Genomic DNA, 57,671 nt, shown 5'->3' on the forward strand with positions numbered 1-57,671 from the left:
CATGAAGCATAATCCCTTTAGAAAAGAGGGCAAGCGAAGAAAGTTTATTTGAAATTACTTCTGTTGGATGAAAATGACCAGCATCAAGACAAATAAGCTTATTGCGCGTGAGGCCGTAGCCCATATAAAACTCATGCGAGCCTACAGTGTAAGCCTCTGCACCGAGTCCAAATAATTTACTTTCGACGGCTTCCATTGTGTATTCTTCGTCTAATTTTTCTTCAAAAATTTCATCTAAAGCTTCCATCATGCGTTTACGTGGTGTGTAACGGTCTATAGGATTATCTTTCATTCCATCGGGCATCCAGAAATTATTAATACATGTTTGACCTGTTTCTTTCCCCATGTATTCCGCAATTTTACGACTGCGTTTGCCATGTTCAATCCAGTAATCACGTACTTCTTTATCGGGATGAGAAAGGGTCATACCATCTTTCATCATTGGATGAGAGAAATGAGTAGGATTGAAATCTAGGCCAATACCTTGTTTTTTTGCCCATTCCACCCATTTTTTAAAATGCTTTGGTTCAATTTGATTCAAATCAACTTCTTCATCTGTATCGAGATAAATAGCATGAAGATTAAGCTTGTGTTTACCAGGGATGAGAGAGTAAGCTTTCTCCAAATCCTGACGAAGTTCATCTGGTGTATGTGCTGCCCCAGGATAGTCCCCCGTAGACATGATTCCTCCTGTGAGTTCTCCTTGAGGCGTTAGAAACCCTTTCACATCATCTCCCTGCCAACAATGTATCGAAATTTTCACATCTGCCATCTTCTTTATGGCCTCGTCTGTATTTACACCTATAGCGGCATATCTTTTTTTTGCTTCTTCGTAACGTTTTTTTACTTCTGACATTTTGTTTTCCATTTATCCTCTCGTCATTTTTTTATATTTCTCAACTGCTTCATACTCTTTTCGAGTATGTTGCGGTTGAAATAGCTTAAGTACAGAACTATTCCGAATATCTTCACGCGCAGCTGCAAGATTATTATAGCCTTCTGTCGCTATCATCTGTACCATTAAATTCCCTACAGCAGTTGCTTCGCCTGGGCCTGCCTCAACAGTAAGGTTGCAAGTATTAGCTGTGATTTGGTTAAGGAGGGAATTATTTGACCCCCCTCCAACTATATGCTAAGTGGAAGCTGTCATCAAAAGCTCAATGGTAAAGAAATAATTTTAAATAAGGGCGACCTCATTCTTCTAGATCCCAACTGCCGTCATTCCATAAAAGCACTTGGGCAAAATGATATTTTAATTAATATTATCTTTCCTCATAAATCCTTTGATATTAACTGGATAAATAATTTAGGCCTAGAAAATAACACCTTATTCAATTTTCTTATGAATGAGTTGTCCACACATTCTAAGGGAAACTACATCAAGTTTGAGACCAGCTGTAATGAGAACGTCGAAGTTATTATTCATCAATTGATCAATAAGTTTTATACGGGCAGCTATTTCTCAAATGAGATCATGAAATTCATGATACCCATCTTGTTTATGGAACTTATTGGTAATACACCTTATGAGTTGAACCACCCGCAAAAAGACCGAGCTGAAAATCATATTATTGCAAAAACACTTCAACTCATTTCAGAGGAATACTTTGAAATTACACTGGAGCAGTTAGCCAACCGACTGCATTATAATAAAAACTACCTGTCCAACTTAATCAAGAAAAAGACTGGCCATACTTTCACAGAACATTTGGTCGATGAACGTATGAAACGAGCACTTCTTTTCATTCAAACAAGCAGCGATTCCATTAGTGACATTTGTGAGCAAGTCGGTATAAATAACAAGTCATACTTCTACCGTTTGTTTAAAGAGCATTATGGTCATCTTCCCACCTATTACAGAAAATAAGAATTCAAAAAGCTTATATCACCAGATATAAGCTTTTTTGGGAAAATTTTTCATTATTTACTTTAGGAGATTATTTTTCGTGAACTGATCTATAAGCGCTCATAAACTTCTCAGCATTTGATTTAACAGCAGCAAAATCACCCGTTAAGGCCGGTGCTGTCACACCACCTCCTGCACTTACAGCAGTCGCTCCGACTTTAAACCACTCTGCCACATTTGATTCATTAACACCACCAGATGGCATCACATTGATGTAAGGGAATGGGCCTTTGAGGTCCTTAATCATCGCAGCTCCTGCAATATCTCCTGGGAAAAGCTTGATGAGTTCTGATCCATATTCCATCGCTGTCTGTGCTTCTAATGGGGTCATCACTCCTGGAATATAAGGGATTTGATATAGGTTACAGATTTTAGCAACTTCTTTATTAAAAGTTGGACTCACAATAAATTGAGCACCGGCAATAATTGCCAAACGTGCTGAAGTTGGTTCTAAAACTGTACCCGCACCAATCACGACGTCTGTATCAGCATATCTTGCCACAAGATCGGCAATGACATCATTTGCACGCGGCACTGAGTAAGTCAGCTCAATACTTTTAATCCCACCGTCTACAACTGCTTCTACTATTTTGACGGCATCTTCGGCACTATCTGCGCGTACCACTGAAACAACGCCCGACTTAATCACCTTTTCCAATAATTCTGCTCTTTGCATTATAAATCTCCTTGATAATTCCGACTCTTATAAAAGTCCATAAGTTCCTGACGTGTCGGATAACCTTCACTATCCCCTGCACTTTGAACTGCCAAAGCCCCAATAGCACACGCTCTATGCACTGCTACTTTCAAGCTCTTTCCTTCGAGCAAAGCTGACTCTAAACCAACAGCAAAGCCATCTCCTGCGCCCACTGTATCTATTACATTGGTAACTTTAAACCCAGGAACTGTATAGGCTTGTCCAGATTTTATCTTAACATAAGCACCTTCTGATCCTAGCTTCACCACAACGCTTGTCGTTAAATCACTTTGCTTTAAATAAAAATCAGCAATTTCTTCTGGGTCACTTGAACCCATAAGAATCTTTCCTTCATTGATACCTGGAAGGATAATCTGACTCTTTTTAGCTAATTCATTAAGTGTGGAGATCATTTCCTCTTGATTTTTCCAGAGCGCTGGACGAAGATTAGGATCAAAGACAGTCAAGACTTTATTTTCATTGAGTTTATCATTAAAAGCTTTAAAGGTTTGAAGAGCTGTGTCAGATAGGGCTGCAAATATTCCTGAAAGATGTGCCACTTGAACATCTTTCAAAGCAGACATATCGATATCTTCTAACTTCAAATTAGAAGCGGCTGAATTTTTTCTGAAATAAGATGTAGCAGGATCGCCCTTGCTGACACACTGCTTTAGATAAACGCCTGTCAGGAGGTTTTCATCATAAATTAAATTACGCGTATCAAGACCAGCCTCTTGCGCAGCTTCAGCAATAAAACGTCCAAATGTATCTGAGCCGACTTTTGAAATATAGCCGACACTGTGTTCAAGACGATTTATACCAAGTGCAACATTAAATTCTGCGCCTGCCAGATATTTCTTAAAATGTACTGCTTCATCTAAGCTAACATCCACATCTTGTGAGGCCATCACGACCAGAGGCTCACCTATTGTTATAAATTTTGGCATAATTCTTTCTCCAAGGTTCAGCTCTTTATTTTATGGTTGCTTACCAATGTAGGCTAAGATTCCGCCATCTACATAGAGAATATGACCGTTGACAAAGTCAGAAGCCTTCGACGCCAAGAAGACTGCTGGACCTTCAAGATCATCTGCTTCCCCCCAACGCTCTGCTGGCGTTTTAGCAATGATAAAAGAATCAAAAGGATGACGTGAACCATCTTCTTGTAACTCACGTAAAGGCGCTGTTTGTGGTGTCGCAATGTAGCCTGGGCCAATACCGTTACATTGGATATTATATTTGCCATACTCAGAAGCAATATTCTTCGTCAGCATTTTCAATCCACCTTTAGCAGCTGCATAGGCTGAAACTGTTTCACGCCCAAGCTCTGACATCATTGAACAGATGTTGATAATTTTACCGCCACCTTTTTTCATCATACCCGGAATAACAGCTTTAGAAACGATAAATGGTCCGTTCAAATCAATATCAATCACTTGACGGAAATCTGCGGCTGACATTTCAATCATCGGTGTACGTTTGATAATACCGGCATTGTTAACCAAGATATCAATGATGCCCACTTCCTTTTCAATTTGCTCAACCATTGCATTAATTCCTGCTTCATCTGTCACATCACAAACATATCCATGCGCTGTAATGCCTGCTTCTTGATAAGCTGCCATGCCACGATCAACTGCTTCTTGGTTGATGTCATTAAATACAATTGTTGCTCCAGCTTTAGCGTAGCTTGATGCTAGGGCAAAGCCGATACCGTAAGTCGCTCCTGTGACAAGGGCGATTTTCCCTTCGAGTGAAAAGGTCTTTAAAATATTCTCAGTCATAATTTTCTCTTTCTTTTTCGTTTATTTTTTATTATTTAAGTTCATTCATTGGAACGATATCCATATCGTCATAAGTGATATTCTCACCACACATTGCCCAGATATCAAAGGAGTAATTACTTGTGGCCACACCTGTATGAATCGACCAACTTGGGCTGATTGCCGCTTGTTCATTTTGGAGTACCAAGTGTTTTGTTTCAGCTGGTTTGCCCATGAAGTGGAAAATCGCATTGTCTTCTGGTAGCTCAAAGTAAAGGTAAGCTTCCATACGACGTTCATGTGTATGACATGGCATTGTGTTCCAAGCAGAGCCTGGTGCGAGAGAGGTTAAGCCCATTTGAAGTTGGCATGATTCGACTTGGTTTGGATGAACGTATTGGTTGATTTTACGTTTGTTCATGTGCTCATCATCCCCAGGTGTCAAGGGGTTAATGTTTGCTAAAGCAATTTTTTTATTCGGATATTTTTGGTGCGCTGGAGCAGAAGCTACATAAAATTTAGCAGGATTTTTAGGATCTTTTGATTTAAAGATAACTTCCTTTGTACCCTTGCCGATATAGTAGCCATCACGATGAAGCACTTCATCTTCTTGACCTTCGATAATGATACTTCCATCCCCACCGATATTGATAATGCCAAGTTCACGGCGTTCTAAGAAGTACTCCACACCAAGTACCTTGTCTAAGACGATTTCCAAAGGTTCTTCTGTCGGCTCAACTCCGCCAAAAATCAAGCGGTCATTGTGCGAATAAACCAAATGTATAAAGTTAGGTTCGAAGATGGTTTCTACTGCAAATTCTTCGCGTAGCTCTTGCGTTGTAAATTGCGCAATATCCTTGGGTGAGTGTGTGTAACGGGTATCCATTGTTTGATTGTTCATCTGATGCTCCTTTTTTATTTGTCTGTTATAAAATTGATGAACCGATTTACTAAACCGATTTACTAACATCTATTGTATTCGCTTTCAGTTGTTTTGTCAAGTATAAAAAATAAAAAAATACCAAAGGATGTTTTTCCCTTGGTATTTTTATAGTGAATGTCTGATTTTTAGATCGGAGTCCACAACTGTAAGTTCTGCTTTTTGTGCCTTGGCTTCGATATTTTTGACCAAAAGATCCGCAGCTGTGTAACCTATCTTTACGGGATCCTGAACGATAGCAGTCAGTCCTGGGCTAATAAGTTCGCCCAGAGCTCCGTCATCATAACCAACCACTCCCACTTGTTCTGGCACAGCAATTTGCTTATCTTTTAGGATTTTAATAGCTCCATAAAGAAGACCGCCATTGAAAGCATAGAGGACTGTCTTTTTATCGTCTCTACAGAAAGGCTCGATCTTTTCCCAAAGCATTGGATCACTTGTAAAGAGATCTTTAACCTCTTCAGTAAATACTTCTTCCAGTTCAATTTCTGTCTCTTTTATTGCTTCGGTAATTCCTTCATAGCGTTTTAGACGGGTTGAAGAATTCTGCATTGGCGGAGTTAAGATGACAATTCTTTGATATCCTTCTTTGACAATCTTTTCAGCCAATACTTTGGATTGCTCAGCGTTATCAGAGATAACAGCTGGCCAAATAAGGGGGTGAAGGTAACGGTCGACTTGGACTAAAGGCAAGTCTGAATCAATCGTCTTGTAATCGGCCGCTGCAGCTTTCAGAGGTTGAAGAATAATGCCGTCAACTTTCTCGTCTAATAATTTTTCAATATTGTATTGTTCATACTCTTCATCCAGGTCCGAGTTCATGATAAGCGTATGGTACTTAGTATTTTGCAATCTTTCCATCATCCCTTTTAATAAACGTGAGGTATAAAGGTTGGAAATGTCGGTCACTAAAATCCCGATGAGTGAAGAATAACTGGACTTTAAAGCACGCGCTTGACGATTCGGACGATAGTCGAGTTCTTCAATTTTATCTTGAATCCGTTGCCGTGTCTCTTCTGACATCCCTGCAAATTTACCATTTAAAAAATTGGATATGGTTGATTTTGATACCCCAGTTAATTTTGCGATATCGTTGATCGTTACTTTTTTAGTCATATGCCCTTATTATACGATACTTTGAAAAAAATAATAAGAAAAAAGTTATTTTTCACTTGTCGTGCGCCATTTTGAATCTTGCTCTGCTGTCATTGCTCCAGTGATCAGACTTATCAAGCGGTGCTGGCCGGGCTCAATCTTTCCCTGAAGACAAGGAAAAATACTCCGTGGATACAGCACATTGGTATTCACTTCTGGCCGAACAATGTCTGCATCGTCATAGCCTTTAAGCGCTCTGATACTACTTCTCCCCAATGGCGTGTCTATTTGAGCAAATTTATGATCAGAAAAAGTTGAGCTAGCCTCAATCGTTGTGGAAAAACCCCCTTCTGCCACAAAAAGTACTTTTTCCGTTTGGATATCGTGGATACGCAGATGCGCTTGACCTAAAGGGATAATGGTACTTTTGATGTGGACACCTGGCATTGGCGACCAGTAATGCACCACACGATCTTCAACGATTTCAAAGGCATCGTCCTGAGCATGTGCTCGAAAATATAGCCCATCTTCACTCAACGCTAAAGTGTTATCAAAGGCACCTTCGGCGTAAAAATAAGCGCCCTTGGGTACACTAAAACCAAACTGCGTCGAATAAACAAACTTGCCATATTTGGCTGGTGCATGACTCTGATTTTCGATAAACTGCCCAGCTGGATAAAACATAACCTGCTCCGAATGGGCGCTGTGCTCAATCAAGGCGCGCATTTCTTTAGAAGCCATCCGCTGACGCGACAGGTGCGGCAATTGTTTTTCGGCTTTCCAGAAGGGGTGTTGACGGTCAACTGCTAAGAGTAAAAATACCTTAAACGCCCAGTAAGGCGAGCCTGCTGCGTTATAGTTTTCGGCCATATTGAGATTGGGATAGGCATAACCAACATTTAAGATACCACTAGCTGTAAAAATTGCTTCACGAAACCAGGCTTGCATATGAGTTGAAAAGAGCGCTTTAACCTTTGCCCAAGGCAAGGCTTCCAAATCCGCAAAAACTAAGGCTGACCAAAAAGCGCCCTGTGCAAAACGATATGTCAAACTTCGTCCAAAAGGCACCGCTCGTCCTTTGCGGTCAAACCAATACTGGTAATCCTGTGCAAATAAAGTTGCTCTTTCCCTAATCTTTTTAAGCCGTTCAGCATCTTCATGAGTATCTAAAAATTTTGAAATGAGCAAGCTATAGTAATGAAAGGCCCAAGGAATATAATAATCCACCTGACTTTCCTTACCGTCATAATACCAGCCCTTCCCTTGATAGCAACTATCAATGAAGGCGAACTCTTGATCGATTATTTCTTGAGAATAAGGCATCTCCAAGTTTTTCATGGTGACATTGACCAGAATACGGAAAAAACGCCAGTTATTTTTCGGGATTTTGCGTTCATTGATTTGGAGGAGCCAGCGGGCTATATTTTCTTTTTCTTGCGCACTAAAGTCTTGCCAGATGGTCTCCTTATTGAGCAGCAAACAGGTCGCTAAAGCTGCCATTTCGACAAATTTTTGGTCGTAGTTGGCAAGCTTGCCAAAATAATGCTTGCTTGTAGGATCTGTTCCCGCAACAAAGGAAGCATGAATTTCTTCTTTGAGGAAAACATCTTCATTTTGATAAAGATAAGGTCCAATCGCCCAGACCAAACGGCTAAAGGTTTCCATCTGACTTGTCTCCTCATCATAGATAGCACCGTGACTGTTTCCTAAGTCGATATGACCAGAACCATTCATTTTTTCTTTGAGCGGTTCAAGCATAAGTTTGAAACCATGTATGACCTCTTCATACGAGTCCCATTTTAAAGCTTTTAATTTCTTTTCTAGCATTTTATCTCTTTTCTGATGAAAATATCCCAAGACTTCGCAAGGGATAGATGTGGTCTTATTGAACAGGCTTATTTTTTCCAAAAACTTCAATTTGGGTCAGCGCAGGGAAAGGCGAATCATCCTGTACCTTGTTTAAATGCCCCAGCTTGATAAAAGTGGTCTGCTGTGTCGGGAATTTAAAGTTTTGAAACTCTGTCTGCTTTTCTGTGTCAAAAGTCATACAATGGCCATTGGAAAATGTAACTTCTACACTTTGCCAATAACTATCGTGTGGGAAGTCACAGCGGAAAAGTAAGTTCAGTTGATCCACTTCAACATTACGCCCAAAATCAATAGTTAATTCCGCATTTGCCTGCTGATTAATCCCCCATGAAGCAAAAGGATAAGAACCATGTGACAGGTTAGCACATTTACCATCGATGGCATTTTTTGCGAAAAAGACCGACTCGTCCCGTGTCTCGACATTGGCTGAAGCATGCGGATACACGCCGGAGCTCTCTTTTTGATCGTGCGCATTAAAAGAAAGATTTTGATAGTTTGTCCTTTCAAAAGAGCGAGCTTTGCGCACAGTCAAACTATGACGTGCAGATTTAAACGCCGTGTCGACAGAGGACTTTCGCAGATTTTCTGCTAAAGGGATTTCGTATAACCACTCTTCCTGAGTAAAATAAAGAAGTGATGGCGCAAGAGTTTCATCAAGCTGAACCATATAATATCCTGGAACTTCATCTACTGTAACACGAATCTTGTCTCCCACTTGGTACACATATTCCTTAATACCTAGTGTACAAAGCTGGTTGCCTTGATCCATGAATGGTGCATATTCTTTCTCATGGTCAATTTTGCCAGAGATATTTTCCTTGTCCTTGTTAAGCAGTTCAATTTTTATCATTCTTTGTTCCTCGTTTTTCTTTATTCAGGTTGTTTGCCGATAGAGGCAAGAATTCCGCCATCAACATATAGGATATGCCCATTGACAAAGTTGGAAGCCTCTGAAGCAAGGAAGACAGCTGCCCCTTGTAAATCCTCCGGTTTCCCCCAACGTTCAGCTGGTGTTTTCGCGATAATAAAGGCATCAAAAGGATGACGCGCACCATCAGCTTGACGTTCACGCAAGGGTTGTGTTTGTTCAGTAGCAATATATCCAGGACCGATACCATTACACTGAATATTATATTTGCCATACTCAGAGGCGATATTTTTGGTTAACATTTTCAGACCTCCCTTGGCTGCAGCATAAGCCGAAACAGTTTCACGGCCCAACTCCGACATCATGGAGCAAATATTGATAATCTTGCCGCCTCCTTTTTGAATCATCGCAGGAAGAACAGCTTTTGACATGATGAAAGGCCCTGTGAGATCAACATCCACAACCTGTCGGAAATCACGCGCCGTCATGTCAAGCATCGGTTGCCTTGCGATAATGCCTGCATTATTCACCAGAACATCCACACTTCCGACTTCTTCTTCAATCTGCTGCATCATCCTTGCAACTGCCGCTTCATCAGTAACATCACAGACATAACCATATGCCTTAATGCCTTCTTTTTCGTAAGCTGCTAATCCTGCTCCTACTCCCGCTGAATGTCTGGCATTGAAAACGATCTTTGCGCCTGCTTGAGCGTAAGCAAGGCCAAGAGAATATCCGATTCCATGTGCGCCTCCTGTGATGAGAACTATTTTTCCCTTCATGCTGAATCGTTTTAAAATATTATCTGTCATTTTTTATTCCTTTTCTTATTAAAAAGCAGGCTCATATGCAATATGAACCTTTTGTTCTTATACGGTCTATGAAAAATTTTCCAACGACTCGGAATTGTGTAAGTGAGGTAAGTCATCCGAAAATTCTTCACACACCGTGCAAGACTGATGGCTTATACAATGTGTGTTGTGTTGTGTTGTGTTTTATTTTGCTGGTGGCACAGGTAAGCCTAAAATACCAAATGCACTGAGGACAATCGTGAAAATTAAGACCAACCAGATAACACGTGTAGAATTCAGTTTCTTTTGGCCCAACATCCAGTAAGTCAATAAGTCTAGTGGTATTAAGTCAAATGATAAGTTGCTAGATTCTGAGTAAAAATCTTGAAAAAAGACAGCACGAAAGAATCTAGTAAAATTTGGCAAATTTTACTAGGCTAGACAAGGAATTGTGCAGATAAAACTAATTATCTTCCATAAACCTCCTTGGTGGCGTATAGAGTTGGTGGTTGCGTAGTAGCACATCCACCAGACGCACAAGTTTTCTTGCGGTTAAAACGACGGCTCTTTTGTGTTTATGTTTGGGGACTTCATCTTTCTTTTTCTTGTAAAACTCTGCGTATTCCACGTTATGTCTTCGTACAGAGTTGGCGGCTTCAACTAAGTAATAGCGAAGATAACGATTGCCTCGTTTTGCAAGAGAAGTATTTTGAGATGAGGTATTGCCAGATTGTGTTTCTTTCCAATTCAAGCCAGCATATTTAGCGACTTGAGGATGGTCTTTAAAGCGTTCAATCTGTCCTATTTCAGCGATAATTCCTGCAGCGAATACCTTTCCAATACCAGGTACACTGGTCAAACATTGGTATTCAGGGATAATTTCTACCATGTCTTCAATGGCTCGATCAATTTCTTTAATCATCTTCTCTAAACTCCGTATTTCGCGAGCAAGGAGACTGAGTACAATATTGACAGAATCTTGTTGGACGAGTGATAAGCGGTAACTTCCTTTTATGGCAGCTTTTATTGCTTTTGCAAGTTTCTCAGGAGCTTTGAAGCGACCTCGCCCGAGTTTCTGGATGAGTTCCGTGAAATCTTCAAGAGGAGTATTTGCGAGTTCATCTAGCGTGTAATCTTCGGTCATGAGTGTCATAATTGTGGCAGACCAAACAGAGGTACTCAATTCTTCATTCTTTAATTCCGCAGAGAGCGTATTGCACTTGTAGTAGATGTTTTCAATGAAGTGTTGTTTTGTACGTACTAATTGTTCCACGAGCTGAAGTCGAGTTCTTGTGAGATGTTGTAGTGCCAGATACTTTTCTTCTTTAAGATAAGATCTTGTAAAGCGTTCAATGCGGAAGTAATCCGCGATGTAGAAAGCATCAAGGGTATCATTCTTGTTTTCTTCGAATGCCTCACGATATTTCTTTATTTTGGCTGGTTGTTCCACCATGACCTCGACTCCGAGCTGCTTTAACTCCGAGTCTTCGTGGAAGAACATTGCAGGATGAAAACTGTAGAGGGATGTGGCTTCCATGCCAATGACGACTCTATTAAATTCATACTTTTCGTTAAGTGAGAGTACTTGTTCTTTGATTTCAGAAGCACCAATCATATCATTGGTAAGTGAAGCAGCGTACAAGACTCCAAGTTCCGTGTCATTTGACATGATGCACACATCGAGTTTGGTAGAGCTGACGTCTAAACCGACAAAACATTTCATTTGGAAGGACCTCCTTTCATTTGATTAGGAAACTATACTTGACTACTGAGAGATTCCCCAGAACTCTGTATCCCTTCATCCTCGCTTATTAGAATACCCATCACAGCGATTACTTACCGCCTGCTCGCTACTAAGAGCAGAGTAATCACGGTGGAAACAGCTAGTGAGTTGGAAGATTTGATACAGCTCGGGTCGCAGACTTATGAAGAAGACGAAGCAACAAGGAGAGTTAGCATATTCCTTTTGAGTCCATTCCTAAGAATAATTATTCTGGGAAACGTCACAATAGTCAAGTAAAACGATAACAATTGTTAGAAAATTGGGGTGAAAAATACCCATAAAATATATTATACGAGGTGAGCAAAACTGGAATTAAGGCTGGCAAGATCCCATCTAATGTCGCTTGCATTTCTAATTTGACACCATTATTTGTGTAAACCAGTGGCGTAGCTACTTTGATAACGGTTGGAATCAAAGCACCAATAACAGTTACACCCAGAACAGTTGCCGCATTAGTAAAAGCAGAAAGTTTATCTTTTAAGGTGGTTACTAATTTTACCCCTTGTTTATATCCTAGTGGCAGCAAGGCAGCGCGCCCAAAGAGCAAGGAAATATTCGCAGCAATCCAAAGGAGACAGCCGACAGTCGAGCCTTGTTGAGCTAAAGTTCCTGCAACTGAACCAAAGATGGTTCCCCAAATGACATGGAAGAGCGAATCTCCGACACCTGCAAGTGATCCCATGAGGGCTGTTTTCAAAGCCGCCACAGTTTCCTTCGCTTTATAACCTTCTTTTTCTTCAATGGCTACATCAATCCCCATGATTAAATTTCCAAAAATAGCATTGGTATTGAAGAATTGGTTATGAGTTTTAGCCATATCTTTGAGTTTTTTATCGTCTTTGTAAAGCTTTTTCAGAACAGGCATGATGCCATAAAGATAACCTGAACTCATCATACGTTCATAGTTCCAGTTGAGCTGACTTCCCAAGATATAACGCCAGCTAATTTTATTTAAATCTTTTTTTGTAATTACTTCTTTATTGTTATTCATCACCGTCAAAGCCTCCTTCAAAGTTTTGGCTACTTGTTGCACCTGCTTCAGCTTGTGCGGGTTTTGCGCTGTCACGTTTAAACACTAAGAGTGCTGCGACTATTCCGACAATCGCAATTCCCATCATTGGAACTTGTAAATATGCTGCCAGGAAGAAGCCGACCATGAGATAGGGAATGTATTGTTTCGTTGGCAAATAACGCAAGAGTATCGCCACACCGACAACAGGCAATGTGCCCCCAGCAACTTGGAGACCTGTCATCAACCATTCAGGCATTGCATTGGTCAAGGTTGTTACCGCAGCGTCACCAACGATGAGCATGAGTAAGATAGGAATAGCACGGGAAAGCCCCCAAAGAAATGAACCAGAGAGAACCAAACGTGGTATACGACCGTATTGTTCTTTATCAATTGCTTTGTCAACTCTGTGAAGTAGGAAGACATTACAGAAACGTGCCACAACGTCAAGTTGGAGCATCAAAAGTGAGACAGGAACAGCTAAACCAATACCGTATGCTGCACCTTTCCCTGAAATAATAGCGAATGCTGTACCCAAGACGGCACCTGTGAAATAGTCAGGTACAGAAGCTCCACCAAAGGCTGCAATACCTAAGCGCATAAGCTGGAGGGTACCACCGACCATTAAACCAGTTTTCAGATCCCCCATGATTAAACCAGAAATCATACCGGCAATGGCCGGCTGAGTCAACGAATTCGAAATCAATGAATCATTGATGGCAATAAAGGCAAAAATTGTAATTAAAATGATTTGTAGGACTGTTAAATGCATTTTATCGTTCTCCTATTTTGTTAAGTTTTTCCATAAAGTCAATGGCAGGCTCACTTGGAACCAATTGGGCCGTGATTTTAACGCCACCGGCAGCAATTTCATGGAAGATATTTTCTTCTTCCGGCATGACTTTGATGCTCTTTGTGACTTCTTTTGAGCCTTCTTTATAGCTCATGTTCCCTACATTAAGACTTTCAAGTTTTCCACCTGCTTGAATAAATTTTAAAACATCAGCAGGTTTTTTAAAGAGAAGGAAAATCCGTTGCAAGCCGTATTTCCCTGCATTGATATTTTCTGCTGCTTGAGCTACCGGAATAACTGAGAGTCGCATTGCTGATGGGCAAGCCATGCGTAAAGATGATTTTTGCAAGTCATCGGCAGCTGCCTCATCATTTGCAACAATGATGCGTTGTGTCCCCAAACTTGAAGACCAAATCCCGGCCACTTGTCCATGAATCAAGCGCTCATCAATGCGCGTGTTAACAATTTTTGCTTTGCCTTGGTACTCCGAATAGTCTGCCATATTAAGCGTTACTGCTTCTTGTGCCTTTGCTTCATTCAGCAAGTTTTTCGCATTAACCAGCGTTGTTCTGCTCGAAGTAACCAAATCATCGGCGGAAGCAGTATCGCTCACTGCTGCTTCTAAAACAAGAGAAAGGTTCATCCCAGCGATGATGGAAACATCATCATTATCTGTAAAATGCTTTAAGGCGACATTACAAGGTGTTCCTCCTAGTAAATCAGCAATGATTACAGTTTCACCCTCTAAGGTCTGCATCTTTTCTAATAACTCTTGTTCAAACTGGATATTATCACTATCCTCGGGCATACATACCACATGCATCTGTTCTTGCCGTCCGATGATCATCTCGAGACTTTCTTTCACCCCGGCAGCCATCGAACCATGGCTAATCAATACTATGTTTCTCATTTGACTCCTTATCAATCACGCAAGCGCTCTTTTATTTAACATGTTATCTTCTTGCATTATCAGTATATAACATATTAAGTAGCTTGTCAAGAGAAAATGTACACGGTTACATCTTTTTTTGTAAAAAGCTCCTTAAACCGCGCTCTAAAGCTTTGTATATGCAGCTTGCATATTCCAACTTAACATGTTATTATTCTAATATAAGTTATATAGATAGGAGTATTTCTATTGATTCCAAAGTATGAACAAATCAAACAAGACTTATTATCTGAAATCAAAAATCATAAATTTATCCCAGGGGATAAATTTTATTCAGAAGCCGATATTAAACGAAAATATGAAGTCAGTTCTATCACTGCAGTGAAGGCCTTAAACCAATTAACAAGTGCGGGTTACCTCTACCGTGTTCAAGGCAAAGGTACCTACGTTTCTAAATCAAAAATTTCCCAAAATGTTAAATTCTCAGATATCGAATTGCATTCTCAAGACCACGAAACGGTCAAAGTTCTGTCAATAAAAGAAGAAAATGAGCCTTCAATCTTAAAAGAGCTTGGACTTGACTCAGACCAAAGCTATTATAAAATTGTTCGGGTACGTTATTTTGATGGAACACCCTTTCTCTTACACTTTACGCACCTCCCAAAAACTTTAGTCAAGGAGCCTGTGTCAGAGCATTTGGAAGACTATTCGAGTGTCTATGAGCGTGTAAACAAAGACTTTGGCATCGATCTTTATTCCATGTCCTCTGTCGAAACAAATGAAATTATTTTTCCGGATGAAAGTGAGCTGTTAAACGCACTCAACTTAAGTTTCCGCGAACCTGTGGTTAAACAAGTAAAACACACCTATCTCGTGGATAAGAGTGTTGCTGAATATATTGTCAGCTACAAACATTGGAAATACTTCAAAACAAAAATAGAAGTGGATGCCGAATAGCATCCACTTTTACTTTTGTTTTATTTTTGCTTTAACGTATCAAATACCGGTTGACTTGAAAAATTTAAGCTTTTAATATCCACAGCTTCTGTTTCAAACACAAGAATTTCATTCTTTCCTTCATGAAGAAAGTCCTGAGGACAATACAAACTGTACACGGGTCCTTGGTTCCAATAACGCCCAAGGTTTTTACCATTCACAATGATGACACCTTTGCCATAGTTTGAGCAATCAATGAAAGTATCCGCCACCTTATCCAAGTTAATATTAAAGCGATAAAAAGAAGGTTGTGCTGGATTTTTCCCCGCACTAAAGTCAATTCCACTTAACTGTTCTGCAGAGAAATCTAAAGGATATTGTGTATAGCCTTGGTGAAAATGTATGTCGTGCATCATCCCCCCACGTATCCCTTTTCGCTGACTTGGATGATTAAACTTAAAGCCATAATTGACACGTCCTAAGTTTTCCACTAAACAGTCCACCTGAATCTCTTCTTGATTTTCCGCTACATCAAGTAAGATTTCTTGCCCAATTTCTTCTTGGTATTGTGTGTGTTTATGTTGACCGTCCAGATAGATTTGTAGGCGATCGCTGGCTTCAACAATCTTAAGTTTAGTTTCTTTACCATAGTTTTTCAAGACAGTAGAATAAAGCATATAACCATAGCCTGTGCCTGCTTCTTCTAAAGTGAGAGGATAAGCGGTTGTTAAAGCCTTCAGCATGTTGTCTTTGGTCTTAAATAAAGACACACTCTCTGAAACTTTAAAGGAGCCAAGATTTTCAATTTTCTTGACACGGGGCTCCTCTTGCCAAACATTTGGGCATACTTCTTTGATTGCTTTTTGAACAGCGTAATATTTGGCGGTGGGCTCTCCTGCTTCTGTAAGCAAGGCATCGTAATCATAGCTGGTAATTTGCGGTAGATTTCCCGTATCACGCGCAGAGCAACCATTATAAAAACCAAAGTTGGTACCCCCATGGAACATATAAAGATTAAGCGAACCGAGCTCCAGCATGGCTTTAACTTCATCTGCTAAATCTTGCGGCTCACGTTTAATAATTGGTTCTCCCCAGCGATTGAACCAACCATCCCAATATTCCATGCACATGAGCGGCCATTTTTTGCCGTGTTCTTTCATAAATCCTGCGAGCACTGCCGCGTTTTCTTTCGAACGGCTGCCGAAGTTTCCTGTAACCAAAACCTCATCTTCGATCAAAGAACCCGCATCAAGCGCTGCTTGCCAAGCACCATCTGAAGTAAATAAGGGTACATTAATCCCATATTTTTTCATAAGTGCCATCGTTTGACGAAGATACTCTTTCTCCATCCCATAAGAACCGTATTCGTTTTCAACTTGCATCATGATGACAGGTCCGCCTGCAGTGATTTGCAATGGTGAAATATAAGGAAGTAATACCTTAAAATAGTTTTCCACCTTAGTCATAAATCGCGAATCTGTGGAGCGAAGACGCATTTCTGGTTCCTTCAGCAACCAGGCAGGAAGACCGCCAAATTCCCATTCGGCACAGATATAAACCGAAGGCCGTAAAATAACCATAAGCCCTAAACTTTCAGCCAGTTTAACGAAAGCACGAATATCTTTCATACCTTCAAAATCAAACACCCCTTCTTCAGGTTCATGAATATTCCAAGGAATATAAGTTTCTACAGTGTTTGCACCAAGTGCTTTCAGATTATAAAGGCTGTCTTCCCACTGACTCTGGGGAATTCTAAAGTAATGAATAGCACCACTTATTATCTTAACTGGCTTATTGTCCAGCATAAATTCTTCTTTTATTTGAAATGTTTTCACTACTTCTCCTTACCAGTATCGGTTCCATTGGTTATTTGCTAAGCGCATGAGCGCCTCAAAGTAGAAATAATCTCCCCAGAGGTTAGGTTCATCAATGCCTTTACCTTCTGCAAAAGCATATACACCATGTTGCAACAAACCTTCATTTCCCTCTGGTGCATCTGTATAAAGTTCCCCTAGCTGATAAATAAGCCCCTTCGCAATACCTTCTGCTTCTGGATAAGCTTTTTGCTGTGCCGCTTCTAAGAAGCCACAGGCTGCAATGGCTGCTGCTGAACTGTCTTTAGCAGATGGTTCTGCATCTGTATAATCAAAATCCCAATACGGAATGAGATCCTTAGGCAAATGGTTCAAGAAAACTTCTACCACGGAAGGGTATACCTCAGGAAAAATAGCAGAATGAATATAACTTTCATTCAGTGGAATACCTAAAATAGCCCACGCCTGCCCACGCGCCCAAGTTGACGTATCACTATGTCCTTGGTGTGTAGCTCCATATGCAGGTTGCCCTGTTTCGATATCAAAATAATAAGTATGATAAGTACTTGCATTGTCACGGAATACTGTTTTGAGCAAAGTCGCATAATGCTTCAGTGCGACTTCTTTGTAAATTGCTTGACCAGAATATTCTGTTGCTGCAAAAAGTAAGGGAAGATTGATGAATGAATCAATAATGACACGATATTCTTTAGGCTCCCCATACTTGCCCCAAGCTTGAATAAAATTGCCTTTTTCTTGAAAACGATTGAGCAAAACATCTGCAGCCTGAAGTAAAGTTGCTCGATAAGTCTCATTTCCAGTTAACTTATAGGCCGCTCCCGCTGACAGACTATACAGAAATCCGATATCATGATGGTCTAACACAAAATGATCGTCTAATCTTTTTTGGAAACTCACCATGTTGGCTTCAATACGATGTAAGAATTTTTCATCCCCGGTATATTCATAAGCCAAGGCTAACATTCCTGTCCAAAAACCGTTGGTCCAGTCATCATTTCCCTTGATACGATATTTCCCATCTGTGGCACAAGCCGAAGGAAAATCATAACCAAAACGCTCCATGTTTCTTTCAATTTTTACAATTATTTTCTTTATTTGATTCTCCAGCCAAGCCTGATCGATATTCTGACCGAGCTGAATTAATTTTTTCTTTTTCGTATTCATCACTCAACCTCTCTTAATATATTAACATGTTATATTATAACTTTTACTTGACAAAATAGCAAGGAATTTTTGATGGCTCAAGAAAAAGCTATGGCTGATATTTTTAAGCCTTGAAAATTTTCCACCCCCCTATAACGCCAAAGTAAGCGTTATCTTAATTCATTGACAATCTTCTTAACATACTATATACTTACTCATAGATAATATAACATGTTAAATTATTCTACTTATCATAGAGTAAAGGAGAATCCAAAGTAAATAAATAAAAGATTTAGATGAACTGCTCTAAGTCCCTTTTCGTTTACTTTAAAACAAGCATTGAGAACATAAATAAATACATGGAGAATATGAAATGATAAAAAAACTATTTTATTTTATTGCTTTCTTACTTGTGAGCATTTCAATAAGTTTTACCTTCAGTCAACAAGTTAGAGCAGAGAGTTATACTTCTGATTTCAGTAATCAGCTTGGGACTTGGGAAGATTTGGTTGGTCAAGCGGATAGAAAAATCTCTCAAGGACAACTGAATATAGCCAATCAAAAGCTCTCTACAGGTTATGAGAGTATTTCGCTGAATACAGATGCAGGAAATCGTAGTTCTGGTGATGTACAAATAACTTTTGTATATCAGGGACAAACCAATTTTGGGCTTGTCTTTCGCGCCGGCGCAGGAAACACCAAAAATTATCAGTCCTTTGCTTATATGAATAATGGAAACTGGCAGCTTGGTCATCCAGGAGGCAAATGGATAACAGATATCCACAGTCAAAGCCTCGAGGTCGGGCAAACCTATAAACTACTTCTACGTTATCAGGGCACAAGTGTTAAAGCTTACCTTAACGGCAAGATAATCTATGATAATCCCCGTGTGACTTACAGTGATGGGTCAACCATTGATGGGGAATGGACTGGAGCCACAGGTTTACGTCTTTTTGGTAATCTGAGTCAGTTGTCGCTCTTATCACTGAAAGCTGGAGAAGTAAACAGTATACCTGAAGTTTTAGATACGCAACAATTTATAAGCTTACGTGACAAGTGGAAGCAACAATTAATCACTGAAAGTTATGATGCTAACAATACACCACTCGTCAAATATGTGAATACTTTGTCTGATAATGCTAAAACCCTTTACCAAAGTATGAATCGCAGTCCTGATCGAAAAGAGTTGTGGCCTTTGAAATCCGGCGACACTCCTTCTGCAAATCTGACGACCCAATTTTCTAACCTCTACCTTCTCTCACAAGCTTATGGCACGAACGGAACAGCTTACTATCTCAATCCAGAACTGCTCGCTGATATTCAGTCTGGCCTTGATTTTATGGTAAGTCAAAAGGGTTACAATGGCCAGAAATATTATGGCAATTGGTGGGATTGGCAAGTTGGTATTCCTCAAAAATTTATTGACAGCTTAATGATTATTGGTGATAAGCTACCCTCAGATAAAATCCAAGAATATACTAAAGCAATCCAGTCCTATGTTCCTAACCCTTATCAACAACTCTATACGAAAGCACAGGATGTATTTGTTGATCTGGCTTTCATTCCTAATTTTTCAACTACAGGAGCAAATAGAACAGATCTAGCCTTAACCGTGCTTGGCTTAGGAATTTTACAAGAAGATGAAAGTAAAATCGAACTGGCATCAAACAGTATCAAAGAAGTTTTTCAAACAGTTACCAAGGGAGACGGCTTCTACCCCGATGGCTCTTTTATTCAGCACAATAATATCCCTTATACCGGTTCTTACGGCAATGTTCTTGTGAAAGGTGTCGGACAAATTCTTGCCACCACCAAAGGCTCACTTTTTGAAATGGACAGTCAAACTGTTTCAAACTTTGTCTCTACCGTCGAACAATCTTTTTTACCCCTCATTTATCAAGGAACAATGCTTCCAGGTGTCAATGGACGTTCAATCTCACGCGCTCCGAAAGAGACGCAGATTGGCTACGGTTCAACCACGATGTATAATTTGCTTATCGTGGCTAACTTAGCACCTGAAGCAAGTCAAAATAAGCTGCAGGAAGCGGTCAAATACTGGATGCAAGCAAATCCTGATTATTATCTCAATAACACGAGAGACTATAATGACTTACAACTGACACTTTCTTTAATGGCAAATACATCAGTCATTGGAGATACTCTTCCCTTTACGGGAACAAAAGTTTTCGCCTCAATGGATCGTTTTGTTCAAAGTAATCCAAATTATATGATGAGCCTAAGCTTGTACTCCAACCGCACCTCTTCTTTTGAAGCAGGCAATGGTGAAAATAAACGTGGCTGGCATACAGCTGATGGCATGTTTTATCTTTATAATAACGATGGTGTCCAATTCAGTAACAGTTACTGGCCAACTGTTGATCCTTATCGCTTACCTGGGACAACCGTAGATACTGTAGCACTTCAAGATGAAAATTCATCCTTCACTACCGTAACTTCTCCCGAAACATGGGTCGGTGGAGCAGCTGCAGAAAATCAAGCCGTTATGGGCATGGCACTTAATAAACAAGGCACCAAAAACAACGGCACTGTCCTTCCGATGAATCTTCGTGCTAAAAAATCCTGGTTTGTTCTCGAAGATCAGACGATTGCCTTAGGGGCTGGAATTAGTGGTGACACCACCGCATCAATCGAAACGGTAGTTGACAACCGCTTGCTTAATACGTCTTACCAATATCAAATCATTTCAAATAAGGGGAATATCACTGATGCCTCAGAAGAAAGTAAAAAAGAATGGCTCCTCTTGCAGTCTGATCATCAAAATGCTTCAATTGGCTATTACTTCCCAACTGCTTCAGACATTACCGTGCAAAGTGAAAAAAGAACAGGGACTTACGCCGATATCAATAGCGCCTTTCCTAGTAACAAGATTTATAACGGTGATTACCGTAAATTCCTGATAAACCACGGCCAACATCCTCAAAATGCAGCCTATGCTTATGTTATTCTTCCAGAAGCAACACAAGAAAGACTTAAAAATTATACCCAAGATAACGCGCTTAAAATTCTTGCAAACACCGAAAGTATCCAAGCGGTGCAAATGGAAACTGTTGGTTATTTAGGCATTAATTTCTGGGCTGCCACAGGCGGAAGCATCGCAGACATCACCACGGATAAGCCTATCTCCTTATTAAAACAAACTCAGCAGACACAAACCACATACACAATTGCAAACCCAACTCAAACCAATGAGACCGCTCATATCCAACTGCCAAAAGATTTCAAGAACATCCTTTCGATGAGTGATGGCGTAAGTTTTGATGAAGCCACGCACACTTTAAGCATTGACTTTTCGGGCAGTGCGGGGAGTGCTAAACAAATTGTTGTGGAGTGATTTTGTTTAATAAGTGTTCTCTTCCTTATTTTATATAACTCCCACCCTAACCTGACTTCAAATAAAAAAAGCATCAGAAATTTCTGATGTCTTTTTATTTTTCACACTAATAAGATGCGCTTAAACACTTTTATCCTTTTTCAAATAACTTAATTTTTCTGCTTAAACAAAAAAAGAGCACATAAGTTCAAAAACAGCTCCTATCCCCGACAACAAAGCAATCAAAAAATCTAAAAATAGAAAATCCCCAAAAACATCCCCAAGAGAGTAAATAGATAATAAAAAGTCAGTCCAAATTACAAGTGGACTGACTTTTTTCAACATACTCATTTTTCAATTTTATATGGCAATGTTCTTACTCCATTTTTTTCTAATATTTTATTGCAATCCCTAATTCTTAGGTGACTACAGCCATCTAAAATAATAGCATAATAAATATGAGTATGAATTGATAAACTCAACGTATAACCAGCTAAGCCAAGAAATTTTCTGCTCAGTATAGGAGGTAAACTTAATCCTATACAAAAGGCAATCATATTTTCAAGTTTTGGGATGGTCTTCCCATTTATTGTATTGGAAATAGCCTTCGTTCCAACTAATGACTCCTCTGATAATTCTGCTTCGGTCATATTTCGCCAATCCATAAGAACTTTTAAAGTTTTTCCTACACTATTTGGGAGGCTATCAACGAGTGTAACCAAACCTTCCATATCTTTGTTAAATTCTAATATCTGGGTGTCAAATTCTTTTTCCTTTGCTTCAACCTCCTCAGAATTTTTGACACGATTAGAAGATTTTTTCTTATCTTCTTTATCAAAAATTTTAAGAACAAAGTTAAAATTTAAATATCCATGATGTGATTCATTTAACACTTCGGCTAAACGTTTCCATAATCGTCTAAAATACTCTATTATTTTTCTCATTCTAAAACCTTGAATTATTTTGAAATCAAATTACCTGAGGTTGGGCATATGGACGTATCTTTTTGTAATCTTTTATTGATTTTACGTTCTTAGAAAACTCTACAAAATCTTCAATATCCCATGGATAGATTTCTACAGTGTTCTTACTGATAAATTTAATTGCAGCAATTTGGTCTCCCACGTCTCTCGCCATATTAGAAGCGATAAATAAACAAAACCATTCATTAAAGTCGGTATTTTCTTTATCTTTCTTGGCTGTTTCTATTACATGGTTTCTTATTGAAGGTAGTTCATGCTCAACTTGAAAACTTCTTTGTTTTGAAATTGTGGGTTCTAAAATCGCATGTACAGAGTTCTCAAACACGTCAATATCCGCTCCCACTTTTTTACCTCGCCCACCAGTTGCAGTATTAAAAGGAATGCCTTGGTCATCGGCTTTGTAATTCGCAACAACCTTTAGTTTAGGCAAAGCTTTTTTCATAACTATTGCTGATAAAAATTCTAAACGTGCTGTTTCTTTGACATATTTTAGAACAAAATGAGAACTTGATTTTTTCTCAACGCTATTTATCATTTCTTCTTTCAAGAAATCCCAATCATTATTTGTAGCCCACTCTTCTATAGCATTTTCTTTTGCTGTTTTGGCCTCAACAGTTTCTTCAACACCTGAAGTAAATAGTAGCTTTTCATCAATTCTTCCCATGAACTCAAAATATTCTTCTTTACTTTTTGAAAAATCTCTATTACTACTGTAATTTTCCAAAATATGTTGAATTTTCTCGTTCTCATTAGAGTTAATATCGATAAATCTTCCAGCTCCACGAAGTGAAACAAGCATAGTCAATCTCAATTTACGAATCACTTCATCTGGTGTTTCTGTCATTATTTTCTCAAATTTATAGTCTGTTTTCTTTGTTTCAATAAACTCTTTACTTGCAGGAGCTAATACTGTATTATCTGTCCTCTCATCTAATAAATTCATAGCATACTCATAAACCAATTCATTAGAAGTATTATAGCCAAATTTTTCTCTAAATTTATATATTATTTCTGCTAATGCTTCATAATCATCATTTCCCCAAGCTATGATAAAAGGAATGTCATATTTTGAGATACCCGGTCTTTGATATTCTTCTTTAAGATACTTGATTACATTTAATACAAGGGGAAAAAAATTAACTGAAATTGTATTGCTTCGATATGGATTATTTATTTGATATTTTGAAAATGCGTTTAAAAATGCAGATTGCTCAAAAGATTCATCATAACCCTCTTTAGGATACCCTTCTTCATATTCTTGAATCATTAGCTTACCGTTAGCAGAAATTTTTATTTCTTTTCCTTTTATAACTTCTACAAACCCTAATTCGTTCAAAAAATTAAATTGAGTATGAATCCTTGATTCCCACCCACCATTCCAGCCAGCTTCTTTGTGAGCAGTCATAGTATTTTTCAATAAATATATTATTTTATCAAGAGATGTTTCTCCTGCTTCTGATTCTTCCCATTCTTTGTAATAGTTCTTAACTTTTTGTTCAGCTTCAATAGATTGGTCATCAGCTTCAAAGTGGAATTTTTTATGATATTCTCTCTTATATGTCCCCATAGTTGCTTGAGTTGGTTCAAATATTTTTTGTTTGATAATCTCGCCTTCTAATTCTAAAGCAATTTTTTCATCAATAACTTTCCCCTCGAACATACTCAATATTGAAATGAATTGTGGTATTCTACTAGGATTTCTCAACGTAGTATTAAATGATATAGGTTTCCTTCTTAATTTCTTTGCCATTTTAACCTTCCTTCACATTGGTTATATATACTTCTTGGCTACCTGATTTTATAGTGTTATCAAATCTTGAAATATAATTACTCTGAATAGAATATTCTTGATACTTTTTCCCCCAATCTTTTAAAATTTGATTTTCTTTTCCTTTATGTCTATACATATTAGATAGCCCCCATTTGATACCTTTCGAGTCCAAGTCATCTAATAAATTATAAAGACGTCTTTCCTCCTGTTCATTCCAAAGTTTGTTGTAATCACTAAAAGTAATCAGGTATGGTGGATCAAAATATAGAAAATCGTTTTCTTTGAACTCTTGCTTCTTCACGAATTTTTCAAAATCTAATCCTTCTGATAGTTCCACTTGATTCTCTATGAACCAATTTGAATAATTTTTTAATGCTTGGCTTACGTTTTTATTCCAATCTACATTACCAACTGGAAGATTAAATTTCCCTTCCTTATTAAACCTAATCATATGATTGAAGCCATAGACTAGAAGAAGATACAATAAATCAGTATTTGTTTGGTTAAGATTATAGTCTTCTCGAACTTTAAGATAAGCTTGCTTATTATATTTTGAAAAATATGTTTTAACGTAAATTTTCTTCAAATCTTCTATTTCTTTATTTTTCCCTCGCTCAGACAAACTTAAACCGTAGTAATCTATCACATTATACATTCGTGAAATAAACTGCTCTATATTTTTCGAATTGTTTTGTAAGTGGAGATGGAGATTGATAATTTTCTCATCAACATCATTCATTGAATAGAATTTAGCCTTTGTATTAAGGGAAGCGGAACCACCACCACAAAAAACATCATAAAAAGTTTCAATATTTTCAGGAAATAAATTTTTCAGTTGTGGCATCAACTTGTATTTATCTCCCACATAAAATAAAGGCGAGCGAATAGGACTATCTTTGAGCTTCATTTAAAACCTCCGTAATAAATACAAACTCTTTATGTTCTTTTAAATCTGTTTTCCCCGCATTAAAAAATTGAAACGGTTTTTCAAATGTTTGAGTTTTTCCACGTTTATTTAAAGATTCTAAGATTTGTTCATGAGTAATCTTATTTTTTGAACTCGAACTTTTAGATTTATATGTATTGTTATATGTAACTACTATATATTTTGTATTTAAGTTCATAATTAAATCTTCAAAAACTTGTGGTGCTGTACTTCTTGAATATTCACTCATATTTTCAGCTTTAGGCTTCATAGCAACACCGTATAGTTCTGGCTTCTCCCACTTAGCTATATTTTCTAAAACGTGATAAAAACGAGAATATTGTCGTGAATTATAAGGAGGATCTATAAATGTAACATCAGAAAATACCTCTCTTACTAATTCATTGGCATCTTTTCTATATATGTCAATATTTTTCTTTTCTTCTGATTCAATATTGATCAATTCGAATTTAAACCTATTTTCAATTTGAATTTTCTTTCGATACGCATCATAATGACCCACAGTGTTAGCAATTTTATCCAAAGAATACAATAATGAAGCAACTAAAATTGCCTTCTCTCGCTCATTTATATCATTATTTTTAGAAATTAAGTTTCGTATTTCTCCAATAATCCGTGCATCAGTTTCGCTAAAAAATTTATTTCCAAAATTTTCTACAAAATAATCGTCATCAGTCTCATTTGTGATTATCTTTTGGAACTTTTCTTGCAGCAAATACAACTTGGTTGAATCAAAATTCTCTGTACCAAAAAAAGCTTTGTATATAACATTATTAGAGAATAGAAAGTCGTTAATAATAAAAGTTTCAAATTGATTCTTCATTCTCTTTGTTACAACACCCGTACCAGCAAATACATCAAAAAAACTTTTTCCTTTTGTATTATCTTTTATTAACTCAGAAATCCAATCTAAAAGTTTATTTTTATTTCCTATGTATCTTCTATTTTCAAGGTTGTATTTTCCGTTTAACAAATTATTAGCCATACTATGCTACACCTCCAACTGATATTGAATGTGCAAAAAAATCCATCAATAAAATTGATGGATTTTTTGAGTATTCTAAAAAAGCATAGAAATCAACTACTGCTGCCTTGTCTTGTCTTGTCTTGTCTTGTCTAATTATCATTTTAAAATTCCTATATATATATCAAGCATTTACTTCTATTATACCATTTTTATCGATAACCTAATTGAAAAAAATAAATTAAATTTTTTGTTCCAAAATTGACTTGATAAGTCAATCAGTTTCTTAGACTTGTCCTAATTTCTAAGCGTGTTTTCGTGAAAAATAGCTATATTATGCTATTTTCAATTGACTTGATAAGTCATGGGAATACCTTTTTAGATTTAGTAGAATAAGGGGTGCAAGGTAGCTTGTAAATAAAAATAGTCCAAATATGATGGCCATCAAAATGGACGGATTGAAACAAATAGTGAAGTGACATCAGTCACTTACTCACTATCTGATTCTCCGTTGTTTTGATGTACTTTTTTGTCAAACTCTGAGCTTGTTTCTTTCCGTCCTCGGGCGAGAAAGAGAAAAATGAAAGACTTTATCAAAACTCCGAGTAAAAATCGAGAAAGCTACACCTATACAGATATTCAAGGAAAATCTATCACTCTTAAAGCAGATGAAAATGAGATTACGCAAGAATGGATAAATGAACTACATCGAGCAGATGATAGATTTATCTACTCAAACAATAAAAATGCTAATCCTGATTTCCGCAAAAAATCAAACGTTCATGGAGATAAAAATTGGGTTCAATCTTTAGATAATACGGCTATCGCTACACAAGCAAATATTCCGCCTGTTGATTACGAATCACCTGAACAGTACTTACTCAATGACATTTGGGAGTTGCTCACTATCGAAGAAATAATTTTTATTAAACGTGTGAATACACGGGGAGAGTTATCAAAAATTGCTCGTGAAGAAAACGTGAGCCCCGAAGCAATTCGTAAACGAAGGGAAAAAATTTACAAAAAAATCAGAAAAAATTTCTAAAGTGGTTGAAAAACCACTTTTTTTGTCGCCGTTACTTATGTAAGGAGGTAAAACATCCAGCTCATGATGCAAACCGAGCGATTACAATTTATAAATTTATTCGATTCAGGAGGAATCATAATGAAAGCAAAATTTCAAAAACGTCAATCAGGTTATTCTTCAGAATTTGCTCAGAGTATCTTGGATTACTCAAAACCCATTCATTCGCTCAGTGTTGAGCTTGAGCCACAAATGAAATTTGTCGATAATCAACGGACAGGTGAAGTCGCGGCTTACAAGGCTTGGTTTTCTCAAAGCGGGCTTCCACCTTTTGAAGTCAAATTTGAAAATCAAATTAAGCTCCCTCCTTATTTATCAGTAGTTACTTTTGATGACATTCAAGCCTGTGAAGTCAGCTATAACATCTACTTTCGTGCCAATGATATTAAGGAAGTGAAATAATGACAAATAAACAACTCGAACAGTACTTGTTACAGAGTCTGAATATGGCACTAGGTTCACAGATTCAAGGAGAAACAAGTTACACGCAAAGTTTCGATTGTAAGGTTGGGGAAAATGGATTCTTATTCATTCCCCGCTTACCTTCGGGATATGTTATTGATAATGAACTCTATCAGAAAATTTTTCTTATTGCTAACGCTGCTTTGTATCCTCGTTATACGCTGTTGAAACAAAATTCAGCTTACTTTGTCCCTTTTGAAACAGATGATATTCACACTCAGCGTGGACTTTATTTTCCTTGGAAAAAAGGGATTTCAAAACGTCTGGTCATCTCTGATTTAGAACAATTCGCAAATTCTAATCTTGGAACAACCATCCCAATCATGGAAAACCTTGTCATTGATTATGAAAAGGTCACTTCAATTGCCATCGCTGGAAATAGCGGTTCTGGTAAATCTTACGCTTTGACCTATTTTTTATCCATGCTCAAGCCAATTTCAGATCTCATCATTATTGACCCTAAGTTTGATACACCATCAAGATGGGCAAGGCTTAATAATATTAAGGTTATCCATCCTGAACAAAATCGATCCAAATCTGATTTTGTTTCTCAAATCAATGAAGCATTAAGCGGTTGTTTACAACTCATTTATCAACGGCAAGAACTTCTTTATGATAACCCCGAACACAAATTTACACATTTAACGGTGGTTATTGATGAAGTTCTCGCTTTATCTGAGGGAACGAATAAAAATATCAAAGAATCATTCTTTTCGCTACTCTCGCAAATCGCATTACTTGGTCGAGCAACGAAAGTGCATCTCCTCTTAGTTTCTCAGCGCTTTGATTACAATTCAATCCCTGTATCCGTTCGTGAACAGCTTAATGTTTTATTGCAAGTAGGAAACATTAACAGTAAAACGGTGCAATTTTTGTTTCCAGACCTTAACCCTGATGGAATCGTTATTCCTGTTGGTGTGGGGACGGGCTTAATCATGGTTATTGATAATGAACACCCCTATGCTGTTTTGCCATTGCTCTGTCCAACCTACTACACAAAGAAAGGCATTCTATGAAAAAAACGTATTTTATCAAGACTTTCAACTTGACTAGAAAATTATTACTCCTCAATTTCATTGGGTTTGTAATCAGTATTTCAATTTATCTTTTTGAAATCTATTTTTCTGACAGCATTGTATCAATTCAATCAATACTTCCCTCTGAGTTCTATCCCTTCTTAGAAAAAGGAATCGAGTATTTAAACTTTGGAATAACTATTTTGACCTTTGCCATTTTAGTTTTGATTGGAGTTGAGCTTGTGAACCGTATATCAAACGATTCAGCTCAAAATTATTTCCGCTCAGTTTGGCGAACTCACACATTACGAAGATTTTTAATCCAAAGCGAACGCAAAGAATTATCCGAAGGTAATCAAAAAAGCACTTCTATCAACCCTATACTCCAAAATTTTAATCGTTCCGTACAAAAAGAGGTTGTAGATATAAGGAGAGATAAGATTTCCGTACTACTTTACGTCCCTAATAGCGGGCAAGCTCAAAAGATTTTATACGATATGGAAGCCCAAATTATAAAGGAAGTTTCGAGTTATAATCTGGATTACTATTTTTCAAAGCCTTATCGGGTAAAGAACAGAATTTGGATTATTGGGACAAGACGTTAAAACAGGTGGCGCTTGCCTTGCAAAGCAAAAGGCAAGAGCGCCACTTTTTATAAACATTATTGAGCTAATGGGGTTACTACGACCCCCATTAGCTCAATAATCAGTAATCAAAAACTATTACGAAAATCCCCAAAAAAATCTCCTGATAATCGAAAGGAAAAATATTATGAACGAAAAGAGAAAAGACCAACGTTCAAATAAATGGGCATTTCTTATCTACCAAGAATCTGCACCAGAGGACTATCTAGATATACTCGAAGAATTGCACGTTCCCTTTATTTTAAGTCCTTGGCATGATAGAGATATAAACCGCTTAACTGGCGAGTTTAAAAAATCCCATAAACACGGTGCATTATTCTTTGAAACCCTCAAAAGCTATTCACAGGTTTCAGATTTATTGACCGCAAAGCTTAACACACCTGCTCACGTTGAAGTCGTAATGAGTCCCAAAGGAATGTATGACTACTTTATTCATGCGGAAAATCCTGAAAAAACACTTTATAGTATTGACGATATTGAGTCTGGTTGTGGATTTGAGCTGGATAAATTTCTCGCAGAACAAGAATCTGGTGAATTATTGAATGAAATCATTGATTTGATCGAAAGTAATGACTTCACCGAATTTGAAGAATTAGTATATTATGCACGAGCAAATAACTATTTATTACTAAATTTAATAATCAATAAAACCTATTTCTTTGCAAAATTTCTTGATTCAAGGCGTCATAATCCAAGACGCAAAAAAACAAATAAAAAATGGAGATGATGAAAATGACTGAAAAAATCTATGCAAAAAAATCTGAAATTGCTGAGCTATTCAGCATTGCGCCTCATACTCTAGATAATATTTTGACGGAGGTTCGTAGGAATCCAGATTTTGAGAATATTATTCTCAAATGGGGTGTGAAATCCGTCAGAATAAACATTTCTGGATTTGAAGATTTCTTACGTTGGAAATCAGAGAATCGTCTTAAAAGCCTTTAAAAATATGCTATAATGAGAGTATCTATTTACTCTCTTTTTTAAAAGAAAAGAGAAAAACTATGAACATTAAAAAAATGCCAAATGGAAAATATCGTTTTCGTGAGAAATATCAAGATAAAGATGGTACCTGGCGTGAAGTCAGTATTACGATGAACTCCAAATCTCGAGAAGCTCAACGTGAAGCGTTTAATGCTATTGAAAGGAAGATTCAAGAAAAACTTCAAAAAGATGAAAAAGCCATTGTTCTAATCAAAGAGATGACGGTCAATGATGTTTTTGCTCAATCAACTAAAAAAAGAAAAATGGAACTTGCTCCTTCTTCTTATTATCAGGAAAATTGCTTCATCAACGTTTTCCTCAAACAATTTGGAAGCAGAAAAATCAAAGAAATAAAAGCTCGTGACTTACAAGACTACATAGTCAATAATTCAAAATCAGTCAAAACAATGCACGCTTTAAAACGTGGAATCAATAGTATTTTCAAATATGCTTATATCGCTGAATATATTGATTCTAATCCGATTGAACGCTTAGATTTACCTAAAGACAGCTGGACAAAGGAGAGTGCTGCAAAGCTAAAGCAAAAATTTTTTAGTTTGCAAGAATTCAATCTTCTTATTAAACAGATGAGGCATGATTCTCACGATGATGAAACTGAACGAAAAATAGACCTCATTGAATTTTTATTTTGGACAGGTCTTAGAATCGGGGAAGCACTTGGAGTGAAATGGTCTGATGTTGATATTCTTGACGGAAAACTTTCAATTACAAAAAGTTGGAACTTTAGAACAAACCAGCTTGGAAATGTTAAAACTGTTGATTCAGTTCGTGTGATTGATATTAACGCTCGTTGCGTTGAAATTGTTCAAAACTTTAGAATTTACAGGAGTGAATTTGTTTTTGCTACGTCAAAAAGTCCGCACATTCATTATACAGGTCTAACCCAATACTTGAAATATGAAGGTGCTAAAGCTCAACTTTTCGGAAAAAATCCTGATTATTTTTCCCTACACATGCTTCGACATTCTCACGTTACTTATTTGGTTGATATGGGTGTTCCTGAAAAAATGATTATGGAACGTGTTGGACACAAAGACCCTCGGATGATGATGGGAGTTTACACACATATTTTACCTGAAAATCGTGTAACCCTGCGCCAAGCCTTGGATTACAGCACTTCATGGGGACAAAATTTTGAGGAACAAAAAATCCCCAAGAAATCCCCAAAGATGATTGAACATCGTGAATCACGAGAAAAATAAAAAAGGATTCCCAGCCCTACTGTTATCGCATTTGTGAGCTGTTGATGAATCTTTCATGAAGCATGGAAATTGCAAAACAAAAAAGAGCACATAAGCTCCATACTTAGTGCTGCTACCGTCAGGTCCTGACACGCTTCGTAAGAAACTTATTGCTCCGAAATTTATTATAACATACTTCTTCTTGTTTTGACAAGCTTTGACTTTCTCTCAAAGATTTTGTCATTGACCTGATGCTTTCCGCCCTTTATAAACTTCCATAGCACGTTCATAATCTTCTTTCATGGTCGGAAATTGTTTCTTGATGGCATTTGCCCCGATGAAATAAAAGACAATCACCAAAATCAATATGACGAAATTTATCAAGGAAAGAATGGCTACAAGCATACTACTTTGGGGTTGCGCGATGAGCGTCATCACATAAAAAATTGACAACACATTGTAAACATAGTAAAGTATTGGGGCTACGTGACAGATTTTAGGTGCATGTATCCGTGCATAACCAATATGGGTGACAATAGCAAAGATAACAAGAATTAATCCTGCTGCATTGATCGTAAACCCAAGGAATACAGCAATAAAAAGGACAATCAGTCCAATAGGAATACTGATACTATTGAGCCACGCGCGATAAGGTGCTGTTTCTTCTTTGTAGCGCTGCTTGGGAGTTTTTTCCATGTCCATGAGGTGTCCTCGTTTTTCTATTTTATCCTTTGTATATGGTAACAAAAACTTGCAGAAAATTCCTCTAAAAAAGAACAGTTACACCTGCTCTTTTTTTTCTTTATTTCTTTTCCTGCGCTCTTGAAAAAAAACTTTCATGATATCAGCACACTCTGCTTCTAAAATGCCACTTTCCACAGTGACACGGTGGTTGAGCCGTTTATCTTCCAAGATTTGATACAAACTTACAGCTGCTCCAAACTTGGGATTTGTTGCGCCAAAGTATACTTGAGGAATGCGGGCTAAACCAATGGCTCCAGCACACATGACACAAGGTTCAATAGTAACAAACAAGGCACAGTCTAATAAGCGCCAGTTCCCCACAGCTTCGTTCGCAGCTTCAATCGCACAAATCTCCGCATGGTGAGTGGCACGTCCATCGAGCTCCCGCCGGTTAAAGCCGCGGGCGATTATTTCCCCTTCACGCACAATGACCACACCGATGGGCACTTCTTCATTTGCTGCTGCCTTGTGGGCTTCAAGCAGAGCCTGCTGCATGAAATATTCTTTTTCTTGCTGACTGAACTCCATTACACTGTCCATTTCATATGGGGCTGAGCCAAGTCCACCGGTATATTTCCAGCAACTTCCTGTGCTTCCTCACGTAATACTTGTAAATCTCCAACTTGTGGCAGGTGTGTGAGAATTAATTTTTTGACGTTGGCTTGTGCTGCTATTTCTCCTGCTTCTACACTGGACAAATGATTAGGCATCTTGGCTTTATCTTTGAAGAAATAAACGTCAGCCAACAAAATATCTGCATCTTTGGAAAAATCGACAAGTCCAGCAAAATAACCTGTATCGCCTGTATAAACCAAAACCTGTCCTGTTGCTCTCTCGACGATACGCATCGCGTAGCAAATGACTGGATGCACTGTTTTTAAGAATTGAATATCAAAGGGGCCGACAGATGTGCCTTTTTCGACATCATAAGCAATTCCTTCACTGACATTTTCCAAAGATAATTTTGAAAACTCATATTCATTTTCCTGATGGCCATAGATAGGCAAAATCTCTGGTTTCACTGTTTGCAACTGGCGGTATTGACGCAAAGCGCCCAAATCTGCTATGTGGTCTTCATGGTAGTGACTCAAGATGATCGCATCCAAATCATTGGGTGAAAGCTCATGCTCAAGTTCCGTCACAGCACGTGATCCTGCATCCAATAAAAGATTATATCCTTCTTCACTTTGCAATAAATAAGAAGTTGTTCCTGCATCACGTGTGGGATAACCGCCCCAAACACCAAGTGCTGTTAATTTCATATTTTCTCCTCTCTTTCAAACCTTAACATAAAGTAAACGATAATTAAAAATGTGCTAGATACAAGTAATGTCCAGTTGCCAAAGATATCGGCGCTATAAGTACCCAAGATAGTCCCTAGGAAGAAAGCACCAACCAGACTGGCAAAGACACGGAAATTTTGCAAGTAACGTTGCTCATGTGTCAACGCGTAATTCGTTAAGTTGACCATCGTTGATTTCAAATTCCCGGTCATCATGATACTTCCGTAAGGAAGCCCTCTTGTTTTACTGAAAGTATCGTGCTGAATGGCCATGAAGAATGATAAAAAGCCAACAAAAATGGAAACGGGCAATTTTAAAACCGTGGCATAGAGCAAGGTAAAAACAGTCACACCTGTCCACTGTAATAAAAGCAGATAAATCGTATCCGGTTTATTCTTCTTCATTAAGTAATAAGAATAAATATTTTTAAAAATTACCCCACAAGAAAAGAAGAGAACAGGAATGATAAAATCCGCTACACGTACAAAATTTCCTTTGGCTAAATAAACAGCCGCCTGTATCATATTCCCCGTTTGCATACCGATGAAGCGGCCATCAAAGTGGAAAAAGGAAAAAGCATCTATAAATCCCGCGTTCATCGCTAAGAGCGAGGCTACCCTTAGTTTTTCTCTCATTTCAGTGTTCATATACTTATTATAACATTCCTGTCTCGTTTTAGCTTCTCTACTGGCACAACCTCTTATTTCTACGGAGAGGCTTTTTTCTTTTAATTGCAAAATTGGCACTGGTAGAAAATATTAACTCCTCTTCTTTAAGGTGTAGAGCAAAAACAAAGTATTAAGAGGTTGAGTGGGAGAGTTACCAAGCCTGTATTACTTATTCTTTTAAAACCCTTATTCCAATTCTGCTCTCAACTAGGATAAAAATAACTTTTATCAGAACTCCTCTAAATGAGACAAAATTTGTATGGTATTGAAATTAATATACCTACGAGAAACCTTTATACATCCATCCCTGTTCATTTTATATTTTGTGGAAAGGTTAACTTCCCATAACATTTCTTTTCATTAAAATATTATGAGATAATGAGATAATAATAAAATTAAGAGACGAATAGAAGGAGGTAGCCCCATGATTAGCCATAAAACAACACATAAAGTAATTAGAGCTGCAGCACTAGGAATTTTACTTGGTGCGAATACCAAAGGAGTAGGAAATATCATAGTGAAAGCCAATTCCAAGCGTTCAGATGAATCTTCTTTAATCATTCCAGCAGATTTGAGTGCAGCTCTGGAAAATGATTTTGAATATATCTTCGCATTACAAGAGAAGCTACAAGCCAGTCAAATTCAGTGGAGTCTGGATTTAGAAATAAATTATCGCGATACTATTGATTTATACCTTCAAGAACTCTACTTATACAACCAAAAACTTAGTGAATTTAAAGCGAAGGTAGATTACTATCAAAATGCTCAAAATTCTCTGAGTAAAGAAGAATTGGATATACTTTTTGATGGTTTAGAATTAGATTATGAGATTTTGAAAGAAGCCCATGCTCTTATTCTTGCCGACTATAACTTGCTCAACCTTATTAAAGAGCAGCGAAATCAATTCTTTGAAGGTGAGGATATCACTTCTTGGATTTTGGCGCAGATGGGCTTTGATTACGAAAGTGGTCTACTTTACCAAGTCAATTATTCTTTTGTTCCATCAGAATGGCGACGTATCTTTGAGCAGGCAGGCAATTATAATTGGACATCTAAGGGGCATGCGGATATCTTTGATATGAGCATCTCCTTAAAAGGGAATCCCGAAAATAGTATTCCTTCCTTCTGTGCCTATTTAGGGTCTCACCACTTTGCAGGTGAAGGGACAGGGAATACAGGCGTAGGTTATCTCTTAGATGTAAGCCCTTTTGACAATGATTTTGCTTCCCAAAGTGGAAGAGATATGACACCAGAACAATATGCTCGTATTATTTCTGCCTATAATTACTTGTACGATACTTTTGGCCAACTTGATGGCAATTATAGGGCGATTACTCAAGTGACCACATGGATGTTACTGGATGATCAATTTACTTTTGAGACTATTCAAGAGGGAGAGGGAGGAAGCCTTGAGGTTCTGGACCAAAACAATCATATTACATCTTTTGGAGGCTTAACACAACAAGAAAGAGAAATCATTGAAGAAACGCTGCTTGCAGTTAACCAGGGCTATCAAGGCAAAGGACAGATCTATGCTTTCTTATATCTTGTGGGTGTTGGAGAGGATGGAGAAAGTCTTGCGGATCCTATGCAAGCACAACCTCAAATTGTGCCCATCTATACAACAGATGTTCCCTTAATCGCAGATTATTTACCGCCTGAATTTGTAGAATTTAAGTCCGTACGATATAATGAGCCAAAAGAACAAGAAAAAGAAAGAGAAAAAGAAATTGTCGTCAAGAAGCAGGAAAAGAAAAAAGATGTGCCAAAACAGTTAAAAGGGGAAATACCCCTCCCTCCTTTACACATCGAAGTGAACCCTTCTGCTCCTTCCGTACAGATTTCAGAGATAAAGATGAATCAGCTCCTTGCTGAAAATCAAAAGGTACAGGAGCTCCGAGAAGCATTACCTGAAACGGGCGAAAAAGACAAAAATCTTGTGCTAATAGGCGCAGGAACAGTAGGTTTAACTGCAGTTTTGATGGCTCTATATAGAAAAAATGAAAAAAATCGCTTTATAAATAAGAAATAAAGTAAGGAGGCAAGTATGGAGAAACGTTCAAATTTAATTCTTGTAGCAGTTGATGGGTCAGAACAATCTTACAAAGCCGTTCAAGAGGCAAATAAAATAGCCTGCCCAGAACTCGACCGACTGATCCTCCTTATGGTTAAGGATATGAGAAGGTTCTATGGAATTTCTAATGCAGGAGCGGAAGAAATTCCTGCGCTTGATAGGATTGCTAAACGAAGTCTCCTTGAAGCGGCGCGTCTGGTCAACCCTGAAATCACCTTTACGACCAAGGAGCTGACAGGGAATACCAAACGAAAACTTGTAGATTTTGCCAGAGAAGAGAAGGCAGATTTGATTGTTATGGGAGCAACGGGAGCTGATTTCTTTGAACATCTTCTTTTAGGTTCCGCCACACATTATGTTATTGATCATGCACCTTGTGATGTTTTGATTGTAAGGTGTATAACTTCAATTATAAACCTCCTCTACTTGAAGTAGGGGAGGTTTATTTCATGGTTCTACTTAAGAAAGTATCAATGTGTCAAGTTCCTGCAGGAACAAAAACGGTATCGGCTTCATTTACAGAAGGTTCAAAATCTAAATTATCTTCAGAAGGCCCTATTTGACAAAGCGCTCCACCTTCTTCGAAGCGTAGAAATGGATCAATACCCTTATGGACTTCTAAGCTGATGTCATCTACAGGTAAAGCTTGTCATGATTGTTTTGTAGTCTCTCGAGTAATTCTCCTAAGTATCTCTCGATATGAAAAAATAATCTCTCTTTTGAGTAGGTTACATTATTAAAATAAACCAAATTACCAAGTACTTGTACAATAGTGCCATCTTTTATATCTTATTGAGATATTTTTAATAAATTCTCTGTATTTAAACGACCACCTGTTGAACAAACGTCAGTTAAAGTTTCCTTTTTATCAACGGACTTCAATATATTTTTTTTAACTTTTCTGTAGTTAAGGCCTTATTTTGCGAAAGTGCTAATGCTACACTACCAGTAACATGTGGTGCAGCCATTGAAGTACCACTTTTGTTGCCATGTTCATTCCCTGGAAGTGTACTATATATATTATTTCCTGGAGCAAATAGGTCCACTCCCGTTTTACTATAGCTTGAACCTGAGCTTCGCTCATCATTTTCTTTAGAGTTACCTACTGTAATCATATTAGAAATATCTAAACACCCAGGGTAACGTGGGGTAGTCGCATAGTCTTCTCCTTGATTTCCTGCTGATGTAACAAAAAGTCCCGGATAATTCTCTATCGCATCTTCAAGAGAGTGACTATAACTAGATGAACTGATACTATAGTTGACTAAAGGATAGTTTTTCTCGGTTGCCCAATTAATAGCTTTGATGAAATTTGAATTTTTTCCTTTGTTAGCATCATCTAGTACACGTAGAGGAATCATTTCAATATTCCAATTTATTCCTGAAACCCCAACTCCATTATTAGTATCAGCACCAATCGTCCCCGCAACATGTGTGTCGTGGCTATATTCATCTTTTGGATCGTCATCATCATCTACAAAATCATATCCTTGGCTTGCATTTACGTTCCCTAATAAATCTTCATGAGTATAATCAATACCAGAATCTATAACTGCTACCTTTACTTCTGCAGATCCTGTATTCATATCCCATGCCTGAGGCATACTAATCTTTTCTAACCCCCATAATACTTTCCAGCTTGGATCATTAGGAATAATTCGTGTATTATTAAAGAAGTTAAATAAGTATTCATTAGACATCAATTGATGTTCAAAAATTGATTTTAGAGCGATTCTTGAAATTTTTAATTTCAAAGTGTAGCAATATAAATCTTTTGAATGACTACAAATTTGACTACATTTTCTTTGAAAATAATAGTTGTCGGATAAAGAAAAAATCCAGCTTAACTTTAAGCTGGATTTTTTCTTTAGATATTTTAAATATTTCTAAAATATCTAAATCGATTTCATTTGTAGTGGAATTATCTTTTTTATTAAAACTGTGCTATCTAAAGTAGGTATGATTTTTAGTGTTCAGAAAACCAAACTTTATTGACAAATCTTTTTATCATAATAAAATACCGAAGAGATTCAGTTCTCCTCGGTATTTTCATTATAGCTATAACTATTAAGTTATGAGCTTAATTTTTTGCTTAAATTTTCTTAAACACCTTTGTGACGAATTTCATGATGCTGGGTAAGTACTAAAAGTAGAGCATAAATAATACTTGTAAGTACGAGTAAAGTAACACTTAGAGGTATAGAAGATAAAGTATTTTGTTCAGAATAGCCTAAGATATATTTTAGGAAATCAATAATATGCATTTGTACTGTTTCTCCTCCCAATTGAATAAGTATTGCTGCAACGATAGGAATGCTCATGGCCAAAAGTAATACAATTATTTTTTTTAATCCTGTAAGCATATCATTTAACGTACCAATAAGTAAACCTAAAGATGAACAAAAGAAAAACAATACAAAAAGAAGGAGTATATTTACAAATAGGTTATCATTATAGTAGAACCCTTTAGAGATTATCATTACAGACAGATCTAGACTCTCAAATGATATTTTTGATAGAAAGAAAACTAATACTGAAGTCATAAGTGAAGTTATAGTAATACTTGTTAAATTTACTAAGAAAATATTGAAACGACTGAGACCATTCTGTATAAAAAATTTGAAATCTGACCCCCCACCGATAAATGAGATAATGATTGAAAATATTATTATAGGTATGGAAATATCCGCAGATAAATTTGTCTTTGCTCCCGAAACCAGAATTCCAATCACAGGGAAAGCTATACCAAATAAAATCCACCAAAGAAAAAAAATTCCAAGTGAAATAATTTGTTTCAAGAGTCTATATTCTACTGCTGTTTTATATCTCATCTATTTTGCCTTCTTTCTACTTGTTACTTTTTTAAAATAGTCTTGTAAACTCATTGGAGTTACTTTTATATTTCCCAGACTTTTTCTAGTTATATGTCCTTTTATATAAACTGTAGTTGCCCCACCTAATACTTCTTTATCCAACACTTGAACATCTTTAAGAAGATCTTCTATTTCGTTGGTTGATCCAGATAAAACATATGCTTCGTAAAGTAACTGCTCAAGCTCTTTATCATCAATGATTTTCCCTTTATCAAGAATAATCACTCGTTCCAATAAATTGGATATTTCTTCAATTAAATGAGTAGAAATTACGAATGTTCGTAATCTTTCCTGGTACGTATCAAGTAAAAAATTATAAAACATTTCGCGATGATTAGCATCTAAACCTAAGACAGGCTCATCAAGAAATATATATTCACATGGAACGCATAAAGCTACGATTAGCTTTGTAATACTGCGATATCCCGTAGATAATTTATTTAAGTGCTTAGAAGGATTTAATTCAAATTCTTCTAACATCTGATGTGCCAAGTCCCAATCAAATTCACCATAGAATTTTTCTGTTAGCTTAAATAACGAGTTTATCTTTAACTTAGAAGGGTACAAATCATCCTCACTCATTAAATATATTCTATTCAAATATTTTTCATTATCAAATATACTTTCTCCAGAAAGCTCTACTTTTCCTGTAGTTGAGAAAATTCTATTATTAATTATATTTAATAGAGTACTTTTTCCTGCTCCATTATTCCCCAACAATCCATAAATTTTTTGTGGCTCAATGTTAATTGAAACATTGTCTAGTATTATATTTTTTCCATATGTTTTACTTATTTCTTTTATCTTTAAACTCATCTTTCATAACCTCCTTTAATTAATCTGATTAACTGTTCTTGAGAAATGTTTAGTTTTTGTGCTTCTTCTAAGACGCTCAACAACTTTTGATTGATAAATTCAGTTTTTCTTTTTTCCATTAAAGTCTGTTGAGCTCCTCTTTTTACAAACATCCCAAGTCCCCTTTTTTTCTCAATTAAATTTTCTTCAACTAATTTATTCATCCCTTTTAATATAGTCGCTGGATTTATTTTATATAATTTAGAGATTTCTGTTGTTGAAGGAATTTGAGTCCCTTCTTCATAAGAGCCATTAAATATCCCTTCTGCTATCTCATCAGCAACTTGCTGGTATAAAGGGGCGTCCCCCTCAAAATTAAAGTCCATATTACTCCTTCTTCGTTCATCGGTTAATCACTTGTGTAACTAAGTATATAACACATTTATTAATTTGTCAACTCACAAGATTTTATCTCATTAAAAAAACACCGAAGAGTTGTTCATCTTTTAGGTGTTTTAGTTCATTACTATTAAGTCATGATTTGGTTTATATTTCAAAATCTAATTTTTATTTATTATTTTTAAATTTTTTGAAACGGAAAATAGAAGCAATAAGAGCAACCATTAGGAGAATTAGACCTGTCCCAACACTCATTAATGTCATTCTTTCATTTTCGCCAGTTTCAGGTAATGTATTGTGGGTTGATGAAAAAGGTACTGACTTATGAGTATTCTCTTTATGACTTGGTTTATTGTCAGCTGGAGTAGGCGTTAAAGGATTTACTTTATCTTTCGTATAAACATAGGTTACTGTTTGAGCTTTATCTGTGAAATCACCTGAGACAGCAGCACTATCTTTACCCATTTCTTTGAAGGTATAGCCATCAATATCTTTTTGTTCAGTAGTATATTTATCACCGATATTACCAGACTTCACGATATCATCTGAAATCTTATTGCCTTCTGTGTCGACGTACTTGGCTGTCACATCAGCCGCAGCTACTGGATTCTTAGTATAAACATAAGTAACGGTTTGATCTTTATCTGTGAAATCACCTGAGACAGCAGCACTATCTTTACCCATTTCTTTGAAGGTATAGCCATCAATATCTTTTTCTTCAGTAGTATACTTGTCACCGATATTACCAGACTTCACGACATCATCTGAAATCTTATTACCTTCTGTGTCGACGTACTTCGATATCACATCGGCTGCTTTTACTGGATTTTTTGTATAAACATAAGTCACTGTTTGGGGTGAATCTGTGAATTGACCTGTCGCATTGCCTTGTACTTCTTTGAAAGTATAACCTTCAATATCTTTTTGTTCAGTGCTGTAATTATCGCCTATTGCTCCAGATTTTACAACGTCATCCGAAATCTTATTGCCTTCCGTATCTACATACTTAACTGTTACATCTTTACCGCTTTGTTTATCTGTTATAGTTACAGTTATACTTCTACTTGAGCTATAACCTAATGAATTTTTAACTGAATAATCAACTTGATTGAGATAAACTCCAGAGGAATCTTTTTTAGATAATAAATCTTTATAATCTGTTATGATATTACCAGTTATATCTCCATCAATTGTATCTGTTGCTGTTACACCTGATGTCACTTTTTCTAAGATGTTTGTTGAAGTTAACTCACCAGAGTTATATGTTTTATTATTTGCAGTAATACTTGGAAAAATAACACTGCTTCCTCGAGTTGTAAAAATATTATTTAAAGGAAAAGATTCTTCTTTTGTAATAGTGCTTGCATTTTTTATCTGCAAGGTAGAATTAGAATTATAAATATCTCCATCGTCAGTTGCTAATGAGGTTAAGTTAATCACATATTTGTGATTAACTTTAATACTTGATTGTTCTGGACTAAGAAAGACAAATGAGACACTGTGAGTACCAGTAGTTGTAACTGTATAATCGCTTGTAGGGACTACAGAACCTGTAGTTGCATCTAACACTTCAATATTATTTAGGCTGATATTTCCTAAGCCTTTAGTTGAATGAATTTCATACGTAACTTCGTAGTGTTCATTACTATTCAATACTGTTTTTTGTTCAGGATTGATTTCAATATAATTTTGAATATCATTTGTATTCCTTGAGAAGATACCTGTACTTATATTATTAATAGATGTAGGGCTCTTGCCTACGAAAGTATTCGATAGACCACTTTTGGTAACACCCCAATACATATTCAACACACCATAACTAGGATCTGGGTTGTCTTTTTGGGGGATTATAATCTGATCGTTATTAACAACAACATCTGTAAATGTTCCATCAGTATTTTGTGATGATACACTTACTGGATAACTTGTGTTCTCAGGACCAATAATAGTAGTAAAAAAAGGTACTGAAATATCTGCCACTCCTATAATGTCTGCCTTTAAGGTGAAAGTAATCGTTCCTTGTTCCGCAGACACAGCAACGTCAAAAATGCTTGACAGAGTGGGGTCTGTAAAATTCCACCCACTATAATCTACTGCAGTTGGAGGAATTGCTACGATTATCTTCGTTCCTGCAGAAATGGTATTACCTACAGTATTGGTTAAATGAATTGTTCCTGTATATTGATCCCCTGTTGAGAACTCTGTGGCATTTGCGGAATATTCAACACTACCTGCTAAAATATTTCTTACACCTTTTTCATTGACAATATTCTTGGCCATGTTTTGAACTTCATTTGAAGTATTGACAGGTAACTCTGTATTTGCCGCTGACGTAATTGATGGTATGTAGGTTAAGGATAATATACCAATAGCAAGTATATTTTTAGATTTTTTCATGTGTTATTCTCCCTTAAAGTATCCAAAAAAGATTCGTTTTATCTAAACTTAAAAGTGAAAATTTCCCATGGTAATCAACTTTTTGATAATATTCCTTTTACTTTATATATTTTTCACAGATGTAATGAAATTTTTAAAGATATATTGTATAATTGTATTGAAAGCGTATTATGAATACATATAAGTATCAATAAAACGAATCTTTTATTGACAAATGTTTTTATTATAATAAAATACCGAAGAGATTAAGTTCTCCTCGGTATTTTCGTTACAATTATAGCTATTAAGATAGAAGCTCCTAAATAAAAAATTTATTTTTTCAGAAATTACAAATCCCATTCTAAAAATTTGCACATTTTTATTTTTGTGCTATAATATCTCCTGAAGTAAATTAAATATGGAGGATAAGGGTTGGAACACCGCATCACCATGAGTAGCATCTGGATTTTGATTATCTCTACAGGTCTAGTTTTATTTTTTTATGGAATGGATGCTCATCATTTTCTTTTAGAAATTCTAGGCGCGCTTTCTCTTTTTGGGGGAATATTTTGCGGCTTATCAGATATAGTGATTAGAATGTTAAGACGAAAACAAGGAAAACGGTACAAATAAAGTGGTGGGATGATTACTTTTTTTGAATTTTATATAGAACACGAAATAAAAAGCCACTGGGTACACACTCAGGGCTTTTTATATGCTCCACCATTTTTACACTTCAACCTTATTCCTGATGTCGTTGTTCGTGTCCGGAACCATTTTATTTAAATTTGTTCTGATAAAGCATGTTATACATAAATTGTAAATTGATGAGCGGCTTGCTCTGTTCTTTGAGGGTTTCTTGTTCTGTTTTCTTTACCCAACCTTGGACAGAACGTAAGCATTCCTCATCATTTAAAACTTTGTATCCAGGTTTATCAAGGAGAGACATTGTATAAATTTCAAAATATCCCTTATCTGAAATTTGCATAAATAATTCATCACTTTGGAAGCTGTATTGCGCATCATAAGCCGAAGGATAAGGCCTCTCATTATGATAGAGTGCATAACCTCCAAAGTTTTTTGACTTTATTTCTTCTTCATAATAATTTTGCTTGTAGGTGACCGTATTTGGAAAGTCGGTTGCTTTTGCAAAATCCATCATTGCGATTAAAACAGGATCAGTATACTTCTCATGCTTCATTTGACTGGCATAGTAAACCGCATGTTGTTGGATGTTATAAATTGCAAAACGTCCAAGAAAAAAAGCAAGAGAAAACGCTAAGATAAAATATTGAAGATACCTAAAGAAGCGCTGACTTGACCATTCTTTCCATGTGAAGCGTATAAGAAATAGCCACAGGGCACCCACAAGAAAAATAGGGAAGACTTTTCCAAAAGAGGGCTCAAGAGGTGGGGATGACATTTCATGAATAGAAAAGCCATTTCTCAGTGGAAATATAAAAATGAAAACTAGAAATAAGGAATAAATGAAAACCGCAGCAATCTTGTTCTTCTTTGACTGAGGAAGCTGTTCCTCGATATAGGTCGTATGTTCTAGCTCACGTAACAAGTTAATCCCAATCAAGAGCGTGAGAATCAACCAAGTAAAAAAAAAGAGTTGATTTTTTCATGACTGGCCATGCACAAAGGTTAAAGAAAAAGCTCAGGAGGATAAATAAATTGATGTTTTCCCGCTGCAGAAGTCGGGGTGTAAAACCATCGTATTTTTTTTGAAGCTCATCGGGTATCTCTTCCCATTTTGAAATGCGATTAAAATTTAAAAGTCCAATGCTTAAAATTCCACCATAAATAAGGGTTGTAACGAGGCCAATCCAAAAGGTAATGTAATCATGCAAAACAAGGGCAAGATAAATAAATCCAGCTGTCGTCGTCAATGTAAGACAAAGGGATAAAAATATTAAAAGCTTTCTTCTATTCAACTCTTTCTCCTAAAATGATGGTTCTTTTCGTATTTTTAGTTTGTCTAAAAGAATGCACACTCAAAATTTACCCTCAATTCTTTAATTTTTTTAGATGCTCTGACAAGCTGAGTTTCCTTCCTAACATTCCTTTGACTGAAATCAATGCTCAACTTATGTGATCTTTTATAACTCCCATTATAGCAAAAAAACTAAAACAAACCTTAAAAAAAGAGAACCTCAGGACGAGATTCCCTCTACTTCTAAACCCACTCTTGCTTCAAGACAAAGAATGAACCACGTATCTCTCCCACAAGTTTTGAACGTTGACGGGCAAATTTGAATTTTCCTTCTAATTCTTGCGGAATTTCCATCCCTGCAGAGAGTTTGAAACCAACCGCACGTTTGGGTTTCTTCTCTTCATCAGCCGTTTTCTCATAGAGGACATTAATCACCAAGCCATCTTCAAAGTAAAACTCTGGCCAGTAGATGTCTTCGTCTTCATAAACCGCGACTTCCAAGATAGGCGATGTAAACTCAAGATCGCGCTCCTCTTTCAATAACTTTTTCAACCAAGCCACTTCTTTTTCCTTTTCCCCAGCAGGAAAAGTGAGGTATTCAAATTTATATTTGTTCCAGAAATAACGTGCTTCATTGGCACGCAGTCCCGCAAGACTTTCTGCTACAGGTGAGCTTTCCAGTCCTGTCGTTTCTACCTGTCCTTCTTTAAAATTAACTTTATATGCCATAAACACCTCCTGTGTTTGTTTGTTTTTTCTTTATTATAGCAAAAATGTAAGGCACTCTATAAGGTTAAACTCGTAAAAAAGGAGGTGAACTCAAACTGAGTGGAAAACGCAGTGGACAAGCTACGAAGGCCAGTATCGTTTCGCTCCTGACCCAGCGCTTAAGTGGATAGGATCACTGATGAAGGATTAAGGCAGGACGGGCTCCCCCAATGCCATTGCTAGTCGTGCAAGAAAGGTTGTCCAAGGAGCCAAAGTGACTTGAGCAACAAAAAAAGCCCTGCTTTTCAGCAGAACTTCTCCATATTTATTAATCAGCAGCCAAGGCTTCGATAGTGTTCAAGCGTGCTGCACGTGCTGCAGGTGCAAGACTTGAAAGTAAAGCAATAATCAGCGCAATGATTACGGCAAAGATAATATGGCCAGAAGTAATCTGAACAATATTTCCGCCGACTAAGCTATGCAAAGCTTTGTTGATGATACTTTGTCCCGCAAAGGCAAGAGCAATCGCAATAACTGCAGATGACAAGCCAAGGATCACACTTTCAGCTGTGAACATGCGAGAAACATCTTTACGACGTCCACCTAAGGCACGAAGGACACCAATTTCTTTAGTACGTTCGGCAACAGACATATAAGTTGTTACCACAATCATAAAGATTGAAACAATCAAGCTAATACCAGCAATGGCAGCCAAGACGGTTGAGACAATCCCTGTAATATCTGTGATTGTATCCAACATACTACCGATATTTGTTGAGGCAAACACAAGTTTGTCATTATCTTTGATATCATTGATAGCTTTGGTTACATCTTTAACTTTATCTGTATCTGTCACAGTGACGTAGGCTGTATTTGGCATCGCATCGATATTATTTGCAGTAAGCATTTCTTTCAATGCCTCTGTTGAAGTCAAAGTACCAACCATTGGCATATCTTGCAAGACGCCTGAGATTTCCATATCTTCTGTGATAGTCACAGGAGTATTGTTTTTATCCACAGTTTGGAAGCTTACTTTGACTGTTTTACCAATCACAGCTTTCCAGTCTTTTGCTTCATATGTTTTTTGATCAAACTTCTTCATGTCTGCTTCAGAGATAACGATTTGTTTACCTTTAGGTTCTGAACCAGCATGTAACGTTGAAGACTGAATCATCGGTGTCCAAGACATAATCGCTTGGCTACTTGTTGTTTGTCCCTTATAATCAAGAGTTACAGCACCTGCTTTTGTAATCCCTGCATCAACTGCTTTGACATTATCCAAGTCCTTCAACTTGTTAATGTTTTTATCAGAGATCCCCAGCATTGTTTGCTGCGCAATTGAAAAGGCTTCATCATTATCTTTACCCTGATTATTTGCTGAGTCACGTTGAACCACAGTAATAATATTTGGATTTGCCAAGCTTGTGACCTGATCGTTCATGTATTTTGTGGCCCCAGTACCTAAACCAAGGAAGAAAATAACTGAGAATAAGCCAATGGCTGTACCTATAGCAATGAGAAGATTGATTTTCCAAGTGTTTGTAAAGTGCTTAAAGGCTGTTTTAACCACATCACCATAAGAAAGTGCCTTTGTCTTGAAGGATTTTGCTTCATCTGGCACAGGATAAGCTGGCTTGTCACGCTCATCTCCGATAATCTGTCCGTCTGCCAGACGAATCGTACGTGTCCCATAGTCAGCGACTTCTTGAGAGTGAGTGACGACAATGACTGTCTTACCAGACTGTGCGATTTGGCGAAGAAGTGCCAATACTTCTTTCGTATTTTGTGAATCGAGCGCTCCTGTAGGCTCATCAGCAAGGATAATCTCAGGATCGCTGGCCAAAGCCCGCGCAATGGCTACACGTTGTTTTTGCCCGCCAGATAACTGTGCGGGTTTTTTCTTACGGTGTTCGTAAAGGCCAACTTGTTTGGTTAGCTCAACTGCACGTTCGACACGTTCTTTTTCTGATAGGCTTGTCATTTTCAAGCTAATCAAGATATTGTCAAGCACACTTAAGTAGTTGATTAAGTTGAAAGACTGGAAGATAAAGCCGATAGTATCACGGCGATAGGCATCCATATCTTTTTCTTTCTTCGCCTTTTGCGCGACACCATCGATGATAACATCACCATCATATTCACGGTCTAAGCCACCGATGATATTCATCAGGGTTGATTTACCACCACCGGACTCACCGAGTAAGCTGACAAAGTCTCCACGCTCAAACTCAAGGTCAATCCCCTTGAGTACCGGAAATTCATCTTTACCTAAAAAGTATGATTTCCTAATGTTTTTTAATTCTAATACGGGCATAATTTCTTCTTTCTAATAATAAAGATACTTCTATTATACCTTAAATTCTACCAAAGAACTTAGGACCTTAGACTGATTTAAGCTTATTTTAAAAATCGTCCCAGTTATCGTCTCTTCTGCTGTGTGGATTATGCCCAAAATTCCATGGGTTATGTGCATCACGCATCTGACGGCGCATTTCTTTTCTCATTTTTGCTTCCATTTCTCTACCCATATGATGCATCATTCGTGGATCAAAGCCTCCAGGACGCATACCACCAAAGCGGAAATCACATTCCTCATCAGCTGGATTAGCTTCTTCAAGTTTTTCCAAAATATGGATCAGTTGAACTTGCTCTTCTTCTGTAAGATTGCCAAAGATGCCTTCTGAAAGATCATCTTGACTTTCCTTGCGCTCAACTTGAGCTTGCTTACCTTCCTCGGTCAAGAAAACACGGCTGACACGTTTGTCATTTTCATCTGTGACACGTTTAACTAAGCCACGTTGCTCTAAACTCTTCACTTGGGCGGTGACGCTTGAAGGTCGGATATCCAAGATTTCAGCAATTTCAGCATTGGTCAGACCATCAGCCTTCCAGAGTTCAACCAGAAGCCCTTGTGCACCTGTACGCGATTTTTTTTCCCCCAGTCGACTTGTCATTCTTTCCATATGCAAAGCCATGAGAAGCTGAGGGTTGTGAAGTAGTTTTGAAAAAAGATGTAATAATTTATTTGTTTCTGCTGACACAGTTATTCTCCTTTATATTTAGTTTAACTATCGTATAAGCTAACAAAATACATTTTAATACTTTTATTTCGTTTTGTCAACATAAAAACTAACGACTATTAAAAGTCGTTAGTTCCTAAGTCCATTTGATAAAGCTTACGGAAGTCTTCGTTGTGTTCAAGAAGGTATTCCGGCTGATCATCAAGCTTGATTTTACCTTTTTCTAAAAAGATAACACGGTCCATGTGCTGTACACCCAGCAGATGGTGAGTGATAAAGATAATCGTTTTGTCTTTTAAGCGCTCAAAGAAGAGACGCAACAGTTGATTTTCGGTAATCGGATCCAGCGAAACAGTCGGTTCATCTAAGATAACTATATCGACATCAGACAGCAAAATACGTGCCAAAGCTAACCGTTGACGTTCACCACCTGAGAAACGTTGTCCTGCCTCGTCCACGACTTCGTTGAGTTGGTCAGGTAGGGAGGCTACCATTTTTTTCAATCCCACAAGTTCTAAAGCATTCCAAATTTCTTCGTCACTGGCATCAAGCCGAGCTAGACTAAGATTGGAACGAATACTGGCATTGAAAATATAAGGACTTTGATTGATGACACCAATTTTTTCTTCAACATTATTGGCATAAGCGGGTGCAACTCCAGACAAATCTAAAGTCCCTTGCTGTGCGATAAGGTCGCCACGGATAAGGCTTGCTAAGGTGGATTTACCCACACCTGAGCGGCCTAATATCGCGACATGCTCTCCTTTTTTGATATGGAGATTTAAGTCCTCAAAGATAAGCTTATCCTCAAAAGCAAAGCTTAAGTTAGAAATTTGTAAGTCTGTGTCCTTAATTGTTTCTTGTCGCACATCTTCTTTGACATCAGGCAAATCATTGAGCCGTTGAACAGAATCACCATAACGTTGTGTTTCAACAACAGCGTCAGACAAGGGTGCAAAAGCATCGAACAAAGGAAAGGCGGCCAGAGAAACAGCAGCAATATAGTTCGGTGCATCTCCTGTATTTAAGGTTGAACCTGACCAAACAATCAGATAAACCACAAGTAAAGCAAAGATCAGCTGCAAAACAAGGTTACGTTTTCGTACATAGCTCAGCATTTTTTCTTGAATCTGACGTGCTGCTTTTTCGGAGGATTGATAATCCAGCAAGAAATCTTCTTTTCTTCCTGATAAAACCCAATCTTGTAAACCTAAAACATCATCTGTCAAGTTAGAAAAGAGTTGATTCCGGTAATTTTTCAAATCACGGTCATATTTGGCCGATACTTTGAGTGACACATAAGGAAGCACGATAACCATCAAGCCTAAGAAAAAGGCAACTACAAGAGCCAAAGTCAGTGAAAAGACACCTGAAGCGATGATGAGAGCTACAGATAAAGAACCTACAATCATCAAAGGAAAAAGGGTCCGTAAGAACAAGTCCTGAATATTGGCGATATCTTCATTAAGCAAGCCAAGAAGATCACCTAACTTGTAGCGTTCAGATAAACCAATCGCTGATTTTTCCAATCTGAGGTAAAGCTTGCGACGAAGGTTACTGGTGATGCGTAAAATCCAGTTGTGTGAGGTTAGGCGTTCAATATAACGCACCACAGGCCGTGAAATACCAAAGACACGTACCATCAAAACAGGCACATAGATAATCAAAATGTTTTCGGGTTTGGTTGCTGATTTTGAAATCACGTAGCCCGCTGAAAACATAAGCAGGCCAGCGCAAAACATCGTTATTGTTCCTAAAATAATCGCGAGAATCATCCCGAAACGATATTTACGCAGAAAAGGTGTGATCCAATCATTGTTGAAAAGAATCTTCTTCATTTTTTCTCCATTGTTTTTACAATCATGCTGTTTAACCTCGCATCTCACGCAAGAGCTCTCGGTAGTATTTATTTGTGGCTAGGAGTTCTTGATGTGAGCCTGCAGATTCAAGTTTGCCTTCATTGAGGACAAGAATCACGTCCATCTGAGGCAGCCAGTGCAAACGGTGAGTTGCCAAGAAAACAAGCTTGTCCTCAAAGAGAGGCAGAATGTTTTCTTTTATCTCTAGTTCCGTTTCCACATCAAGATGCGCCGTTGGCTCATCAAGGAAAAGAATATTTCTTTCTTGAGAGAGAAACGCACGCGTCAAAGCGACACGTTGCATTTGTCCACCAGATAAGGTACGCCCACCTGCACCAATATTCGCGTCCAATCCAATTTCTTCCACCAAATCCTTCAACCCGGCAAGCTCAGCTGCATGAAGGATTGCTTCATCTGTAGCTTCTGGCTGATAAAAGGCTAAATTGGCACGTAAAGTTCCCGCGAAAATATAAGTGTTTTGGGGGATAAATTGTAAAGCCTGGCGGAATTTTTCATCATTAAGTGATGACAGCTGGTGTTCATTAAGCTGAATCTCACCCGCACTTGGCATAAGAAAGCCTGAAAGCATACTCAGCAATGTCGATTTACCTGAGCCCGATTCACCGACAATGGCTACCTTGGTAAAACCTTGCAGTTCCAGATTTATATCTGAGACACCGCGTCCAGTCTCAAAAACTTTGCTCAAATGATGAAGTTTGAGTTGTGACTGCTCCGTCCAACGGATGGGCTCTGGTAAAACTTCGGTTAAATGCTCTTCTGTTTGCAGCACTTCATTGACACTGGCATAAGCATTTTTACCATTGAGCGTTGCATGGTAATCCGAGGCAAAGTCACGCAAAGGCAAGAAATACTCTGGAGCCAAAATCAAAGCAGCCAGCGCTGGGAACAAGAGAATGGCACCATTCATGAGACGTAGTCCTAAGAACAAAGCCACTGTAGCAACAGACAAGGTTGCAAAGAAATCAAGGGCAAAGGTCGAAAGAATGGCGACACGTAACGTGGCCATTGTTGCTTTACGGAAACGCTCTGACGTTTGATAAATAGAATTGGCATATGTTTTTGATAAACCAAAATATTTTAAAGTCGAAATTCCCCGGAGCGAATCTAAGAAGTGATTGGATAAAAGCTGGAAACTCTTATACTGTCTGTCTGCCTGTCCTTGTGCAGCATAACCTAACAAAATCATAAAGATTATGGCAAAAGGAAAAGCAATCGCCAACACAATCGCTGTTTGTAAATCCAAAAAAGCAATCGCAATCAGCAAGAGAATTGGTATGATCATCATGTTCAAGACTTTAGAAAGTACCAACTTGATATAAGTTTCGACCTCATCAATACCAGAAATCACTGTTGATGTCAGATTACCTGTCCCCATTTCACGTGAGACGGAAGGGCCGAGTTTAAAAGCTTTTTCAAGAATCTGTCCACGCATATCTGCCGCCAAACGATAAGAAACCTTATCAAGCATATATTGACGTAAAAAGTTTACTCCTTCTCGCCCAAAAAAGCTCAGGAAAAAGCCAATAATGTAGAGCAGTACCTGCAGGATTTCTTGACCTTGCCATAACCCTGTTATCGCTTGAGACAGAAATAAAGCCTGTCCTAAAATACAAAGCGCTTGAAGTAGGGCGAGCCCTCCAAGAGCGGGAAGAATCTTACGTACTCCTGGAAGAGTAAATAGAGTTCTGTCAATCATTTTTTATTACCTATTCTTATTCATATGATAACTTTTATTATAACAAAATATGAGTGTCAAGCCTTTGAAACTGCTTATAAATTCACGCTCTTCTTCACTTTTGTCTAATAAAAAATTCCTTTGAAAAAGGAATTTTAGAATCAATTATTCACTGATACGTTTTCTGAAAATGTAGTAAGTCCAAGCCATATAAGCCAGCACAAATGGCAAGATTGCTATTGTGATGTAAGACATAGTTGTCAAAGTATAGTGTGTTGAGCTTGCATCTTTAATCAAGATACTGTAAGCCGGATTTTCAGCGATCATTACACGTGGGAACAGCCCTTGGAAAAGTAAAGCAACCAATGCAAGGAAAGTCAAACCAGAGGATAAGAAAGCTGACATTTCACGTTTTTTAGCAACAGAAACATGTGCAAAAACAGTCAAGAGCACGATAACAGCTAACAAGCCAATCGTTAAGGCTGCATGTTTTTCAATGAAGTCTGTCTTCATAGCAATCAAGAGAGCAAAGACAACTTCACCTGCATAAAGTACAAAGTAAAGTTTGTTTGCAAGGTCATTCGCACGTTTGCGCATGTTTCCTTCTGTCTTCAAAGCAATGTAGTTCAAACCGTGCAAGAAGCTCATCAAAGCTACAGCAACACCACCAACAAGCGAAAGTGGGTTTACGTATGTTGTGAAGCTGGCATAAATATCACCGCGTGCATCCATCGGAACACCTTGAATCATGCTGGTAAACATAAGCCCAAACAAGAAAGGAATAAAGAAGCTTGTCACTCCTAAAATTATTTCCCAGCCACGCTCTACTTTTTCTGATTCGCTACGGTGACGGAACTCAAAGGTTACCCCACGTAAAATCAAGCAGGCGAGTAATAATAATAAGATATTATAATAGCCAGAGAAAAGTGAAGCATACCAATAAGGGAAGCTGGCAAACATGGCACCGCCGGCTGTCAAGAGCCATACTTCGTTCATATCCCAGAAAGGACCGATTGTAGCAATCGCTTGGTTGACTTCACGTTTATTACGTGCCAAAGCCAAAACGCTCATTCCTACACCAAAGTCGAAGCCTTCGAGGAAGAAGAATCCCCCAAAGAGCACTGCAATTAAGATAAACCAAAATAATTGTAATCCGCTCATTTCAAAGCCTCCTCTTCTTTTTCTTCTGATTTAGAATGCTTGTCTTTCCCAAGATTATGGCTACTGAATGGATCTAAATCAACATAAGCTGTTTCTGCCTTATGTGCACTGTCACGCATAATACGGCGTGTCAAGATAATCATGATTGTACCTAAGACACAGAAAAGAAGGAAGTAAACGATATTTGAGAAGAGCAAACTTCCTACTGAAACGTTAGGTGAAACAGAGTCTTTGATGGTAAAGAGTCCATATACAGTCCATGGATAACGTCCCAACTCAGTTACCAACCAACCAGAAGTGATAGCAAGGAATGGTAAGAACATTGACCAACCATAAAGACGCATCATTCCAGGTTTTTCATACATCCAAGGTTTCTTACGGCGTGTCCAGAAGAGCCCAAGAGCTGAAATTAACATGAAGTACATGCTCAAACCAGCCATAATACGGAATGTATAGAAGAGAACTGTAACTGGTGGATAGTAATTCAGATGATCACCATATTTAGCTTCCAGTTCCTTGTTGATTTGATTCATCCCCTCAACTGAACCTGAAGGACGGTGGTAGGTCAAGATTGACAGCACGTACGGTATGCGCACACCGAAAACAGACTTGTGATCAGCTTCGTTAAAGAAAGCAATCATGTCCCAAGCTGCTGGGTCCTCTGTTGTTTCATAAACACCCTCTGTCGCTGAGAATTTCATCGGTTGAGTATTTTTAACTTCCAACATTTGTTGGTCACCAGCCACGAAGTTCCCCATCGCACCGATCAAAGCAACTAAGAGTCCTAAACGCAAGGCTGGTTTAAAGAAATCAGCTTCACGTTTTTTAAGGATTTGGAATGCAGAGATACCGGCAACCGCAAATCCACCAGTTAAGAATGACCCTGTGATAACGTGGGTAAATTCTAAGGTTGTTTGTGGGTTTGTCAATAAAGCTGAGAAACTGGTCAATGTGGCACGACCATCAATAACTTCATAGCCCACTGGATTTTGCATGAAGCTGTTCGCTGCCAAAATCCAAAGTGAAGAAAGCCAAGTGCCGACCATAACTAAGCCAAGTGCCGCCAAGTGCAACTTTTTGCCTATACGGTCCCAACCAAACATCCAAACACCCAAGAATGTTGATTCCATAAAGAATGCAAGCAGTGCTTCTACAGCAAGTGGTGCTCCAAAGATATCACCGACAAATCGTGAATAGTCTGACCAGTTCATCCCAAATTGGAATTCCTGAATAATACCAGTCACGACTCCGACGGCAAAAGATAATAGCATGATTGCACCAAAGAATTTGGTACGTGTTTTCCATTTCTCATCGCCCGTTTTAACATACAATGCTTCCATAATAAAGGTCATCAATGTTAACCCTATCGAAAGGGGAACAAAGAAAAAGTGGAAGATTGTGGTCATGCCAAACTGGAAACGCGCGAGAGTTTCAATTGTCAACATAAAGCCTCCTATTGCTCGAATAAAGGTAAAAGTACACAATTTTCGAGACTAACAAAAAATTAATTACAATTCATTGTAACACTATGAAAGCGTACCGAAAAGGAATTTGTTTATAAATTCAAGATTCTGATACATTTCTTATACAGCATCATCTTTAGTGTTCAAATTGACACGAAAAAACACTGCTTTTGACAGCAGTATTTCTTTTTAAATCTTATTTTCTACCTTGATTATCTTAAAATCCTGCCCTGATTTTGCTGGAAGGATAAGTTCATCAAGACAGTCCGCCAGTCGCTCAGTGAAAGAAACCTTTTGCAGAAAATGAATTTCTTTAAATGTTAGCTTGACTTCTGCATGTGTTGGATTAATAACGTAGACAAAAGCCTCGCAATCTGTGTAGCGAAAAATTCCTAAAACATCTCCTTGAAAAAACGTAAGCACCATTAATAGAGCTTATTCTAGGGCCTTGATTTCACCCAAAGAATTGAATTCCACTCTAACTTTTAACTTTTCTTTTGTATGTATAAGAATTAAAAATAAACTTTTTCTCATTTTACCTTAACTAGGAGAAAAGTTATTTTACAAACATTTCATCTCGTTATTAATTATAAAATTCTGAAAATTCGCAATAAAAAATTTGACACTTCTACTTCACTAGAAACGCTTTTATATCTTGGTATTTTCACATACTTTTATTATAGTATTTTATTATAAAATTTGCTAATATTAATATTAAATATCAAATAAAAGACACAGAAACGTAAATTTTCTGTGTCTTTTATTTTATTTTTTAATTAAATTAGTCAACATACCGTTGATAAACTTACTTGATTTTTCATCACTGAAATCTTTAGTCAGTTCGATAGCCTCATCAATGGCAACCAAATCCGGTGTTTCAGTAAAGAGGATTTCATAGGCACCTAGACGAAGCAAGGCTTGCTCCACTGTTGTTAAGCGCGAGAAAGTCCAACCTTTTGCTAAATGCTCGGATAAAGCAGCATCAAGAACATTTTGTTTCTCTATGATGCCGTCCACCAATTCTGAAAAATAAGCGGGTGCTTCTACGGGTTCATCTGTATCGTTATCATAATTCAAAGCAAAAGTTTTGGCTTGAACTAAGATATCTTTAGAAGCTGTGGCAAATTTTGGCTCAGTCATCGCCAAAATTTCAGAAACTTCATTTTGAACCGTCAAAGGTTTGAAAAGATCAACTGTAATCTTTTCACGAACACTTGTATGAACATCAGAGAAAACTCGGTTGAAAACCTCTAATTTTTGCTCTGCTGTCTCTGATCGGAAACTTGCACGCAAGAAATCACGGACACGAACCGCAATATTTTCTTCTTCAAGTTCAATATTGAAAAGGCGTACCAAGTTCAGGTTCATGAATACATCTTTGTACAAATCAATAGCTTCTTGATCCGTCATACGTTTCGTATAACCACCAAAATCACGAATAAAACTCAAAGCTTTGTAAACAGCTGTTTTTTCACGGTTTGGAATATCTAAAATTTCATAAATCTTATCAATTTCTTTTAATGGTTTTGTGAAAAAGCGTGGAAAATCACGTACTGTAATGCGTTCATCTTTGTAGGCAACATCAAAACGAATCGGTTTTGCCAACTCACGATTAATCTTTTCGACATTGTTCTTGAACTCTGTCAAAACCGTTTCTGACATTGCTTTTCTGATTTCGTATTCAAAAAGAGTTTGCACAGTGCGCTGACGAATGCTATGTTGCGTTAGCTTGTTAGGCATCAAAGAAACCCTCATCAAACAAATCTTCAAAGCTTGGTTTTGGTAATTTTTCAGGAACGATACCTACTACGTGGATGTTCACATCATCAATTACGATTTCTGTTGCTTGTTCAACTGCTTCTTTCACTTCTTTTTGAATATTCATGGCTACTTGTGGGACGTTGATACCGAAAGCCAAGTAAACATAGATGTTGACAACAACTTTGTCGTCTTTGCTTTCGATATAAACACCACGGCCTTCTGATTTTTTGCCGAGGCTATCTGAAAAATGCTTGTTGCGTAATGCATAAACACCATCGATTTTTGCAGTTGTGATACCGATAATTACTTCAAGAACTTCTGGTGCAATAACGATTTCACCAAGTTCTTCAGTATGAACAGTTGTATCTGCCATAGTTCTCTCCTCTATCTTTTCTTTTGTTTCTCCGTGGAGCAGGGCTTTTATAACTCCTCACCTTGTGGGAGAGCTAGCTCAAAACGGCTTATGCACGTTTAAGGTATTCACCTGTTTGTGTGTTGATTTCGAGTTTTGTTCCTGCTTCAACAAAGTCAGGGACGTTAACAACCAAGCCTGTTTCCATTGTTGCTGGCTTACCTGAACCTGTTACTGTTGCACCTTTGATAGAAGGTTGAGTTTCAGCGACTTCAAGGACAACAGTCGTTGGCAATTGAAGCCCGATGACTTCTGTACCGTAAAATTGGATTTTTACATCTGTATTTTCAAGGACATAGAGCAATTCTTCTTTAACTTGTTCAACAGGGATTTCATATTGATCATATGTTTCGTTGTTCATGAAGAAAGCTGTATCGTCCATTTGGTAAAGATATTGTGCAGGCACTGTATCAATCACAGCTTGTTCAAATTTGTCTTCTGGACGGTATGTATCGTCAAATGTAGAGCCTGAACGCACATCACGCAATTTCATACGCATGATTGTGTTACCTTTACCTGGTTTGTGGTGACTTGCTTCCATAACACGGAGGAGTTTGTCTCCGTTCAAAAATGTCATTCCGGCTTTGAGGTCTTTTGCTGCTACCATAATTATATATATCTCCTAGTGAATATTCTATTTACCGCCCAAAGAGGCAGCTTTTAACAATTCATTTTAGCACAAATTCACCCTTTTTTCAAATGTATGTTTGTTTCTTTCAGACAAACTTTAGAGCAA

At 37.6% G+C, this 57,671-nt stretch carries 55 protein-coding genes, 1 other RNA gene and 2 pseudogenes (1 of these 58 cut by a window edge); 13 read left to right on the forward strand and 45 right to left on the reverse strand.

Going from position 1 to position 57,671, the window contains the following annotated elements; genetic code table 11:
• Positions 1 to 856, reverse strand: the 5' portion of a protein-coding gene (rhaA, locus tag PYW30_RS06820) for an L-rhamnose isomerase (RefSeq protein ID WP_042219764.1). The gene continues 401 nt to the left of window position 1, outside the view; 856 of the gene's 1,257 nt are visible here — the first part of the coding sequence; the start codon lies at positions 854 to 856; the stop codon falls past the left edge of the window.
• A gap of 12 nt (positions 857 to 868) precedes the next feature.
• Positions 869 to 1,129 carry an FGGY-family carbohydrate kinase gene (locus tag PYW30_RS06825; protein ID WP_255204109.1) on the reverse strand — a complete coding sequence of 87 codons (261 nt, stop codon included), beginning with the start codon at positions 1,127 to 1,129 and terminating at the stop codon, positions 869 to 871.
• Between PYW30_RS06825 and PYW30_RS10710 the strand changes: the two are divergent.
• Positions 1,130 to 1,192: pseudogene (locus PYW30_RS10710) on the forward strand (hypothetical protein); the annotation flags it as partial.
• Positions 1,193 to 1,342: 150 nt separating this feature from the next.
• Positions 1,343 to 1,867 (forward strand): helix-turn-helix transcriptional regulator, encoded by a 525-nt coding sequence (locus PYW30_RS06830; RefSeq protein WP_232254553.1) that lies wholly within the window; start codon positions 1,343 to 1,345, stop codon positions 1,865 to 1,867.
• A 70-nt stretch (positions 1,868 to 1,937) separates the two neighbouring features.
• On the opposite strand, the gene PYW30_RS06835 is transcribed toward PYW30_RS06830, so the two are convergent.
• The 13 genes and pseudogenes from PYW30_RS06835 to PYW30_RS06895 all read right to left on the reverse strand — a co-directional run bounded on the left by PYW30_RS06835 (position 1,938) and on the right by PYW30_RS06895 (position 14,424).
• A complete protein-coding gene (locus PYW30_RS06835) occupies positions 1,938 to 2,582 on the reverse strand; it encodes a bifunctional 4-hydroxy-2-oxoglutarate aldolase/2-dehydro-3-deoxy-phosphogluconate aldolase (RefSeq protein ID WP_023889189.1) in 645 nt (214 codons plus the stop codon).
• Positions 2,582 to 3,550: a sugar kinase gene (locus PYW30_RS06840; protein WP_042219752.1), complete on the reverse strand. Its 969-nt coding sequence runs from the start codon at positions 3,548 to 3,550 to the stop codon at positions 2,582 to 2,584. Before PYW30_RS06840 ends, PYW30_RS06835 begins: the two co-directional genes overlap by 1 nt.
• Before the next feature lie 30 nt (positions 3,551 to 3,580).
• Entirely contained in the window at positions 3,581 to 4,387 is an 807-nt protein-coding gene (locus tag PYW30_RS06845; protein ID WP_023889191.1) for a gluconate 5-dehydrogenase, read from the reverse strand.
• A gap of 31 nt (positions 4,388 to 4,418) precedes the next feature.
• Positions 4,419 to 5,267 carry a 5-dehydro-4-deoxy-D-glucuronate isomerase gene (gene kduI, locus PYW30_RS06850; protein ID WP_042219756.1) on the reverse strand — a complete coding sequence of 283 codons (849 nt, stop codon included), beginning with the start codon at positions 5,265 to 5,267 and terminating at the stop codon, positions 4,419 to 4,421.
• A 147-nt stretch (positions 5,268 to 5,414) separates the two neighbouring features.
• A complete protein-coding gene (locus PYW30_RS06855; protein WP_023889193.1) occupies positions 5,415 to 6,422 on the reverse strand; it encodes a LacI family DNA-binding transcriptional regulator in 1,008 nt (335 codons plus the stop codon).
• A gap of 45 nt (positions 6,423 to 6,467) precedes the next feature.
• Positions 6,468 to 8,228: a DUF2264 domain-containing protein gene (locus PYW30_RS06860; protein ID WP_042219759.1), complete on the reverse strand. Its 1,761-nt coding sequence runs from the start codon at positions 8,226 to 8,228 to the stop codon at positions 6,468 to 6,470.
• A 55-nt stretch (positions 8,229 to 8,283) separates the two neighbouring features.
• Complete coding sequence (locus PYW30_RS06865) at positions 8,284 to 9,120, reverse strand: hypothetical protein (RefSeq protein WP_042219761.1); 837 nt, start codon at positions 9,118 to 9,120, stop codon at positions 8,284 to 8,286.
• 20 nt (positions 9,121 to 9,140) lie between these two features.
• Entirely contained in the window at positions 9,141 to 9,950 is an 810-nt protein-coding gene (locus PYW30_RS06870) for a gluconate 5-dehydrogenase (RefSeq protein WP_023889196.1), read from the reverse strand.
• Between the two features lie 183 nt (positions 9,951 to 10,133).
• Positions 10,134 to 10,274, reverse strand: a pseudogene (locus PYW30_RS06875) (PTS system mannose/fructose/sorbose family transporter subunit IID); the annotation flags it as partial.
• Positions 10,275 to 10,392: 118 nt separating this feature from the next.
• Positions 10,393 to 11,652 (reverse strand): IS110 family RNA-guided transposase, encoded by a 1,260-nt coding sequence (locus PYW30_RS06880; protein ID WP_042219922.1) that lies wholly within the window; start codon positions 11,650 to 11,652, stop codon positions 10,393 to 10,395.
• Between the two features lie 289 nt (positions 11,653 to 11,941).
• Positions 11,942 to 12,703 (reverse strand): PTS system mannose/fructose/sorbose family transporter subunit IID, encoded by a 762-nt coding sequence (locus tag PYW30_RS06885; RefSeq protein ID WP_232254552.1) that lies wholly within the window; start codon positions 12,701 to 12,703, stop codon positions 11,942 to 11,944.
• Complete coding sequence (locus PYW30_RS06890) at positions 12,696 to 13,493, reverse strand: PTS mannose/fructose/sorbose/N-acetylgalactosamine transporter subunit IIC (RefSeq protein ID WP_023889197.1); 798 nt, start codon at positions 13,491 to 13,493, stop codon at positions 12,696 to 12,698. The genes PYW30_RS06885 and PYW30_RS06890 overlap by 8 nt, the downstream gene beginning before the upstream one ends.
• Before the next feature lies 1 nt (position 13,494).
• Positions 13,495 to 14,424: a PTS sugar transporter subunit IIAB gene (locus PYW30_RS06895; protein WP_023889198.1), complete on the reverse strand. Its 930-nt coding sequence runs from the start codon at positions 14,422 to 14,424 to the stop codon at positions 13,495 to 13,497.
• A gap of 228 nt (positions 14,425 to 14,652) precedes the next feature.
• Between PYW30_RS06895 and PYW30_RS06900 the strand changes: the two genes are divergently transcribed.
• A complete protein-coding gene (locus tag PYW30_RS06900) occupies positions 14,653 to 15,360 on the forward strand; it encodes a GntR family transcriptional regulator (RefSeq protein WP_019299505.1) in 708 nt (235 codons plus the stop codon).
• 20 nt (positions 15,361 to 15,380) lie between these two features.
• Here the strand turns inward: PYW30_RS06900 and PYW30_RS06905 are convergent, their stop codons facing one another.
• Positions 15,381 to 17,174 (reverse strand): glycoside hydrolase family 35 protein, encoded by a 1,794-nt coding sequence (locus PYW30_RS06905; protein WP_023889199.1) that lies wholly within the window; start codon positions 17,172 to 17,174, stop codon positions 15,381 to 15,383.
• Positions 17,175 to 17,183: 9 nt separating this feature from the next.
• On the reverse strand, positions 17,184 to 18,338 hold the full coding sequence (locus PYW30_RS06910) for a glycoside hydrolase family 88 protein (RefSeq protein WP_042218786.1): 1,155 nt from the start codon (positions 18,336 to 18,338) through the stop codon (positions 17,184 to 17,186).
• Between the two features lie 352 nt (positions 18,339 to 18,690).
• On the opposite strand from PYW30_RS06910, the gene hylB reads away from it, so the two are divergent.
• Positions 18,691 to 21,669: a hyaluronate lyase HylB gene (gene hylB / locus PYW30_RS06915; protein ID WP_042218784.1), complete on the forward strand. Its 2,979-nt coding sequence runs from the start codon at positions 18,691 to 18,693 to the stop codon at positions 21,667 to 21,669.
• A 326-nt stretch (positions 21,670 to 21,995) separates the two neighbouring features.
• On the opposite strand, the gene PYW30_RS06920 is transcribed toward hylB, so the two are convergent.
• The 5 genes from PYW30_RS06920 to PYW30_RS06940 are packed head-to-tail and all read right to left on the reverse strand — an operon-like array spanning position 21,996 to position 26,475.
• Positions 21,996 to 22,592, reverse strand: coding sequence for a transcriptional regulator (locus tag PYW30_RS06920; protein WP_042218782.1), 597 nt, complete (start codon positions 22,590 to 22,592; stop codon positions 21,996 to 21,998).
• A 25-nt stretch (positions 22,593 to 22,617) separates the two neighbouring features.
• Entirely contained in the window at positions 22,618 to 24,381 is a 1,764-nt protein-coding gene (locus tag PYW30_RS06925; protein ID WP_042218780.1) for an AlwI family type II restriction endonuclease, read from the reverse strand.
• Position 24,382: 1 nt separating this feature from the next.
• Positions 24,383 to 25,309, reverse strand: coding sequence for a DNA adenine methylase (locus PYW30_RS06930; protein WP_042218778.1), 927 nt, complete (start codon positions 25,307 to 25,309; stop codon positions 24,383 to 24,385).
• The gene (locus PYW30_RS06935; RefSeq protein WP_042218776.1) at positions 25,293 to 26,333 is read right to left on the reverse strand and encodes a DNA adenine methylase; all 1,041 of its coding nucleotides are present in this window, start codon (positions 26,331 to 26,333) and stop codon (positions 25,293 to 25,295) included. Before PYW30_RS06935 ends, PYW30_RS06930 begins: the two co-directional genes overlap by 17 nt.
• A 1-nt stretch (position 26,334) precedes the next feature.
• A complete protein-coding gene (locus PYW30_RS06940) occupies positions 26,335 to 26,475 on the reverse strand; it encodes a hypothetical protein (protein WP_155269390.1) in 141 nt (46 codons plus the stop codon).
• Between the two features lie 417 nt (positions 26,476 to 26,892).
• Here PYW30_RS06940 and PYW30_RS06945 point away from each other — a divergent pair, with 417 nt between their 5' ends.
• The 7 genes from PYW30_RS06945 to PYW30_RS06975 all read left to right on the forward strand — a co-directional run bounded on the left by PYW30_RS06945 (position 26,893) and on the right by PYW30_RS06975 (position 31,725).
• The gene (locus PYW30_RS06945; RefSeq protein WP_042218774.1) at positions 26,893 to 27,357 is read left to right on the forward strand and encodes a hypothetical protein; all 465 of its coding nucleotides are present in this window, start codon (positions 26,893 to 26,895) and stop codon (positions 27,355 to 27,357) included.
• A gap of 120 nt (positions 27,358 to 27,477) precedes the next feature.
• Positions 27,478 to 27,798, forward strand: a complete 321-nt coding sequence (locus PYW30_RS06950; protein ID WP_042218770.1) for a hypothetical protein — start codon at positions 27,478 to 27,480, stop codon at positions 27,796 to 27,798.
• Positions 27,798 to 28,874, forward strand: a complete 1,077-nt coding sequence (locus PYW30_RS06955) for an FtsK/SpoIIIE domain-containing protein (RefSeq protein ID WP_042218768.1) — start codon at positions 27,798 to 27,800, stop codon at positions 28,872 to 28,874. Before PYW30_RS06950 ends, PYW30_RS06955 begins: the two co-directional genes overlap by 1 nt.
• Positions 28,871 to 29,479, forward strand: coding sequence for a hypothetical protein (locus PYW30_RS06960; RefSeq protein ID WP_042218766.1), 609 nt, complete (start codon positions 28,871 to 28,873; stop codon positions 29,477 to 29,479). Before PYW30_RS06955 ends, PYW30_RS06960 begins: the two co-directional genes overlap by 4 nt.
• Before the next feature lie 166 nt (positions 29,480 to 29,645).
• Positions 29,646 to 30,245, forward strand: a complete 600-nt coding sequence (locus PYW30_RS06965; RefSeq protein WP_042218764.1) for a replication protein — start codon at positions 29,646 to 29,648, stop codon at positions 30,243 to 30,245.
• A gap of 5 nt (positions 30,246 to 30,250) precedes the next feature.
• On the forward strand, positions 30,251 to 30,463 hold the full coding sequence (locus PYW30_RS06970) for a hypothetical protein (protein WP_042218795.1): 213 nt from the start codon (positions 30,251 to 30,253) through the stop codon (positions 30,461 to 30,463).
• Between the two features lie 59 nt (positions 30,464 to 30,522).
• Positions 30,523 to 31,725 carry a tyrosine-type recombinase/integrase gene (locus PYW30_RS06975; RefSeq protein ID WP_052370183.1) on the forward strand — a complete coding sequence of 401 codons (1,203 nt, stop codon included), beginning with the start codon at positions 30,523 to 30,525 and terminating at the stop codon, positions 31,723 to 31,725.
• A gap of 68 nt (positions 31,726 to 31,793) precedes the next feature.
• Here the strand turns inward: PYW30_RS06975 and ffs are convergent.
• The 5 genes from ffs to PYW30_RS07000 all read right to left on the reverse strand — a co-directional run bounded on the left by ffs (position 31,794) and on the right by PYW30_RS07000 (position 34,378).
• Positions 31,794 to 31,891: signal recognition particle sRNA small type (gene ffs, locus PYW30_RS06980), an RNA gene on the reverse strand.
• 53 nt (positions 31,892 to 31,944) lie between these two features.
• The gene (locus tag PYW30_RS06985; protein ID WP_042218762.1) at positions 31,945 to 32,406 is read right to left on the reverse strand and encodes a hypothetical protein; all 462 of its coding nucleotides are present in this window, start codon (positions 32,404 to 32,406) and stop codon (positions 31,945 to 31,947) included.
• Positions 32,407 to 32,484: 78 nt separating this feature from the next.
• On the reverse strand, positions 32,485 to 32,976 hold the full coding sequence (gene tadA, locus PYW30_RS06990) for a tRNA adenosine(34) deaminase TadA (protein WP_031285782.1): 492 nt from the start codon (positions 32,974 to 32,976) through the stop codon (positions 32,485 to 32,487).
• On the reverse strand, positions 32,976 to 33,710 hold the full coding sequence (locus PYW30_RS06995; RefSeq protein WP_042218760.1) for an MBL fold metallo-hydrolase: 735 nt from the start codon (positions 33,708 to 33,710) through the stop codon (positions 32,976 to 32,978). Before PYW30_RS06995 ends, tadA begins: the two co-directional genes overlap by 1 nt.
• Entirely contained in the window at positions 33,707 to 34,378 is a 672-nt protein-coding gene (locus PYW30_RS07000; protein WP_042218759.1) for a YoaK family protein, read from the reverse strand. Before PYW30_RS07000 ends, PYW30_RS06995 begins: the two co-directional genes overlap by 4 nt.
• A gap of 445 nt (positions 34,379 to 34,823) precedes the next feature.
• Here PYW30_RS07000 and PYW30_RS07005 point away from each other — a divergent pair, with 445 nt between their 5' ends.
• Both PYW30_RS07005 and PYW30_RS07010 read left to right on the forward strand, forming a co-directional pair.
• Positions 34,824 to 36,431: an LPXTG cell wall anchor domain-containing protein gene (locus PYW30_RS07005; RefSeq protein WP_232254551.1), complete on the forward strand. Its 1,608-nt coding sequence runs from the start codon at positions 34,824 to 34,826 to the stop codon at positions 36,429 to 36,431.
• A 15-nt stretch (positions 36,432 to 36,446) separates the two neighbouring features.
• Positions 36,447 to 36,908, forward strand: a complete 462-nt coding sequence (locus tag PYW30_RS07010) for a universal stress protein (protein ID WP_042218757.1) — start codon at positions 36,447 to 36,449, stop codon at positions 36,906 to 36,908.
• A gap of 443 nt (positions 36,909 to 37,351) precedes the next feature.
• Here the strand turns inward: PYW30_RS07010 and PYW30_RS07020 are convergent, their stop codons facing one another.
• The 18 genes from PYW30_RS07020 to efp form a co-directional block, all read right to left on the reverse strand.
• Complete coding sequence (locus PYW30_RS07020) at positions 37,352 to 38,227, reverse strand: S8 family serine peptidase (protein ID WP_143467451.1); 876 nt, start codon at positions 38,225 to 38,227, stop codon at positions 37,352 to 37,354.
• 348 nt (positions 38,228 to 38,575) lie between these two features.
• Positions 38,576 to 39,304 carry a hypothetical protein gene (locus PYW30_RS07025; RefSeq protein WP_042218754.1) on the reverse strand — a complete coding sequence of 243 codons (729 nt, stop codon included), beginning with the start codon at positions 39,302 to 39,304 and terminating at the stop codon, positions 38,576 to 38,578.
• The gene (locus PYW30_RS07030; protein WP_023889214.1) at positions 39,305 to 40,162 is read right to left on the reverse strand and encodes an ATP-binding cassette domain-containing protein; all 858 of its coding nucleotides are present in this window, start codon (positions 40,160 to 40,162) and stop codon (positions 39,305 to 39,307) included.
• A complete protein-coding gene (locus PYW30_RS07035) occupies positions 40,159 to 40,527 on the reverse strand; it encodes a GntR family transcriptional regulator (protein WP_023889215.1) in 369 nt (122 codons plus the stop codon). The genes PYW30_RS07030 and PYW30_RS07035 overlap by 4 nt, the downstream gene beginning before the upstream one ends.
• Positions 40,528 to 40,708: 181 nt before the next feature.
• Positions 40,709 to 42,937 (reverse strand): MucBP domain-containing protein, encoded by a 2,229-nt coding sequence (locus PYW30_RS07040; protein WP_052370182.1) that lies wholly within the window; start codon positions 42,935 to 42,937, stop codon positions 40,709 to 40,711.
• A 757-nt stretch (positions 42,938 to 43,694) separates the two neighbouring features.
• On the reverse strand, positions 43,695 to 44,339 hold the full coding sequence (locus PYW30_RS07045) for a hypothetical protein (RefSeq protein WP_232254550.1): 645 nt from the start codon (positions 44,337 to 44,339) through the stop codon (positions 43,695 to 43,697).
• 148 nt (positions 44,340 to 44,487) lie between these two features.
• The gene (locus PYW30_RS07050) at positions 44,488 to 44,856 is read right to left on the reverse strand and encodes a hypothetical protein (RefSeq protein WP_232254549.1); all 369 of its coding nucleotides are present in this window, start codon (positions 44,854 to 44,856) and stop codon (positions 44,488 to 44,490) included.
• A gap of 242 nt (positions 44,857 to 45,098) precedes the next feature.
• Positions 45,099 to 45,584 (reverse strand): DUF8821 family protein, encoded by a 486-nt coding sequence (locus tag PYW30_RS07055; RefSeq protein ID WP_042218750.1) that lies wholly within the window; start codon positions 45,582 to 45,584, stop codon positions 45,099 to 45,101.
• Positions 45,585 to 45,891: 307 nt separating this feature from the next.
• Positions 45,892 to 47,877, reverse strand: coding sequence for an ABC transporter ATP-binding protein/permease (locus PYW30_RS07060; RefSeq protein ID WP_023889221.1), 1,986 nt, complete (start codon positions 47,875 to 47,877; stop codon positions 45,892 to 45,894).
• An 88-nt stretch (positions 47,878 to 47,965) separates the two neighbouring features.
• Positions 47,966 to 48,604 (reverse strand): MarR family winged helix-turn-helix transcriptional regulator, encoded by a 639-nt coding sequence (locus PYW30_RS07065; RefSeq protein WP_023889222.1) that lies wholly within the window; start codon positions 48,602 to 48,604, stop codon positions 47,966 to 47,968.
• Positions 48,605 to 48,702: 98 nt separating this feature from the next.
• Entirely contained in the window at positions 48,703 to 50,421 is a 1,719-nt protein-coding gene (gene cydC, locus PYW30_RS07070; protein WP_042218748.1) for a thiol reductant ABC exporter subunit CydC, read from the reverse strand.
• A gap of 31 nt (positions 50,422 to 50,452) precedes the next feature.
• Positions 50,453 to 52,159: a thiol reductant ABC exporter subunit CydD gene (gene cydD, locus PYW30_RS07075; RefSeq protein ID WP_023889225.1), complete on the reverse strand. Its 1,707-nt coding sequence runs from the start codon at positions 52,157 to 52,159 to the stop codon at positions 50,453 to 50,455.
• Between the two features lie 144 nt (positions 52,160 to 52,303).
• Positions 52,304 to 53,299 (reverse strand): cytochrome d ubiquinol oxidase subunit II, encoded by a 996-nt coding sequence (cydB, locus tag PYW30_RS07080; protein WP_042218746.1) that lies wholly within the window; start codon positions 53,297 to 53,299, stop codon positions 52,304 to 52,306.
• Positions 53,296 to 54,744, reverse strand: a complete 1,449-nt coding sequence (locus PYW30_RS07085; protein WP_019291587.1) for a cytochrome ubiquinol oxidase subunit I — start codon at positions 54,742 to 54,744, stop codon at positions 53,296 to 53,298. The genes cydB and PYW30_RS07085 overlap by 4 nt, the downstream gene beginning before the upstream one ends.
• 207 nt (positions 54,745 to 54,951) lie before the next feature.
• Positions 54,952 to 55,188 (reverse strand): hypothetical protein, encoded by a 237-nt coding sequence (locus PYW30_RS07090; RefSeq protein ID WP_019291588.1) that lies wholly within the window; start codon positions 55,186 to 55,188, stop codon positions 54,952 to 54,954.
• A 339-nt stretch (positions 55,189 to 55,527) separates the two neighbouring features.
• On the reverse strand, positions 55,528 to 56,502 hold the full coding sequence (nusB, locus tag PYW30_RS07095; RefSeq protein ID WP_019291589.1) for a transcription antitermination factor NusB: 975 nt from the start codon (positions 56,500 to 56,502) through the stop codon (positions 55,528 to 55,530).
• A complete protein-coding gene (locus tag PYW30_RS07100) occupies positions 56,495 to 56,896 on the reverse strand; it encodes an Asp23/Gls24 family envelope stress response protein (RefSeq protein WP_003132981.1) in 402 nt (133 codons plus the stop codon). The genes nusB and PYW30_RS07100 overlap by 8 nt, the downstream gene beginning before the upstream one ends.
• Before the next feature lie 88 nt (positions 56,897 to 56,984).
• Positions 56,985 to 57,542 (reverse strand): elongation factor P, encoded by a 558-nt coding sequence (efp, locus tag PYW30_RS07105; RefSeq protein ID WP_019291590.1) that lies wholly within the window; start codon positions 57,540 to 57,542, stop codon positions 56,985 to 56,987.
• Positions 57,543 to 57,671: the final 129 nt, after the last annotated feature.

The sequence above is a fragment of the Lactococcus garvieae subsp. garvieae genome, from assembly GCF_029024465.1.
GTDB classification, from domain to species: domain Bacteria; phylum Bacillota; class Bacilli; order Lactobacillales; family Streptococcaceae; genus Lactococcus; species Lactococcus garvieae.

What these genes read in the sequence shown, in the direction of transcription:
- PYW30_RS06950 (WP_042218770.1), top strand. Translation starts at nt 27,478, where the DNA reads ATGAAAGCAAAATTTCAAAAACGTCAATCAGGTTATTCTTCAGAATTT.
- PYW30_RS06835 (WP_023889189.1), bottom strand. Translation starts at nt 2,582, where the DNA reads ATGCAAAGAGCAGAATTATTGGAAAAGGTGATTAAGTCGGGCGTTGTT.
- PYW30_RS07085 (WP_019291587.1), bottom strand. Translation starts at nt 54,744, where the DNA reads ATGTTGACAATTGAAACTCTCGCGCGTTTCCAGTTTGGCATGACCACA.
- PYW30_RS07030 (WP_023889214.1), bottom strand. Translation starts at nt 40,162, where the DNA reads ATGAGTTTAAAGATAAAAGAAATAAGTAAAACATATGGAAAAAATATA.
- PYW30_RS07045 (WP_232254550.1), bottom strand. Translation starts at nt 44,339, where the DNA reads ATGTCATCCCCACCTCTTGAGCCCTCTTTTGGAAAAGTCTTCCCTATT.
- PYW30_RS07025 (WP_042218754.1), bottom strand. Translation starts at nt 39,304, where the DNA reads ATGAGATATAAAACAGCAGTAGAATATAGACTCTTGAAACAAATTATT.
- PYW30_RS07035 (WP_023889215.1), bottom strand. Translation starts at nt 40,527, where the DNA reads ATGGACTTTAATTTTGAGGGGGACGCCCCTTTATACCAGCAAGTTGCT.
- cydC (WP_042218748.1), bottom strand. Translation starts at nt 50,421, where the DNA reads ATGAAGAAGATTCTTTTCAACAATGATTGGATCACACCTTTTCTGCGT.
- tadA (WP_031285782.1), bottom strand. Translation starts at nt 32,976, where the DNA reads ATGGAGTTCAGTCAGCAAGAAAAAGAATATTTCATGCAGCAGGCTCTG.
- kduI (WP_042219756.1), bottom strand. Translation starts at nt 5,267, where the DNA reads ATGAACAATCAAACAATGGATACCCGTTACACACACTCACCCAAGGAT.
- PYW30_RS06840 (WP_042219752.1), bottom strand. Translation starts at nt 3,550, where the DNA reads ATGCCAAAATTTATAACAATAGGTGAGCCTCTGGTCGTGATGGCCTCA.
- PYW30_RS06830 (WP_232254553.1), top strand. Translation starts at nt 1,343, where the DNA reads ATGAATGAGTTGTCCACACATTCTAAGGGAAACTACATCAAGTTTGAG.
- PYW30_RS06890 (WP_023889197.1), bottom strand. Translation starts at nt 13,493, where the DNA reads ATGCATTTAACAGTCCTACAAATCATTTTAATTACAATTTTTGCCTTT.
- PYW30_RS06955 (WP_042218768.1), top strand. Translation starts at nt 27,798, where the DNA reads ATGACAAATAAACAACTCGAACAGTACTTGTTACAGAGTCTGAATATG.
- PYW30_RS07060 (WP_023889221.1), bottom strand. Translation starts at nt 47,877, where the DNA reads ATGCCCGTATTAGAATTAAAAAACATTAGGAAATCATACTTTTTAGGT.
- PYW30_RS06975 (WP_052370183.1), top strand. Translation starts at nt 30,523, where the DNA reads ATGAACATTAAAAAAATGCCAAATGGAAAATATCGTTTTCGTGAGAAA.
- PYW30_RS06870 (WP_023889196.1), bottom strand. Translation starts at nt 9,950, where the DNA reads ATGACAGATAATATTTTAAAACGATTCAGCATGAAGGGAAAAATAGTT.
- PYW30_RS07055 (WP_042218750.1), bottom strand. Translation starts at nt 45,584, where the DNA reads ATGGCATATAAAGTTAATTTTAAAGAAGGACAGGTAGAAACGACAGGA.
- PYW30_RS06940 (WP_155269390.1), bottom strand. Translation starts at nt 26,475, where the DNA reads ATGATAATTAGACAAGACAAGACAAGACAAGACAAGGCAGCAGTAGTT.
- PYW30_RS06895 (WP_023889198.1), bottom strand. Translation starts at nt 14,424, where the DNA reads ATGAGAAACATAGTATTGATTAGCCATGGTTCGATGGCTGCCGGGGTG.
- PYW30_RS06885 (WP_232254552.1), bottom strand. Translation starts at nt 12,703, where the DNA reads ATGAATAACAATAAAGAAGTAATTACAAAAAAAGATTTAAATAAAATT.
- PYW30_RS06985 (WP_042218762.1), bottom strand. Translation starts at nt 32,406, where the DNA reads ATGGACATGGAAAAAACTCCCAAGCAGCGCTACAAAGAAGAAACAGCA.
- PYW30_RS06880 (WP_042219922.1), bottom strand. Translation starts at nt 11,652, where the DNA reads ATGAAATGTTTTGTCGGTTTAGACGTCAGCTCTACCAAACTCGATGTG.
- PYW30_RS06910 (WP_042218786.1), bottom strand. Translation starts at nt 18,338, where the DNA reads ATGAATACGAAAAAGAAAAAATTAATTCAGCTCGGTCAGAATATCGAT.
- PYW30_RS07005 (WP_232254551.1), top strand. Translation starts at nt 34,824, where the DNA reads ATGATTAGCCATAAAACAACACATAAAGTAATTAGAGCTGCAGCACTA.
- PYW30_RS07040 (WP_052370182.1), bottom strand. Translation starts at nt 42,937, where the DNA reads ATGAAAAAATCTAAAAATATACTTGCTATTGGTATATTATCCTTAACC.
- nusB (WP_019291589.1), bottom strand. Translation starts at nt 56,502, where the DNA reads ATGCCTAACAAGCTAACGCAACATAGCATTCGTCAGCGCACTGTGCAA.
- PYW30_RS06855 (WP_023889193.1), bottom strand. Translation starts at nt 6,422, where the DNA reads ATGACTAAAAAAGTAACGATCAACGATATCGCAAAATTAACTGGGGTA.
- PYW30_RS06970 (WP_042218795.1), top strand. Translation starts at nt 30,251, where the DNA reads ATGACTGAAAAAATCTATGCAAAAAAATCTGAAATTGCTGAGCTATTC.
- PYW30_RS06965 (WP_042218764.1), top strand. Translation starts at nt 29,646, where the DNA reads ATGAACGAAAAGAGAAAAGACCAACGTTCAAATAAATGGGCATTTCTT.
- PYW30_RS06920 (WP_042218782.1), bottom strand. Translation starts at nt 22,592, where the DNA reads ATGAGAAAAATAATAGAGTATTTTAGACGATTATGGAAACGTTTAGCC.
- PYW30_RS06995 (WP_042218760.1), bottom strand. Translation starts at nt 33,710, where the DNA reads ATGAAATTAACAGCACTTGGTGTTTGGGGCGGTTATCCCACACGTGAT.
- PYW30_RS06865 (WP_042219761.1), bottom strand. Translation starts at nt 9,120, where the DNA reads ATGATAAAAATTGAACTGCTTAACAAGGACAAGGAAAATATCTCTGGC.
- PYW30_RS06935 (WP_042218776.1), bottom strand. Translation starts at nt 26,333, where the DNA reads ATGGCTAATAATTTGTTAAACGGAAAATACAACCTTGAAAATAGAAGA.
- PYW30_RS07100 (WP_003132981.1), bottom strand. Translation starts at nt 56,896, where the DNA reads ATGGCAGATACAACTGTTCATACTGAAGAACTTGGTGAAATCGTTATT.
- PYW30_RS07010 (WP_042218757.1), top strand. Translation starts at nt 36,447, where the DNA reads ATGGAGAAACGTTCAAATTTAATTCTTGTAGCAGTTGATGGGTCAGAA.
- PYW30_RS06960 (WP_042218766.1), top strand. Translation starts at nt 28,871, where the DNA reads ATGAAAAAAACGTATTTTATCAAGACTTTCAACTTGACTAGAAAATTA.
- cydD (WP_023889225.1), bottom strand. Translation starts at nt 52,159, where the DNA reads ATGATTGACAGAACTCTATTTACTCTTCCAGGAGTACGTAAGATTCTT.
- PYW30_RS07090 (WP_019291588.1), bottom strand. Translation starts at nt 55,188, where the DNA reads ATGGTGCTTACGTTTTTTCAAGGAGATGTTTTAGGAATTTTTCGCTAC.
- PYW30_RS06930 (WP_042218778.1), bottom strand. Translation starts at nt 25,309, where the DNA reads ATGAAGCTCAAAGATAGTCCTATTCGCTCGCCTTTATTTTATGTGGGA.
- cydB (WP_042218746.1), bottom strand. Translation starts at nt 53,299, where the DNA reads ATGAGCGGATTACAATTATTTTGGTTTATCTTAATTGCAGTGCTCTTT.
- hylB (WP_042218784.1), top strand. Translation starts at nt 18,691, where the DNA reads ATGATAAAAAAACTATTTTATTTTATTGCTTTCTTACTTGTGAGCATT.
- PYW30_RS06945 (WP_042218774.1), top strand. Translation starts at nt 26,893, where the DNA reads ATGAAAGACTTTATCAAAACTCCGAGTAAAAATCGAGAAAGCTACACC.
- PYW30_RS06845 (WP_023889191.1), bottom strand. Translation starts at nt 4,387, where the DNA reads ATGACTGAGAATATTTTAAAGACCTTTTCACTCGAAGGGAAAATCGCC.
- PYW30_RS06860 (WP_042219759.1), bottom strand. Translation starts at nt 8,228, where the DNA reads ATGCTAGAAAAGAAATTAAAAGCTTTAAAATGGGACTCGTATGAAGAG.
- PYW30_RS07000 (WP_042218759.1), bottom strand. Translation starts at nt 34,378, where the DNA reads ATGAACACTGAAATGAGAGAAAAACTAAGGGTAGCCTCGCTCTTAGCG.
- PYW30_RS06925 (WP_042218780.1), bottom strand. Translation starts at nt 24,381, where the DNA reads ATGGCAAAGAAATTAAGAAGGAAACCTATATCATTTAATACTACGTTG.
- efp (WP_019291590.1), bottom strand. Translation starts at nt 57,542, where the DNA reads ATGGTAGCAGCAAAAGACCTCAAAGCCGGAATGACATTTTTGAACGGA.